Consider the following 51,083-nt stretch of genomic DNA (forward strand, 5'->3'; position numbering starts at 1 on the left):
CTGAGAAAGCTGATTGAGCACCGTAGAAGCATCCTGCTGAGCCAAGCAAGGTACTGACACCTTATTCAGACACTTTCCGCCCTCTACTTGTGCTATCCGGATATTAGTTCCTCCTAAATCTATTGACAATTTCATAGGTATATAATTTTAAGACATTTAGCATGCACAAAATTAGGAAACCGGTTCTTTTTTAAAACCCATATTTGCGCATATAATTCTTCATTTTGCGCAAACATTGCTATCAATCAGGTATTCTACCAAGGCCTTACCACCGGGCTCACCGACAAAATCAATAAAAACAATGCCGCAATTCCGCTTACCCTGCTTCTTCAGATAATCCGCTACAGGCCCATTCACCTTATCCGCAAACACCTTAGGAGTTCCCAAAGGCAACCCCGTGGCACTCACAAACGTGATGCCCCACTGACGTGAAGAAACCGGTTCGGCAGATATCCGTTCCAGGTTGCGGATAGAGACATCTGTTTTCTTGCCGGCATCCTTGCCCGATTCATATTGATATTCATCTTCAAGCAGCACACAGCCTTCTTTTCCATCTCTATTGCGAAGGGTCAACAAGCAAGTGCTGTTGTCTTTCCAGCCCACGCATGCAGCTCCCGGATAATCATCCATGACGTAATCCCTATGCAGGAACAGGATCTTTCCGCGGCAATCCCACACTGTCAGTTCCGGACGAAAATCCATCACGAAATAACGCTGATGCGCAGGGATACTCAAAGAAACAGACAACAGAGAAGCATAATCCTGCGACTCGCCCCCTTCTTTTTTCAATGAAACAATCAGAACTTCGGAAGGATGTGCCTGCAAGAAACCGATGAAAGCGGGAAGCACATCGTCTTCCCAATATATATCCTGAAAAGCATGGCTATGGAATACACCCAATTTACCATTTTTCTTCTCTAAACGAATATCAAAAGCACGGATGCCCTGCTGCAACTGGGCTGGAATATTCGTTGACTGCGTTTTCAACATAGGGCCTCCTTTGACGGTTCCACTGTCGTGCGTACCCGGAATAGAAACTTTGCATACGGGAAGTGTGTCATGAAGAGACTTCATCCAAGCCACGTTTCTGCCACCTGCCTGCACAAGCATATCAGCGGTTCGGGAACCGCCATCCCCTGCACAAGCCTGAGAAGCCGATACGAAAACGACCAAAGCTAATGCACAGCATATCCGCAAACAAATTTTTCCCATAGTATATCTCTTTTAAGTTTTGGCATGTGCAAAAATAGAGGGTTCGTTTCCCATTCTTATCCCAATTTGCGCATTTAGTTCTTCATTTTGCGCAAAGATTTACTGCAAAATCCGTGCAAGATACGAACAAAGGCCACATCCGCCACATCAAGCATAGTGAGACTGCCGGGATACGAACAAGACAACAGCAGACAAGCCTATAATACCAAGGATGCCAAGAATAGGGCATAAAGTCGGCTCAGCCTACTTAACAAGCAGTATCGAGCATATTTCAAAGTTTATCTTCAACCTGAATATATAAATATTCAGCCTAAAGATATAAATATTCAAATTGAAGATATACATATCCAGCCTGAAGATAAATCTTGAAATAAAGCCCGGACATCTTCTAAAGCAGACAGAAGCAGCCTTGACCACATACTAAAGCATCCTTGGTCCAAGTACCAAAGCGCTTTCTTAAATAACGTGTGCAACTTCACCCGCATGGTTTCCTCTCCTTCAAGAAGGAAGAGAATCGTAATAGTACAGACTTATATCACATCAAATACGGCCAAGCTATCAACAACCCACTTTCTGCAAACAACATTTTTAAGAAGGGAACAAACCGCCCCCTCTCAGGGGAAAAGCGTAAACTGCCAATGATGATTCGTGCTGCGGCTCTCATCCAGAGCAAAGCCTTCCCAAGCAAAGGCTTTCAAGTCTTCAGGACGCCCTATGCGGTTCTTGACAATGAAACGCGTCATCTCTCCCCGGCACATCTTGGCATAGATGACGATGGTTTTCAGCTGCCCGTCCTTCCACACTTGAAACTCAGGCGTAATAACGCGCACCTCCCGCTCCACCCGCTTCCATTCAAACAAGTCCTTCATTTCAGCACTTGCCAAATTAACAAGAACACCACCACTATTTTTAATTTCTTCTATAAAACAGTCCGTCAACAAGGGTTTCCAATAATCAAACATGGAGACTCCCCCTTTTTCGGGCAAGCGGATATCTCCCTCCAGACGATAGGGTTTGATGCCGTCCAGCGGACGAAGCAGCCCATAAAGAAAAGAAGTGATACGCAGATGCTCTTGCGCATAACGAAAATCCTCCACTGAAAAATCCTTCGGAAGAATGCGTTTGAAAACAGCTCCGGTATAGGCGCAAATAGCCGGCATCGGATGATTCTCTTCCGAACAGAAATCATGAAAACGCAAACAGTTCTCGGTGGCAATTTTGGTATTCACCCGAAGAAGCCTTTCCAATTCGGATACTGGATACTGCGACATTTCCAACGCATTACGCACAGCCTCCGCTTCGAATTTCGGCACCGTGACTTCAGGCACGACAACCGAGCAGCGTGATGCCATGGTCTTCGCACAAGAGATAAGGACAAGCATAACAATTCTTTTTTAGCAGATGCAAAAATAAAGGTTTTCGACGGAGAATTATGTATACCTATAAAGTTTTTCTCTGGAATTCACCTCCATTTCAAGAGTTTTTCATACCTTTACACCTTGTTGGAGAAAAGTGCACGTATTGAACCTTCCTGCTCCCCAACATATTGAGACAGAAAAAGAAAAAACAATATATAAAATGACTCACAAATGGAATTATCAACCCATTACACCCGAACAGGCAGAAGCAAGCCAACAACTGGCCCAAGAATTGGGAATTAGCCCAATATTGGGAAAATTGCTGGCGGAGCGGGGAATAACAACGGCAGCGGATGCCCGGAAATTTTTCCGCCCCCAACTACCGGACCTATACGACCCATTTCTGATGAAGGATATGGATATAGCCGTAGAGCGCCTGAATAAGGCAATGGGAAAGAAAGAGCGCATTCTTGTTTATGGAGATTATGACGTAGACGGTACCACGGCTGTGGCATTGGTCTACAAGTTTATTCAACAGTTCTATTCGAACATCGACTACTATATCCCCGACCGTTACAATGAGGGATATGGAGTTTCAATCCAAGGAGTAGACTATGCCGCAGAGAATGGCGTAAGCTTGATTATTGTATTGGACTGTGGTATCAAAGCCATCGAAGAAATCACATATGCCAAGGAGAAAGGCATTGATTTCATCATCTGCGATCATCATGTCCCCGATGATGTACTGCCTCCTGCCGTAGCCATTCTGAATGCCAAACGGGAAGACAACACCTATCCTTATGAGCATCTGTCCGGATGCGGCGTAGGTTTCAAGTTCATGCAAGCATTTGCCATCAACAATGGCATCGAGTTCCATCACCTGATTCCCCTATTAGACCTTTGCGCTGTCAGCATCGCATCGGACATTGTCCCCATTATGGGTGAAAACCGTATTCTTGCCTACCACGGCCTAAAGCAGTTGAACAGCAATCCCAGTGTAGGATTGAAAGCCATCATTGATGTATGCGGACTGACGGACAAGGATATCACTGTCAGTGACATTGTATTCAAAATAGGTCCCCGTATCAATGCCTCCGGACGTATTCAGAACGGAAAAGAAGCCGTTGACCTGCTTACTGAAAAAGATTTCTCCCTTGCTCTGGAGAAAGCCGGACAAATCAATCAATACAACGAGACCCGCAAGGACTTGGACAAAACCATGACCGAAGAGGCCAATAAGATTGTGGCCGATTTGGACGGACTTGTCGACCGCCGTTCCATTGTATTGTACAATGAAGACTGGCATAAAGGCGTCATCGGAATCGTTGCCTCCCGGTTGACGGAAATCTATTACCGCCCGGCAGTAGTGCTGACACGTACGGATGATATGGCAACCGGTTCCGCCCGTTCCGTCTCCGGATTCGACGTCTACAAAGCTATTGAATACTGCCGCGACCTTCTGGAAAACTTCGGAGGTCATACCTACGCTGCCGGTCTTTCCATGAAGGTGGAAAATGTACCAGCCTTTATCGAACGTTTCGAAAAGTTCGTATCACAAAACATCCTGCCGGAACAGACATGTGCCGTCATCGATATCCATGCCGAGATTGATTTCAGAGACATCACTCCGAAATTCTTCAGCGACCTTAAGAAATTCAATCCTTTCGGTCCGGACAATGCCAAACCCATTTTCTGCACGCACAATGTCTATGATTATGGTACCAGTAAAGTCGTAGGGCGAGACCAGGAACATATCAAGCTGGAATTGGTGGACAACAAATCAAACAATGTGATGAACGGCATCGCTTTCGGACAAAGTTCCCACGTACGCTTCATCAAGACCAAACGTTCCTTCGACATTTGCTATTCCATTGAGGAAAATACCCATAAACGAGGCGAGGTACAATTGCAGATTGAAGACATAAAACCGAATTAAAAGCCTCTCCCCTCCCCCTCTCTCCGGTTCTCCGTTATAGGGGGGGATAATCCCGTAAGAAGGAAATAAGGATAATACTGCATTATATAAGGAAATGATAAATATCGGTTGATACTATAAGATAATTAATCACTAATACTTAATTAGGAGAAAACATCAGTTCAACGATAAGAAGTAGTAAAAAAGTTCAGTAAAGTAATGAGCAGCAATAGCAACTTCAAAACTCCCCTCCTTGCGGGATTGCTCTCTCCCGATAACGGGGGAACCGGAGGGGGTGGATTGGAGATAAAGCTTTTAAAGCAGTACTGGGGTCATGACGCCTTCCGGGGGATACAGGAAGACATCATCAACAGCATTACCGAGGGACGGGACACTTTGGGACTAATGCCCACGGGAGGAGGAAAATCCATCACTTTTCAGGTTCCGGCGCTTGCCAAAGAAGGACTTTGCCTGGTCATCACCCCGTTGATTGCCCTCATGAAAGACCAGGTACAAAACCTGAAAAAGCGAGGAATCAAGGCACTTGCCATCTACTCGGGCATGAGCAGGCAGGAAATCATCGTCACATTGGAGAACTGCATATTCGGCAATTTCAAGTTTCTCTATATTTCTCCCGAAAGGCTCGATACAGAAATCTTCCGCACCAAACTGCAAAAGATGAGAATCAGTATGATTACGGTAGATGAAAGCCACTGCATATCACAATGGGGCTACGATTTCCGTCCAGCCTATCTGAAGATAGCCGAAATACGCAAACTGCTGCCCGGCGTACCAATCCTGGCATTGACAGCCACCGCCACTCCGGAAGTAGTGAAAGATATCCAGGCCCGTCTGCATTTCCGTAAGGAAAATGTGTTCCGTATGAGTTTCGAACGCAAAAACCTCGCCTATATCGTCCGCAAAACAGAAAATAAGACGGGAGAGCTGTTGCACATCCTGCGCCGTATGCCCGGAAGCGCCATCATCTATGTGCGCAACCGTCGCCGCACCAAGGAAATTACCGAACTGCTACACAACGAAGACATCACCGCAGATTTCTACCATGCCGGACTGGATGACGCCACCAAAGACATCCGTCAACAACGCTGGCAGACAGGAGAAAGCCGTGTCATGGTCGCCACCAATGCATTCGGTATGGGTATAGACAAACCGGATGTACGGATTGTCATCCACATGGATTTGCCCGATTCCATCGAAGCCTACTTTCAAGAAGCAGGACGTGCCGGAAGGGACGGACAAAAAGCCTACGCGGTCGTCCTTTACGCCAAGTCGGACAAGGCAACACTGCACAAACGCATTCCCGACACCTTTCCTGAAAAAGAGTATATAAAAGAAGTATATGAGCATCTTCAATACTATTACCAGATGGCAATGGGAGATGGACAAGGCTGTGTACGCGAATTCAATATAGAAGACTTTTGCCGAAAGTTCAAGTATTTCCCCGTTCCCGTGGACAGTGCCTTAAAGATTCTGACACAAGCGGGATACCTGGAATATACAGATGAACAAGACAACGCATCCCGGCTACTGTTCACTATCCGGCGAGACGAGCTTTATAAACTGAGGGAACTCGGCGAAGACATGGACAAACTCATCCAAACCATTCTCCGCTCCTATACCGGAGTCTTCACAGACCATGCTTTCATCAATGAAGAATCACTGGCCATACGCACCGGGCTCACACGCCGGCAAGTGTATGAACAGCTCATCCACCTTGCCAAGCTACGTATCGTCAGTTACATCCCCCGCAAAAAGACACCATATATAATATACACGCGAGAGAGAGTTGAAATGCGTCACCTGCAAATTCCTCCCGCCGTGTACGAGGAACGCAAAAAGCGATACGAGAAACGCATAAGTGCCATGCTGGATTACGTGAGCAGCGACACCGTGTGTCGCAGCCGGATGCTGCTGCACTACTTCGGAGAGAAAAACGGACACGACTGCGGACAATGCGATACCTGCATCAGTTTGAGGAACAAGAAAACTTCCGACCACCTTTCGGAAAAGGAACTTTCTGAAAAGATTCTTCAAGCCCTATCTGACAAACAACAAACTCCGGCCACTTTGGCAGAACAAATACCGGCTGATAAAAACATGTTCATCGATGTGTTACATGGATTGTTGGACGAAGGCAAGGTAATTGCTGTCAACGGAATGCTTCAAATCAAAAAATAATTCACTACTTTTGCCGTTGGAAAAGAATGCCCTGCCACTGAAAGGAACATCACTTATCAGCCATGCCCACCTTTTCCTTTTTAATTTTTAATTCTTTAATTTGTAATCACTTATGGGATTCTTTAAATCTTTTTTCTCCGGCAAGTCAGACAATCCGGAAAATGAGAAACAAAAAAACGAACAGAAGAATTTTGAGATATTCAAGTATGACGGTATGCGTGCACAACGCATGGGCCGTACAGACTACGCTATCAAATGCTTTACTGAAGCTCTTGCCATTCAGGAAGACTTTGAAACCATGGGATATCTCGTCCAAGTCTGCATCCAGACCAACAAACTGGACGAGGCACACAAACTGCTGGAACGCATGACCGAAATAGAACCGGAACATACCTCCTCCTACCTCAGTCTTGCCAACGTATGCTACATGCAGGAAGATTATCCTGCCATGGCAGATGCAGCAAAGAAGGCTATCGAGATAGAAGAGGGCAACGCCATAGCACACTACCTGCTAGGCAAAGCGGACAATGGGCAAGGAGACGGCATCATGTGCATCGCCCATCTTACGAAAGCCATCGTACTGAAAGATGATTTTACTGAAGCCCGTCTGCTCCGTGCCGAGGCTCTGGCACAAATGCAACAATATAAGGAAGCGATGGAAGACATAGACGCCATTCTGGCACAAGACCCGGAAGACGAAGGTGCCATCTTGCTCCGCGGAAAGATAGAAGAAGCTACGGGAAACAAAGAAAAAGCTGAAAGCAGTTATCAGAAAGTAACGGAGCTGAATCCCTTTAACGAACAAGCCTTCCTCTACTTAGGCCAGCTTTACATCACCCAAAATAAGCTGACAGAAGCCATCGGGCTCTTTACGGAAGCCACAGAACTGAACCCCAATTTCGCAGAGGCCTATCATGAGCGCGGACGCGCCAAGTTACTGAACGGCGACAAGGAAGGTTCTGCAGAAGACATGAAGAAAGGACTGGAACTCAATCCTAAGGAAATACAGAACTTTAACGGACAATATGGTAACCAGCCGGAGGGAAGAACCGGTAATATCCTGGGATTATAACAAATTCAATTATTGCCGCCAATGAAACGAAATTTGTTTCTGTCAGTACTTTTTGTACTGATGTTCGCACCTGCCCATGCACAGCAAGTGAACATACTGTCCTATAACGTACATAATTGCATCGGCATGGACAAGGAGTACAATTACCAACGCATTGCCAATGTTATCAGTCAAACTTCTCCTGACATAGTTGCCCTGCAGGAGCTTGACAGTATAACGGTGCGCAACAAAGGAATCCATACTCTTGGAGAGCTAGAAAAACTGACCGGAATGCACGGCACCTATGCAGCAGCCATTCCTTTTCAGGGTGGAAGCTACGGCATCGGAATTCTCTCCAGAGAGATACCCGTAAAATACGAGATTATTCCAATGCCCGGACGGGAAGAAAAACGCACCTTCATTATTGCAGAATATAAAGATTATGTATTTTGTGCCACACACCAGTCTCTCACTCCAGAGGACCAGCTCCTTGCCGTGCCATTGATAGAAAAAGCCTTGCAAAACCTCGATAAGCCCATTTTGATGGCAGGCGACATGAACTCTGCACCAGCAAGCGCTCCTCAGCTGGAATTGGCAAAACATTTTGCCACCCTCAATGACACAACCTCTTGTACTTTCCCGGCAGACCGTCCCAACCAATGTATAGACTACATCTATGGCTATTCCAAGAATGGGTATCGGTTTGATGTGCAATACCGAAAAGTCATAGAAGATACCATTGCATCCGACCATCGTCCGGTTCAAGTCATTGTACAAATCAAAGGGAAATAAGTTAAATTGCTACTATCCCTAAAAAAAACATTGTTTTTTGTTTGTATATAAAAGAAAAGCATTACTTTTGTCGCGTAATCCAAAAAACAGAGAATACAAGTATGAAGTCATTTACTTATGCATATTACTTCTTTTTTTACTTTTACTTTAGCCAGAAAGTAGAGCGGGAGTTTGTATGTATCAAGTGACAGTGATGCTTAAGGACTGAATAGAGAAACAAGTAAATATACAGAATCCCGCTCCATCGTATGGAAGCGGGATTTTTTTTATAGCATAACCAAGAAAATAAAAATAATGAAAAAGGTAGCCATTCAAGGAACATTAGGCTCGTATCACGACATCGCCGCACACAAGTACTTCGAAGGAGAAGAAATAGAGTTAATCTGTTGCGCCAGCTTTGAAGACGTATTCGGCGCCATCAAGAAAGACAGTCAGACCATAGGAATGCTGGCAATAGAAAACACCATTGCAGGTAGTCTGCTGCACAACAATGAGCTATTACGCCAAAGTGGCGCACAGATTATCGGCGAGTACAAGCTGCGCATTTCCCATAGTTTTGTTTGCCTGCCCGATGAAGACTGGGATGATATTACTGAGGTCAACTCCCACCCCATCGCCCTGATGCAATGCCGTGAATTCCTCGGACAGCACCCCGGTATAAAAGTGGTGGAAGGCGAAGATACTGCCCGCAGTGCCGAAATCATCCGAAAAGAAAACCTGAAAGGTCATGCCGCCATCTGCTCCAAAGCAGCCGCAGAGCGTTACGGCATGAAGATTCTGCAGGAAGGCATCGAAACAAACAAGCACAACTTCACCCGCTTCCTGGTAGTGGCCGACCCTTGGCAAGTGGATGAGCTGAACCGGCACCGTAGCAAGGACGTCAACAAGGCAAGCATGGTATTCACCCTTCCCCATACCGAAGGAAGCCTTTCCCAGGTATTGTCCATTTTGTCCTTCTACCGCATCAACCTGACCAAGATACAATCACTGCCCATCATCGGACGGGAATGGGAATACCAGTTTTACGTAGATGTCGTGTTCGACAATGTACTGAGATATAAACAATCCATTGCGGCCATCACACCGCTGACCAAAGAACTGAAAATATTAGGAGAATATGAAGATGGAAAGTCAAACATCTAAGATAAAGCCGGCTGAACGTCTGGCAAGCGTAAGCGAATACTACTTCTCGAAAAAACTGAAAGAAGTGGCACAAATGAATGCGGAAGGCAAGGACGTCATCAGCCTGGGCATCGGAAGCCCCGACATGCCACCTTCCGAAAAAACAATCCGAACACTTTGCGAAGCCGCCTGCAATCCAGACGGACATGGCTATATGCCCTACGTAGGCATCCCCGAACTGCGCCGCGGTTTTGCGGACTGGTACAAAAAATGGTACGGTGTAGCATTGAATCCCAACACAGAGATACAACCGCTCATCGGCTCCAAAGAAGGCATCCTGCACGTGACACTGGCTTTTGTCAATCCCGGCGAACAAGTATTGGTTCCTAATCCCGGCTATCCTACTTATACTTCATTAAGCAAGATTCTCGGCGCCGAGGTCGTGAACTATGACCTGAAAGAAGAAAACGGCTGGATGCCCGACTTCGACGAGCTGGAACGGATGGACACGAGTCGTGTAAAACTGATGTGGACCAACTATCCCAATATGCCCACAGGGACAAATGCAACACCGGAACTGTACCGGAAGCTGGTGGACTTCGCACGCCGCAAGGATATCGTCATCGTGAACGACAACCCTTACAGTTTCATCCTGAACGAACATCCCATCAGCATCCTCAGCATTCCGGGTGCCAAGGAGTGCTGCATAGAATTCAATTCCATGAGCAAAAGCCACAATATGCCGGGCTGGCGTATCGGCATGCTTGCCTCGAATGCCGACTTCGTACAATGGATACTGAAAGTAAAAAGCAACATCGACAGCGGTATGTTCCGTGCCATGCAACTGGCAGCCGCCACCGCTCTGGAAGCAGAGCAGGACTGGTATGACGGCAACAACGCGAACTACCGTAACCGCCGCCGGATGGCAGGAGAAATCATGCATGCCTTGGGTTGTACCTACGACGAAAAGCAGGTAGGAATGTTTCTCTGGGGCAAGATTCCCGACAGTTGTACAGACGTAGAAGAACTGACCGAACGCGTGCTGCATAAAGCCAGGGTATTCATCACTCCCGGGTTTATCTTCGGAAGCAACGGGAAACGGCATATCCGCATCTCACTCTGCTGTAAGGACAATAAACTGGCAGAAGCATTGGAACGCATCAAGAGTATGAAATAAATGCTTACAAGCAGGAGATAGACAACCTAAATCCGGAATCCCCGTTTACAAAAACTCCACCGGAGATTTAGTAAAACGAGAGGAATGATTTAGTAAAATTCTCTCCGACGTTTTGGTAAATCTTGGGAACCGCGTTCAGAAAGGTCTCCCGAGAGGGAAAGAATTATAAGAGAAAAAGAGTATAAATAAAGAATATTATTAAACAAATAAAGAATATGGAACTCGAACTAGAACCTATCACATTGCCCGGTGTTGAGAACAAACGCCCTATGGTAATAGCCGGCCCCTGCAGTGCCGAAACCGAAGAACAAGTAATGAGCACAGCCAAACAATTGGCAGACAAAGGCCTCAAGTTATTCCGTGCCGGTATCTGGAAACCGCGTACCAAACCGGGCGGCTTCGAAGGAGTAGGCGTAGACGGCCTTGCATGGCTGAAGGAGGTAAAGAAAGAAACCGGCATGTATGTTTCTACAGAAGTTGCTACCGCCAAGCATGTATACGAATGCCTGAAGGCTGGAATTGACCTTCTTTGGATAGGCGCACGTACCACCGCCAATCCTTTCGCCGTACAGGAAATTGCCGACGCACTGAAAGGCGTAGATATCCCGGTACTGGTGAAGAATCCGGTAAATCCTGACCTGGAGCTATGGATTGGAGCTTTGGAACGTATCAACAATGCAGGCTTGAAGCGTCTGGGTGCCATCCACCGCGGGTTTAGCAGCTATGACAAAAAGCTCTACCGTAACTTGCCCCAATGGCATATTCCCATTGAGCTGCGCCGACGCATCCCCAACCTGCCCATTATCTGCGACCCCAGCCACATAGGTGGAAAGCGCGAACTCGTTGCCCCGCTCTGCCAGCAAGCTATGGATTTGGGCTTCAACGGACTGATTATCGAGAGCCACTGCAACCCGGACTGTGCCTGGAGCGATGCAGCCCAGCAAGTCACCCCGGATGTGCTCGATTATATCCTCAACCTGCTCGTCATCCGCAAGGAAACGCAAAGCACCGAAAATCTCAGTGAATTACGCAAGCAGATTGACGAATGCGACAACAATCTTATTCAGGAGCTGGCCAAGCGAATGCGTGTGGCACGAGAAATCGGCACTTACAAGAAAGAGCACGACATAACCATCCTGCAAACCGGACGCTACAACGAGATTCTCGAGAAACGCGGCTCGCAAGGCGCATTGTGCGGCATGGATGCCGAATTCATCAAAAAGGTATTTGAGGCGATACACGAAGAGAGCGTGAGGCAACAAATGGAAATTATAAACAAGTAATTATTCAATGCACCAATATCAGCACATTAAACATCATGAGAATATTAATACTTGGAGCCGGGAAAATGGGCTCTTTCTTTACAGACATATTGAGTTTCCAGCACGAGACGGCCGTGTTCGACGTCAACCCGCACCAACTGCGCTTTGTCTATAACACCTACCGCTTCACCACGCTGGAAGAAATCAAAGAATTCGAGCCGGAGCTAGTCATAAATGCCGCTACGGTGAAATACACACTGGACGCTTTCCGTCAAGTGTTGCCGGTACTGCCCAAAGACTGTATCATCAGCGACATCGCCTCGGTAAAGACCGGGCTGAAGAAGTTCTACGATGAAAGCGGTTTTCGCTACGTGTCGACACATCCTATGTTCGGCCCCACTTTCGCCAGCCTCAGCAACCTGAATACAGAGAATGCAATCATCATCAGCGAAGGCGACCACTTGGGCAAAATCTTCTTCAAAGACCTCTACCAGACCATGAAGCTGAATATCTTTGAATATACATTCGACGAACATGATGAAACCGTAGCCTATTCCTTATCCATTCCTTTTGTTTCCACCTTTGTGTTTTCGGCAGTCATGAAGCACCAGGAAGCTCCGGGCACTACATTCAAAAAGCACATGGCCATCGCCAAAGGTCTGCTGAGCGAAGATGATTACCTGCTCCAAGAAATTCTTTTCAATCCGCGCACCCCCTCACAAGTGGAGAACATCCGTCTGGAACTGAAGAACCTGCTGGAAATCATCAGCAATAAGGATGCGGAAGGAATGAAGAAATACCTGACCAAAATCCGGGAAAAAATCAGATAACCAAGCGCAAGTGTGTGCTCCGATGCCAAAGCACACACTTGTATCTCAACTAAAAACCACATCTTTGCCTCCTGAAAGCTGCATCAAAACAGCAGCAATATTTTATCCACTTTAATTTTTTTAATTCATGGCATCTATCAAGAACAAATCAAAGCTTGCCGCCACGCAAAGCAAGCAGGCAAAGAACAATGCTTCGCCCAAAGCAACCTTACAACTATTCATGCAAGAAAACATCGACCGCATGCACCGACTAGGCAAAGTGCGCACCGGCGAGACCTACACGTGTACGCTCAACAGCTTCATGCGCTTCCGTCAGGGAAAGGATGTACTTTGGAAAGATTTCGACGCAGACTTGACGGCTTCCTATGAGGCCTATCTCAAATCGACCGGAGTGAGCATGAACACCATCTCCTTCTACAACCGAATACTGCGGGCCGTGTACAACCGGGCGGTAGAGAAAGGCTTTACGAAACAAGTATTCCCTTTCAAGAATGTCTATACGGGAGTGGAGAAAACCATACGGCGAGGACTGCCCATAAAAACCATTCGCAACATCCGAAACCTGGACTTGTCACACTGCCCCTCATTGGACTATGCACGCGACATGTTTTTATTCAGCTTCTACACCCGAGGCATGTCATTTGTGGATATGGCTTACCTGAAAAAAAATGACCTGAAAAACGGAATCCTCACCTATCGACGTAAGAAAACCGGACAACGTCTTTGCATACGATGGGAACGAGATATGCAAGATATACTCGAAAAATACCACATATCCCAAGAATCACCTTATCTGCTCCCCATCATTCATAAGATAGGAAAAGAAGAAAGAAAACAGTACAATAATGCGCTACACCTCGTCAACAAAAAATTAAAATTTATCGGCAGCATATTGCAACTTTCCATACCGCTCACCATGTACGTTGCGCGCCATTCTTGGGCCACTGTGGCCAAAAGCAAAAACATTCCGCTTTCTGTCATTAGCGAAGGAATGGGACACGACTCTGAAAATACAACGCTGATATATCTGGCTTCACTTAATACAGAAATTATAGACAAAGCCAATAAGCTCATTTTAGACCTACTTTAAACATACAGAGGCAAATACATCTCTTCCCAAGAGATGTATAGTATAATAATCAATGACAACATGCTGCAAGGGCATAAGTACAAAGCCGCATTCCAATATACGTTTCGATATACAATTTCACAAATTCATGAATTCCAGATAAAAAAACAAAGAAACATTTGGATATTATCACTGTTTATCATACTTTTGCAACCCAAATCCGTCTCTTGGGAAGAGATGAAGTTTTGATTTTAACATCAGCTTGGTTCCATCTCTTGGGAAGAGATGAATCCTGAAACTACAGTCCGCAAGCGCAGACTGTAAAGAATATAGAAACTAAAAAGCACTATTACACATTGTAATTGTACAACAAAAAACAATGAATAGTAATTCTGGCAGTATCTATGTTTTTGCTGAATACTCTTCATTGCAACCACCAGCGACATATAGGCTGGGCATACGGAATTTTGTTTGATTCCTTTTAGGAATTTATTGGTAATTTGATAATTTTTCTCTATAAGTAGAAGAGATTAAGATATTAATGACACTAACAAATCTTAAATAATGGGAAAGATGACTTTAAAACTTTATGTGGTTTTGTTTTTAGGTCTTTTCAGCATGGGAGCCAAATGTCAGGAAGTGGCTCTGAAAAGTAATCTGCTATACGACGCCTTCGCTACACTGAACGCAGGCGTGGAAACGGGATTGGCAGACAGATGGACGCTCGACGTATCTGCCAACTACAACGGATGGACACTCTCGCACGACCGGAAGTGGAAACATTGGCTTCTGCAACCTGAAGCACGCTATTGGTTTTGCGACCGATGGGCAGGACACTTCGTTGGAGCACACCTGCTCGGAGGTCAATACAACGTTGGCGGGCTGAAAAACGACTTCTCTTTTCTGGGAAGCGACTTCTCCAAACTCTCTGACCGGCGTTACCAGGGATGGTTCCTGGGCGTGGGTGCGGCATACGGGTATTCCTGGATTCTGGACAAGCATTGGAACCTGGAAGCCGAAATAGGCTTCGGATATGTCTACACACGATTCGACGCCTACCCTTGCGCCAACTGCGGAACAAAGCTCGAGAAAGACAAACCGCACCACTACGTCGGTCCTACCAAGGCCGCGGTAAACCTTGTATACACATTCTAAATTCATCCGGTGGTTATGGACACTATGAACAAATTAGCTAAGAAAATGATTTTTGGCTTGTTATGCCTATGTTGCGCACTGGGAGCCGACGGCCAAACACTGACGGACGGACAGATAGCAGTACAAAACCTAGCCGTCTCAAAGCAAGAAGACAAACTATTCGTGGCGATGGACCTCGACATCTCCGCACTTAAGCAAGGAAGCAACCGTGAAGTACTGTTCACCCCTTCGCTCACCCTTAAAGACGACAGCCTCAGCCTGCCTGCCATACGCATTGCGGGGCGTAACCGTTATTACCACCACCTGCGAAACGCCTCCGACACCGAACGGCTCTATCGCAACGGCGAACGCAATCTGATAGAATACCGCGTGACGGTGCCTTATGAAAAATGGATGGGAAGAGCCCGGCTCAGCGCCACCGAAACCACTTGCGGATGTTGCGACGCCCCCTTGACCAGCACCACTACCCCTCTGAGCAAACTACGGCTGGAAAAACGCGTACCTACACCTTTCGTACCCGCGTACGCCTATATACGCCCTAAGGCCGAGCAGAAAATCAACCGGATTGAAGGTTCAGCCTACATCGACTTCCCCGTGAACCGTACCGAAATACATCCCGACTACCGACGCAACCCTGAGGAGCTGAAGAAGATTCTTTCTACCATCGATGCCGTGAAGAATGATGCAGACAGCAAGATTATCAGCATCAGCATCAAGGGATATGCCTCGCCCGAAGGATCGTACAGCAACAACATACGCCTGGCCAAGGGACGTACTGAAACCTTGAAAGAATATGTACGCAAGCAGTATGTTTTCCCCCAATCACTCTTCACCACCGGCTTCGAGCCCGAAGACTGGGAAGGACTGGAGCGCTTCGTAACCTCCTCGCAACTAAAAAACAGAGAAGGCATTCTGGCCTTAATACACAGCGACCTGGACCCTGATGCGAAAGACCGGAAAATCAAGGCAACCTATCCCGCCGACTATGCTTACCTACTGAGCGAAGTCTATCCCGGACTGCGCCATTCCGACTATGCCGTACAGTACGAGGTACGTGCCTATACAGACCTTGCGGAGATTAGGAGCCTGCTCAAGAGCCAGCCCCAGAAGCTGAGCCTGAACGAAATGTACCTCGTCGCGCAGGAGATGGAACCGGGCAGCGACGAGTATAACGCTACCTTCGCAACTGCCGTACGTATGTTCCCCGACGACCCCGTGGCAAACCTCAACGCTGCCAATACTGCCCTACGCCTCGGTGACCTGAAAGGAGCCGAAACTTATCTGGGCAAGGCGGGCGATGCTCCCGAAGCCATCTACGCACGCGGCATACACGCCGCCCTGCTGAAGGACTATGACGCAGCCCAACCACTACTGAAGCAAGCGTTACAGAAAGGAGTGGCGCAAGCGGAAGACGCGTTGCAACAGATAGAACGCATAAGACAAGAGATGGCCGAAGACGCGGAATAAAGGAGAGGAAACAACAAGAATATAACACCGAAATAAATAAACTCTTAATAAATTATACGCTATGAAAAGAAAAAACTGGAGTATTTTTTTCATTGGTATGCTGGCAATGTGTACCATTGCAGGATGCAGCGACAACGAACTGAACGGCGGCAATGAACCGGGCGTATACCCGGGACATCCCGAAGATGCCGTATACATGAATGTGAACATACAATTGCCCGTAGGAGGAAAAAACACAAGAAGTGAAACCGACTCAGACAAGGATGATGACTATGGAACCAGTACAGACGGTACGGAAGTAGGAAAGGATTACGAGAACAAGGTGAATGGCGTCTTGATTGTATTGGCGGATGCAAGCAACAACTTCATCGCTGCCGGCGAACACAACTCATTGCCGGTAGTGCGTGAAGGAATCGTCAACACAACCCAGAAAATCAATAAATCCGCATTGGCCGCTTACTATGGCAACGGGACACTTGGAGCAGGAAAAGACCAAGTCAATCTTTATGTATTCTGCAATCCGACAATGGAGTTGAAACAAATCTTCGAAAAGTCCGGTACCGACAACAAATGGATTGACGAGATTGCCACTCTTGAAGAAGAACCTAACGGAACTGCTACAGGAGCAGCTGTCTGGGGAGGAAACGACCACAAGGCAGGCTTCCTGATGGCCACGGCAAGCAGCAAAGACATAAAAAAGTATATTCCGAAGAATTTTACCGATTGGGACAACTTTACAACTGAAAACAATGCCTTTGATTTCTCGGGCAAAAACACCTTGAGCAACGGCACCGAAATCGGAAATATCGGAAATATCCGTGTGGAACGTGTCGTGGCACGCTTCGATTTCAAAGACGGCAGTCCCAGCAAGGACCAGACATACGTCATAGCAGAAAAAGACGACAAGCCTACGCTAAAAGTCAAACTGAACAAGATGGCGTTGATTAACATGAGCAAGCATTTCTACTACCTGCGCCGTGTATCCGGTAACGGTCTGGCCGATAACGGTCTGGCCGATAACGGTCTGCCCAATAAGGTGGAAATCTGCGGAACTGAATATGACAGCGGACAAAGCTGGAACTACGTAGTAGATACCGATGCCGAACAAAAGAAGGGAGACATCAATGCAAGCTATCCTTTTGCCGACTACTTCAATTTCTGCCTCGGACACCAGGATAACAACACTTGGAGTATTGACGAGACAGCCCGCGACCAGTGGTACACCAGTCTGATTAGCGACGTTATCAAAAAAGACGAAGACAACGATGACAAATGGAACAACAACCACAGCCGAGACGGTTACCGCATCTGGCGTTATGCCACCGAGAACACCATCCCCGGCATGAACAAGCAGGAGAACGGCATCAGTACCGGCATCGTGTTTAAAGGAAAAATTCAAGTAACAACAGATGCTCCCCAAGCATTGCAAGATGCTATCAACAAGGCAACAGGCGGTTCTAATGCCGATGCCATCCTTTACGCTTACTCCAACCAACTTTATGTAAGCTGGACAGAAGTACGCGAAGCCGCACTTGACGCAACGGCAAACGAGGAATTCAAGAAAGCGGTATTCGGAACACCGAAAAATACTCCGTCGAAAACCGTCTATAGCGATGATACCAAGAGCCCCGACTACCTGTGGAACATATGGCATAATGTAAAGGGCCACAACGATGCAGCCGCCCTGTCGGCTTTCAAGGAAGTAGCCACCAACAAAGACCATCAGTTCACCCTCTACCAGTCGAGCAGGGACGAGAATGACGGTGCAGGCTACTACTGCTACTACTTCTACTGGAACCGTCACAACGACAACGGCAACAACGGTGTAATGGGCCCGATGGAGTTTGCCGTGGTTCGCAACAACGTGTACAAACTGTCTGTTGTCGACATCAACCGCCTTGGTCATCCGCGCCTTAGCGAAAACGACCCCGACCCCGTCGACCCCGGAACTCCGGACGAGAAGGGCGACATCTACCTGAAGCTCTCTGTCGAGGTGCTTCCTTGGGTGGTTCGCATAAACGACATTGAATTCTAAAAAACAACAAGTATGCAAAGCAATAAGCGAAATAGATTTTCAAGGTTCGCAGGCAGGGTGCTCGTCGCCCTGCTGGCAGCCGTTGCCTTATCCTCGTGCGAGCGCATCTTTGAAGACCTCGACCCGTGTCTCCACGGCGTATCGCTGCGCTTCGTCTACGACTACAATATGGAGTACGCCAATGCGTTCCCCAACCAAGTGGACTGCCTCACCCTCTATATCTACGACGAGAACGACGACTACGTAGATACCAGGATTGTAACCGGAACAGAACTGCAAGACGAGAACTACCGGATGAAGCTTGACCTGCCCGACGGCAAATACCATTTTGTGGCATATGGAGGAATCGCATGCGAAAAGAGTTCTTTCACCGTAAACACAAGTACCAAGCGCACCGAGCTCAGGACCCGACTGAACGCCGACTGCCTCAGCCTGCCCGAACGGAAATTGCTGCACGATATGTTCTGGGGAGAACTCACCATGGAAACGGCCGAGTCTTACAACGAAGGCACGGTAAAGATGATGAAGAACACCAACGGCATACGCATCGTGCTGCAGCAAGTGGCGGGAGGCATTGTCAAAGCCGAGGATTTCGACTTCGAGATTACGGACGACAACACCCTCTTCAACTACGACAACGACCTGCTGCCGGTGGCCGACGTCACCTACACCCCGTGGGTGAAAGGACAGGCACGGACAGGGTCATCCGTCATAGTGCCCGGAGTAGCGCCCGAACCCATCGAAGTGGCATATGCCGAACTGAGCGTGCCGCGCCTGATGGCCAGGAATTCTCCCAGGCTGGTAGTGAAACGGCATGCCGACAAAGCGACCGTGATAGACATCCCCCTCAACAAATACCTGCTGCTGATGCAGAGCGACCGCTACGACATGGACGACCAAGAGTATCTGGACCGCGAAAGCCGCTGGACACTCTTCTTCTTCCTGAAGAACAACGACGGCAACGACAGCTGGTTGAATACATGTATTGTGGTAAACGATTGGGTGGTACGCATCAATGACGTGGAACTGTAACAACTGCAACATGCGTGGCACATAAAAACCGGACTACCCGGCAAACGACTTTCAACAAACCAAGAACAGCTTTTCAAATGGAATTGAAGCATCGACATATCATCGGAATCTGCCTCCTCTGCGGCCTACTGGGAGCTACTTCGTGCAACGACGAATCCATCGTGCAGCAGCCACCCGCCGAGGAAGACAATACCGTGTATCTGGCCTTCCACACAGCCGTAGTGGGAGCCTCTACACGTGCCGACGGCACCCCCGATGACGAAAATATCAATCAATTGCGAATCGTCATCGCTTCGAAGGCGAGCGACGATACGGACGGCGCAAGCACATGGGAGGTGGAAGAAAACCGGCTCATCACCGAGACAAACATACAACTCTCGGACGAGTACACTTTCCGGGTGAAAGCCGGCTGCCAGAAACGTATCTACCTGCTGGCCAACTGCAACGGACTGGAGGACACGAACGGCAATTTGCTAGACTTCACAAGCACCCGTGCATTCTTGCCCGACGCAAATGGGAAAGCACCCGTAGACGGCTATGTCTTCGGACTGGGAGACAAAGACGGCGGCTACCAATATGCCACAGCCCTCGAAGCGGGAAACGGCATACCGATGACGTCGGTCTACGAAATAACTATTCCCCAAAAAGACGAGGCGAACGAAAAGGACTTCGCAAACGGCTTTTACCAAGGCATGCCCGAAGTGCTGTACGTGGTGCGCGCCGCCACCAAGTTCTCCTTCGCATTCGGCAAAACCGCGAAACGGACCATCAACGTGACCGGATTCAGCCTGAAGAAAGCCATCAAAGACCGGATGTATCTGATGCCGCATGTCAACAAAGATGCAGACGGAAAATACTGGGTGGCAAATACCGGGGACGAGGATAATCCTTCCAAAGCGATATTGCCCGGAGAAGGTACCGCCCACGACTGGATAACATGGATGGTGGCGGAATCGGAAAAGGCGGAAAGCGAAGCGACCCAATATCAATGGCTGACCGACTACGAAGTGCCGCAGCCCGAAGAAGGAGAAAAGGACGGAAATTTCGACTATTCATTCAGCAAGGCCATAGAGGTATCTGCCCTCAAAGCAGGAGAAGAAGCAAAATTCACCACACCCGTCTACCTGCCCGAAAGCGACGGCACATTGGCACAAGGCAAGGACTCAAAGCTGAAACTGCAGGAGTACGAAGTGACCATCCACACGGAAGAGGGCTTTGATGAAGAGACGACTGCTCCGGACAGCCCTAAAGTGGCAAGAAGCTACACCGCCACATTGCCGAATCTGGCCTCGCTCTTCCGCAACACGCATGTCAAGGTAAAGGTGAATTTCAAGAATCTTTCCGAGGCGGAATTGAATTTGGAAGTGGATGTAGAACCTTATTGGGAAGTAGTGCTCGACCCCGTATTCGGACTGGACGAGAAAGACGACTCGAAGAAACGCTAAACACCGAAGGAGCCTCCCCCCCGAAAAAACACACCGGAAGGCTTCATTCTTAAATATACATACAAAAAAACAGCAACGGATATGAAACGCAACTTTTTGACCTACATACTTTTGTGCATATTGCTCCTCGGCAGTGCCGCCTGCCAGGACGACCCGCTCTACAACGGCGGCGAGACAGGCGAAGGCGAAAGCCTCGTCAGCGCAACCGTGAAGTTCAAGCCCCTTACTCCTGCATTGAATGGAAATACGCGTACGGCAGGGAATGTGATAAAGAGTATCGGGAACTTGTGCGTGTTGCTGTATAATGAAAAGGGAGAGTTGCTGAAGACATATCCGCTTACCGAAGGAACAGGCGAAGGGCAATATCAATTGGAAGATAAAGACAGACCGGATAATAATCCCGACTCGAATCTTCCTCCCGCCGAAGCACAGACGCCCCATGCCGACTTCAAACTGAAAATCCCCTACGGACGCTATCGGATTTATGCGGTGGCCAACATGAAGGACTTGCTTACGAATGAAACATATTCCAAAGCCATAGAAACTGCCGACGGCCTGAAAAGCATTTCCCTCCAATGGGATAAGGATGAAGTAGCCAACAACAACCAGATGTTCGGCTATTTCACCGTTACAGGAAGCGAGCAGAACAATGAAGTGGCAGTTATAAACCGGCCATCCGTCAATTTGCACGCCTGGATACGCCGTGCCGCTTCCAAAGTAACCATTGCATACGACGGTTCCGACCTTCACGAGAATGTATATATCTACCTCAAGTCGGTTACCATCAAGGACATACCGACGCAATGCTATTTAGGCAAGGAGAGCACCATCAACCGGAATCCTAATGATGACATTGAAGATTATGGAGACCTTATAGCAGATGGCGAAAGCATTACGTATGCCGAAGGAACAAGCTACGATGAACATTGGCCGGCACGTATCACGAAAGGTAAACCGTATTATTACTACATCGACAACGACAAAAAAGGAGTCTCTGTAGCGAAAGCGGAATATGACAGCGAGAAAGCGAAGTATGCCAAACTGGCTCATGGAGAAACCAACGAAGCACTCTTCTTCTATGAAAACATGCAGGGAGAAGGAAAAGACAAACGACAGGACGCAGACGGTGATAAAGAACTGGATGCACCGGGACTTCCTGGCGATGAGACCTATGTAAACAAAGACGATAAGCCCTACGGTACATACATCGAAGTAAAAGCATACTATATCTCCAATGCCGACGGCCGGGTGGGCAGCGGTGATATCATTTACCGCTTCATGCTGGGCAAGGACGTCTATAAAGACTACAACGCAGAGCGTAACCACCACTACAAACTGACACTGAAGTTCAACAAATATGCCAACGACGTGGACTGGCACATCGAATACGAAGAAAAGAAACCGGGTATCGAAGTACCCAATCCCTATTACATCTCTTATCTGTATAACAGAACCATGGATTTGCCTATAAAAATTAATACAGGAGGTGGAAAACTGGTATCTCTGGAAGCGAACATCCTCACCAACAACTGGGGACCTCGCGATGCATATACCGGCAAAAATGACCAGCTGGACTATGCATATTGGTATGATTATGACGTAACATCAAGAGAAGATTATACAGGCAAAAATAAAGAAAATACCAACCAGCCATGGAACGGTTTTCTATCCCTTCGCAAAACGAAGTACAAGATTTTAACAAATGTCAAATCTGAAAGTAATGACAAAGCCACATTCTATATAACGGACAACAAGCAGTATTATGATGAACATAGGATTGGTACTCGCACCTATCTTGAAAACAGTCAAGAAATTGAGAATGATGACAAAGATGGAAAATTTAAAATTGAGCCTAACGAAGCAGAACAAACTATAAATGTAGCCATCCCGTTTTATACGCGTGCCAAACAGATGATTATCACAACCGGATACACCGGAAATAATCCTTATGTGGCTTACCAACGTCGGGCTACAGTAGAAATCAAAGCAATATTGGAAATGCCGGGAGAAAGAGAGAATGCAACTTTAGTAGATACTGTAGAAATATTGCAAGTAAGACGGATTGTCAATCCTAAAGGCATTTACAGAAAGCATGATAACAATACCTCTTTTCACGTAAAATTGCTCAGACTACCCCGGGAAAATGACACACAGTTTGTAGAATTCACATCCGAAGGACCATGGAAGGCAGAAATTGTAGAAGGGGGTACCCCTGGTTTTATCAACCTGAATGGAAGCACACTGGTGGAGGGCAATACGGGAACGCCCATTGACTTCATGGTGAACTTTGAAGGTAATTGCAATGAAAACCAAAATCGATATGCCGTGATTAGAGTACACTACCACAACTACACTTGTCAACACTTGATATTTGTTCGGCAAGGAGATGCTCCGGACGCATTGCTGGAAGGTGGAACCAAATGGCATGCCCACAACTTGGTAACAGCTTCAAGTGAAGCCGAATCACCATTAGATGAAGGTTCGTTGTTCAAATTGGGAAACATGGCACAACCGATTGCGGCAAAGAGCCAAGTGAATGAGAAGGTGCCATGGATTGATGTAACACCTGAATCATTTACGCAAGATAATCCACAGTTAGAAATTGTAGGAGGTGATGCAACTGAATGGAATGGTATCCGTACAGTTGACGCAACAAAATTTACATCAACCCAATCTATATGGAAAAATGGAGGGAATCTTGGAGAGTTTCAATTAAAAAAAGCGCGAATTGCCGAATATAAAGACTTTTATGCTTTATTTGATTCTGATGAAATAGAACAAGGATATGGAGTATTGTATGGTGATGAAGCTACAGAAACCGCTACTGATATCCAACAAGCATATAGATACAGAGCTGGAATTGATACTAATGGATACGGAATGCGAGGTTGCTTCGTTTATAATAAAAAAACATGCAAAAATCTCTTTTTCCCAATAGGTGCTTCAGGTTATGGACATCGTAAGCGAGGGGATAATATCAATAGTCCATACAATTTGCAGAGGAATGGAATACTTCGCTATTCATCCGATCGATTTGAGAGATATCCCGAGAACGGGAGTCAAACAGGTGAACAATTAAAACTTAAACCACTGTTTTATGACTTGTATATGCGACCCGGTGCTATTTATTGGTTTGATAGACAAACAAATATATCAGGAGTCGGTGAGGTCATAGCCTGGGATATCAACTATTTCACTTTTGATTTTGATTACATGTCAAAGCAAAGGGTCACTCATATAAACAAGTGGCACAATGATGCTTGTTTCATCCGTTGCGTAGAAGATTAATCATCCCCTACCACCCGATGAAAACAAGCCATAAAATATTTCCGCTGCTATGCCTCCTGCTTGCCGCCACCAGCGGCATCAGGAGCGCACGGCAGTCCTCCCAATCGCAGCTGCGGGCAGCTTCTGCAACAAGTATCGCCCCCGATACCCTCGCCCCGGACCTGCCCCTGCCTGCCATCCCCGCAAGCCTGCGCACTCCCCACGAACGCGCCTCCTACCTCTTGGCACACTTCTGGGACGGCATGTCCTTCGCCGACACCCTGCGCAGCCGCAATCCCGGCTTCATGGAACAGAACCTCGTCAACTACCTCTCCCTCTTCCCCCATGCGCCCGCCGAAGCCCGCACCCGAGCTGTGCACCTGCTGATGCAGCGCGCCGAAGCCGACAAACCCGCCTACCTGCTGCTGGCCGAACTGGCCGAGAAGTACCTCTATGCCACCGGTTCGCCCATGCAGAGCGAAGAGCACTTCATCCCCTTTCTGGAAGAAACAGCCCGCACCCCCCTGCTGGACGAAACCGAGAAGTCGCGCCCCCGCTTCCTGCTCGCCGCCGCCCTGAAGAACCGCCCCGGCACCACGGCCGCTGACTTCACCTACCACACTCCGGAGGGAAACCTACAGACGCTGCACGCCACCCCCTCCGCCCCGCGCCTGCTCCTGATGTTCTATAACCCCGACTGCACCCACTGCCGCCAGGCCATCGCCCTGCTGCACGACGACGGGCTATTCAAACAGATGCTGCACGACGGCCGGCTCACCGTGCTCGCCATCAATACCGAAAACGACCATGAATCCCCGACCCGCCACGAAGCACGCCCCCGTAGCGGAAACGAACTGCCCGACGGCTGGACTGCCGGAACCGCCACCCCCACCCTCATGGACAACGAACTGTACGTGCTCCCCTCCATGCCCACCCTCTACCTGCTGGACCAAGAAAAACACGTCCTCCTGAAAGAGGCGCTGCCGGAACAAGTCCTTGCACGCCTTGCGGAAGATAACCGGAATCACCCCCGCCACAAAGAGTGATTTCACCCCTGCACAGCCTTCACCTGCCACGACTTTCGCCCTGTTCATCGGCCTTTCCGGTGAAACCTCCCTTTTCCTGCGAAAAAAGGGAACAGCATCCCCGGACGCTTTCACGCAAGCGAACGACCAAGGTCGTTCGTTCGGCCGGCCTCCGTTGTTCGATTGAACGACCCGTGCTGTTCAAGTGAACGACCCGGGTCGTTCACTTGCAAGCGGCCGACCGTTCCGAAGATTGCAGCAATGTGCGCCTCGCTCATCCGCCTACTTGTGCCCGAAGCGACATGGCGACGGGCAGCCCCCCGACTGGCAGAAGAAGAAGAGATTGAGAATTTATAAAGCAGAACGATAGTGCCAAACTGATGTTAATTCATGAAAATCAGAAAAAAAATAGTTAAAAATTGGAATACATTGTCGTTTGTCTTATTTTTGTATGCCGAAATTCTTAATAACTTTATGCTATGACAAAGAGCAAACGGAACATTTTTTTTATCAGCATACTGGTAATTTTCATCATTGCAGGTTGCGGCAACCCCACTGACAAAAAAGCAGGCGTAAAAACGGATGTAAAGCCGGAAAAGTCGAAAGACGTGGTGTACGTAAATGTGCAGGTGCAACTGCCTACAGCGAATATCAATGCGGACAACGAAAACAATAAGGCCGACAGCAACGGCAGTACAGGCAACACCGCGACAAAAGAACACGAGAACCGGGTGAACAGCATCCTGCTTGTGCTGGCCGACAAAGACGACAAATTCATTGCCTGCGGTGAACAAGTATCGTTGACAGCCCTCAACAAAGCCAAAGGCACCATCGGCACCGTCCAGAAAATAGACAAAGCCGCACTGGCTGCCTACTACAAGCCCGACGGTATGCTGGATGAAGGAAAAGACAGGATTCATATCTATGCCTTCTGCAACCCGACAAACGAATTAAGAGACCTCTTCAAGGAGCACTTCATGCTGAAAGAATGGATACACAAAACCGAAAACATCACTGAAGACGCCAATGGCAACATAATAAGAGGAGAAACCGTGTGGGGAGGAAAAGACCATCAGCATGGATTCCTGATGTCTACCGCAGACAGAGCAAGCATCGAAAAGAACATACCCCGAAAAATGGAGCATTGGGAAAAACATACCCAAAAGAACACCCCCTTCAACTTCTCCGGCACGAACCGCCAAGGCCCTGAACAGAAAGAGATAAACAACAAAGGCAATATCTGGGTGGAACGCGCCGTGGCACGTATCGACTTCAAAGACGGAAGCAGAAACGGAGACCAGACCTACGTGCTGGGAAATGACGAAGCCAATGCCACCCTGAAGGTGAAACTGACCAAAATGGCGCTGGTGAACATGAGCCGCGACTTCTACTACCTGCGACGCGTGTCGGACGACGGTACCAATGCCGATGCACTGATTTGCGGAACGGAATATAGACACGGCCCCCAGACCAACTATGTGGTAGACACGGACGCTGCCATAAAAAAAGGAATTACCCGGAACATCGATAAAGGTTATCCGTTCAAGGACTACTTCAACTTCTGCCTCGGCAACTACGAAGGAGGCAACTGGCACATCGATGCCACCGCGCGCAGCCAATGGTACACCTCGCTGATTTCAAAAGTCATCAAGAACAACGGAAAAGACTACCACACGTGGCGCTATGTGACCGAAAACACCATTCCCGGCATAGAAATGCAGCAGAACGGCATCACCACCGGCATCGTGCTCAAAGGGCAAATCATGGCAACCGACAAAGCCTCCCGGAAATTGCAGGATGCCATTGCAAACGCCAAGGGGAATCCGGCCAAAGACCCCATTCTTTATTTCTACGCCAATACGCTCTACGTGACATGGGAAGAGGTACGCGAAAAGGCATTTCTGACAGAAGAGACCGGCACATTCTATAAAGCCGTATTCGGAAACACCCCAAAGAACCGTCTCGCCATAAAAAGCAACGGACAAGCAGCCGTCTACAGTGCGGACAAGACCAGTCCGGACTATTTGTGGCAAAAATGGCATGAGCAGAACATTGACAACAAGACGTTGCAGGCAGATTTCAGGAAAGCCGCCAAAAAGGCGCAATTCACCCTTTATCAATCGAGCACGGACGACTACGATGCGGCAGGTTATTACTGTTACTACTTCTGCTGGAGCCGCCACAACGACAATCGGAACAATAACGTGACGGGACCTATGGAGTTTGCCATAGTGCGCAACAATATTTACAAACTCTCCGTAACGGGAATCAACCGCCTGGGGCATCCGCGCATTTCAGAAAACGACCCTACTCCCATAACTCCGGACACCCCGGACGAGAAAGACAGCCACTACCTCACACTGTCCGTCGAAGTAACCCCTTGGAGAGGTGCATTGACCACCCGGCCTGACTGATATAAAAAATGGCAAAAAAAAAGAGGGTTTTGACATACCCTCTTTTTTTGTCACATTACATAGGCAGATTCTCTACCTGCTCTTTTGAACATACCGGCAATTTGCCCTCTTGCCCCATGGCCACAAAAACCGTAGCACAAAGCACTGTCCACTGATTGCCGTATGTCATCGTACTGCTATGACTGTAGCCCAAGCAATGCCCATACTCGTGAAACATAGCCTGGCGGGGATAACTATGCGGATGAGACCCCGGCGCCGTGGCATCAAAGTAGACACCCTTATAACAATAATCGGCCAGACCATAAGTATTGCCTCCACCCAGGCCGCCTACTCCGACCACACGTCCCAGCACAAGACCACCATGACTGCGGATTCTTTGTCGTAAGGCATCCAGATTTATCGGTTTTCCTCCATTGTCCTTCAGCTTTCCCTCGTATGCATTCATCTCCACATTGAACTCTTCGGAAGCAAACATGAAAGCCATGTTGAGCGCCAACGCCACTCCGTGACGGCAAAGCAAGGGGTCCATGTGCCGCCAATAAGCATGCCCCTTATCGGCCGAATAAGCGGAAAAGCGGATAAACCACCGGCTGTCTATCTGCTCTATCTTTTTCATGAAGGGGTCTTCCGTACGGACAAGCAACGTCACGTCGTCATTGGAGAGTTCCGGCTGTGCCGGAACCGTTATCCGACGACCGTTCTCCGAAACAAACGTACGTTCCGAACTGACCACCGGCAAGGGGAACGATGCCTCCATAAACGGATAAATACGGTCGAAACGAGCCAACTCGAAGAATTCCGTACTCACTTTGTTGAAACGGCACAGTATCTTGACATCACTGATGCCCACCGGCGAGAAGAACTTTACAAGCAGCTGATGATTATCGGATACTGACACCTGCAACGGGGCATTCACCCGAAAGGAACGTCGATTGCTATCGTAGAACACCTCGCGCGGCTCGTCGGCCAGAAACATGGTATCCGCCCGGAACCGGGAGAAATCTTCCTCGCGTACATAGAGCAAGCCTTCGCCACTTTCGGGATGGCGGTAATCGATGCGGATATGCGACACGCGTCCGGCTTCTACCTTGCAATCACCGAAGCGATAAACCTGCACAAAAGAGGTTCCGTCGCTACGCTCCGACTCAATCGTTATACGTCCGGAAAGCGCCTCCCGGCCGGGCAACGAGTAAAATGAACGGCGCTGCGTGACATCGTACGCGTCCACTCCTCCGGCACCTGCGTACTCGCCGTCAGCCTGAATGCCGGTATATACTCCTTGGGCATCATCGAAAGAGACCGCTATGTGGCGGATAAAACGCCACATATATTCGGACGACACGTCCAGGTCAACATCCACCCTGCCCACACAAGGTTCCAGACAGACGGTCTGCATCACCGGAGCCTGCTCCCTGCCGATATGCAACGCTATCTTCTTATAAAACCACGCCTCATCAAGCGGTGCCTTCTCCTCGCTATTCACCAACCAGGCGTCCGACAGCAGGGCCGGCTCGTCAACCGCAAACTCCGATTCCGGATGAGTCGTAGCAAGAAACACCACGGTATAGTCACCATGCCCCAGCCCTTCGATGGTCAGTTTGGAAAAGTCGGCTTCCAGCTTCTGATACAACGGCTTGATTACTTCGCCCCGTTCATCGGCTATGGCATACCACATACGGGCTATCGGTTCCGGCTGTTCGCTGCGGGTGCGCACCCCGGCAGTGACATCTGCCTGCAAGCCGAGCCGGAAGGTCACCTGCCCTGCGCCAACCGGCTCAGCGCTGTCGAAGCCAAGCCCTTCCGAGGAGCAGTTGGCCATCAACGGCAGCAGTCCCAAAAGCATTATAATTCTTATAATCTTCATGTCCTGCCCTCCTTTATTTCTTTACACAACGCAAGGACGCGAACGCCTCCATCTGCAATCGCTGTTCGGCAATGACGGTCGAATCTTTTCCCTCGAACCGCATCCAATAGGCCCAGGCATATCCTCCGGGACATCCGTCGCGCTGGCTGGTCCACAATATGGCTCGTTTTCCGAAAGCGGGATTGTTGGTAGTCGATTTGTCGCCCTTCCCGCCTGCCAAAGGTATGATGAGGTAACGGCCGGTATCTTCCGAAGTAAACTTCACGTAATGCTGCGTGCCGGTGACACCGGTAGGAGTCACCAACGTACCTTCTCCCACATGGAGCGTGGCGGTAATCCGCTCTCCGTTTCCTGCCGTATAAGTACCGGGAATTTCCTGACCTTTAGGGAACAAAGAGTTCAGTTCGTTGCGGGTAGGCACTCTATATCCTTCGGGACAAGGCATGTGCGAATCGTTCTGCCAAGGCATGTCGGCAGTCTGGTTGCCCAAGTTGTTGGAAGGGTTATATCCCTGCCAAGGCACATACATATACTTGCGGCCGCACTGGAACAGACCGCCGACCGTATTAATCCAGCTGGTGCGGTACATGTCTTCCACCGTGACACCGTCCAACGGATAAATCTGGTCTTCGAGGTCGCGGCTGCGCGCGTTGAAGGCCATCCACACGTTTCCAGCCATCTCTACCGTTTCAATCTGCTTGTCGCTCGGAGCCACGCGCACTTCCACGAAATCGTAGGAACCGGTCATGAGCGCATTCTTCAGGTGCACCATGAACGAATAGCCCAACCGTCCGCTGCCTTGCGCCGGAACAGATACGCTGAAGGAAGAGACAATCCCTTCGGCCTCTTCGCTTACCGTCATGTCGGTCAGCATCACGCCATCCACAACTCCTTCGGCAGACGCAATGTCTATCCGGGTGTCGGCAAGAAACGCCAGTTGCATGCCATCGACTCCCGTCATAGGCACCTCTACAATGTTGTTCTCATAGTCTACCGATACTCCCTCGGGTATGACCGACCGGGAGGCATCCAACAGAATTCGATGGTCTGCGTCGGGCTTGCCGGTCACCGTTTCGCCCTCTTCCCAAGGCTTGATTTCGAAAATTCCTTCCACTGTAGCCCCTACGTTAAGTACCGACAATTCATACACTTTGTTGCGTTCTATACGCGGCAACTCCATTTTCAGTCTGATGGGAATCCCATCATACGCACCACGCAAAACGATATGGACCGGATGTAGGCTTTCAAAAATATGGAACACATTCGGCTGTTCCCCTCCAAATGCCGGTTCAAACGTCTTCACATATTTCACCGTCTTGTCCGACACGGCAACGCCTTCCTGAAACGGAAAAGTTTCGGCCGGGGCATCTTCCACTATAATCTCCTCAATCCGTATCTTATCATCGGACGTAGTATTCAAGTCGATACGGGCCACACCACGTTTCATGGCCACACTGACCTCCGGATTACTGCGTGTCTCGGCACCATTTTCCAATTGAACCACCGCCGACATGAAGTCCGGAGCGGAATTATCATGAAGTCCTTCGCCAATGGCCATATTACACAACTCTTCTTCGGTAAGGCTCTCTTCCTGAACAGGCAACTGCACTTCCGAAAGAAAATATAGCCGCGACCCGCTGAGCGCGGAGATGCTGGATGTACCGTCTTGTTTCGGATTCAGCAACTGCGTCCTGTATAGAATGCCGTCACTAAACTGAAAAACAGACACTTCACGTAGTTCTCCAAAGGAATCTTCTCCCGAGGCAGTGATACTTTTCACTACCAATGAATAAGTTTGCTGCCCGCTATCCTCTCCGGACGGTGCGTCATCCGAGCAAGCGCCCCCAAATAATATTCCGCACAAAAGGAGGACACTGATTTTCTTACAAAAAATGTTCATAATACCAATTGAATTTATATAAAAACAAAAATGTCTCCAATACAATTTTCAAAAGCGGGTGCAAAAATATAACTTTTTTCAGGATGAAAAATATCTTCCTCATCTTTTTATTACAATCCGCCAACTCCCTTTTTCACCTCCTCTCGTCACTGCACACACCTGCCGGATAATTGAAAGAAAAACTCAACAATACAATCCACGGGAGTCTTATGATGATGTAGCCCTCCCCCGGTCTGCTCTTTCCTGCATGATATTTTTTGATTATCCAAGAAATATCATGTACTTTTGCACAAGTTAGAAAAGAGACAATGATAGACCAACCCACCATAGACCGCATACTTGATGCCGCACAAATATACGATGTGGTATCAGACTTCGTCACCCTGCGTAAACGCGGCGTGAACTATGTAGGCCTGTGCCCTTTCCACGATGATAAAACCCCTTCCTTCTATGTGTCCCCTGCCAAAGGACTCTGCAAATGCTTTGCCTGCGGAAAAGGAGGAAATGCGGTGCACTTCATCATGGAGCACGAACAGATGTCCTATCCCGAAGCGCTGAAGTACCTTGCCAAGAAGTATGGTATCGAGATTAAAGAACGCGAACTATCCAGTGAGGAAAAGATAGCACAGAGCGAACGGGAAAGCCTCTTCATCGTAAACAACTTTGCCCGCGACTACTTCCAGAATATCCTGAAGAACCATGTTGACGGCAGAAGCATCGGCATGGCCTATTTCCGTAGCCGCGGCTTCCGCGATGACATCATCGAGAAGTTTCAATTGGGTTACTGTACCGAGAGCCACGACGCCCTCGCTCTGGAAGCCCTGAATAAAGGATACAAAAAAGATTATCTCGTCAAGACCGGCCTCTGCTACGAAACGGACGACCACCGACTGCGCGACCGCTTCTGGGGGCGGGTCATCTTTCCGGTACATACTCTCTCCGGCAAGGTGGTGGCCTTCGGAGGACGCGTACTTGCCAGTGCCACCAAAGGTGTCAAGGTGAAGTACGTCAACTCGCCTGAATCGGAAATTTATCATAAAAGCAACGAGCTGTATGGCATATACTTTGCCAAACAAGCCATTGTAAAACAAGACCGTTGTTTTCTGGTAGAAGGTTATACGGACGTCATTTCCATGCACCAATCGGGCATAGAGAATGTGGTTGCCTCTTCGGGCACAGCATTGACACCCGGACAAATCCGGATGATTCATCGCTTCACCAACAATATGACAGTGCTCTACGACGGTGACGCTGCCGGTATAAAGGCCTCTATCCGAGGTATTGACATGTTGCTGGAAGAAGGCATGAACGTAAAAGTTTGCCTCCTGCCCGACGGTGACGATCCGGACTCCTTTGCCCGCAAACACAATGCGACGGAATTCCAGAACTTCATACAAGAGAATGAAACGGACTTTATCCGCTTTAAAACCAATCTGTTGCTTGAAGATGCAGGAAAAGACCCCATCAAGCGTGCCGAGCTTATCGGCAACCTCGTGCAGAGCATTTCCATCATTCCCGAAGCCATTGTGCGCGACGTCTATGTCAAGGAATGCGCCCAGTTGCTGCATGTAGAAGACAAACTGCTGGTTTCCGAAGTCGCCAAGCGTCGCGAAAAGCAAGCCGGGCAACAAGCAGAACGGGCAGAACGCGAGCGCCGATTGGCCAATGCCGCAAGAGCCAACGCAGAAGCAGGCATTGCCAACGGTAACCATACAGCAGCTACAACCACCCCTGATGCACAGCAAGCCGTCGGCTATCCGCCTGAATTGCTGCCTGACGGTTCCCTTTCCGAAACTCCTCCGCCTTTCCCTCCGGAAGAATATGTATCTTTCATCCCGCAGGAAGGAAAAGAAGGACAGGAGTTCTATAAGTATGAACGGCTGATTTTGAAGATGGTAGTACTCTATGGCGAACGGGTGATGTGCAATATCACCGATGAAGAGGGGCAGGAAACTCCTATCACTGTAACCGAATACATTGTCAATGATTTAAAAGAAGACGAGCTTGCCTTCCACAATCCGCTTCACCGGCAAATCCTGACGGAAGCTGCCGAACGCATCCATAATGAGGGTTTTACCGCTGAACGGTATTTTGTGGCGCATCCCGACCCCGTCATCAGCAAGCTGAGCGTGGAACTTATCAGCAACCGCTATCAGTTAAGGAAATCACAGATAGAACAAATGGTGACGGACGAAGAACGCCTCTATGAACTAATCCCACGGTTAATGATTAACTTCAAATATGCCATCGTCTGCGAAGAATTGAAGCATACTCTATCTGCATTGCAAAACCCTGCCATAGCCAACGATGAAACTCAGTGCAACAGCATCATGGAGCGCTACAACGAATTGAACAAAGTAAAAAGCCTCATGGCAAAACGGCTGGGAGACAGAGTCATCCTGAATCTTTAAATTCAATCCGGGGAGTTCTCCGTCACGAATTATGCCTGATTAAATTCATAAATTCCTCGCGGGTCTTCGCTTGGTTGAATGCTCCGGTAAAATCGGATGTAGTGGTAATGGAGTTCTGTTTCTCTACTCCGCGCATCTGCATGCACATGTGTTTGGCCTCCACAACAACCATAACCCCCAGCGGGTTCAGGGTCTCCTGGATACACTCCTTTATCTGGAGTGTCATGCGTTCCTGCACTTGCAGGCGGTGAGAGAAAATATCCACTACACGGGCTATCTTGCTCAGTCCGGTAATGTAGCCGTTAGGAATATATGCCACATGTGCCTTTCCGTAGAATGGAAGCATGTGGTGCTCGCAAAGTGAGAAGAAGTCAATGTCTTTCACAATCACCATCTGGCTGTACTCTTCTTGAAATTTGGCCGAACGAAGCACCTCGTGCGGGTCCATATGATAACCTTTCGTCAACGATAACATGGCCTTCGCCACCCGTTCAGGTGTCTTCTGCAAACCTTCACGTCCGGCATCTTCACCCAGCAGAGTAAGGATGCGGTGATAATGTTCCTTCAGTTCATCCAATGAAGGAGATACGATTTCTTCTTTTCCTAACATGACAATTCTTTATAAGGGGATGTTTATCTGCTCTTTCACGATAGAAACTTCCTTGAATATACCGGTAGCCCGCAACCGACGCATCATGGCATCCGCTTCTTCAATGCTGCGGAAGTCTCCTGCACGGCACAGCCAACGGGGAGGATTGAAAGAGGTATAAACTGTAAGTTCGGGGAAATGTTCCTTAATGCGGGTAGCCACCGCATAAGCTTCGTTCTTGGCCTGACGGGTATTATTCCCTGCATAAACCTGTATGCGGTAACCCGAACTTTTAATCGCTTTCCGTTCGTCTGATCCGACAGGTACATACGCCGAACCTATCAGTGCCGCAATGCGCGCATCCTGATGGATAGTCACCTTACCTTGTCCCGGCACATTACGTTCCAGACTTTTCACAATATTGTTCTGCGCTACAGAAATGGTTGCAAAAGCGAAACATGCAACTAAAAGTAAACCAAGCTTTTTCATAATTGATAATTGATAGTGGATAATTGATAATAAGAAACAAAGGGAATTGATAACCGACAACAAGCACATACATACCCGTTATCAATTATCAATTCTCCATTATCCATTAGTTAAAAGCATCAATGATACCCTTGAAGTCGGAAACCTTCAAGGCAGCGCCACCAATCAGACCGCCGTCAACATCCGGGTTGGCAAACAGTTCCTTTGCATTGGAGGGCTTGCAGCTGCCACCATAAAGGATAGAGCAGTTGTCAGCGATTTCCTTACCATACTTTTCAGCAATCAATGAGCGGATGAAAGCATGGATTTCCTGTGCCTGTTCCGCAGTAGCAGTCTTACCGGTACCGATAGCCCAAACCGGCTCGTATGCCAAGATAATCTTAGAAAAATCTTCGGCAGACAAAGAGAATACAGAAGCCAACTGAGCGGCTACCACTTCATTCTGCTTGTTTGCTTCACGTTCTTCCAGTACCTCACCGATACAGAAAATCGGAGTCAGACCGTTAGCCAAAGCCAATTTCACTTTCTCTTCCAGAATAGCAACTGTCTCACCGTAATAAGCACGACGCTCAGAGTGACCCAGAATGACATATTTTGCACCAGTAGAAGCAACCATAGCAGCTGATACTTCGCCGGTATATGCGCCCGACTCTTTGTCTGCACAGTTTTCTGCACCTACACCAATCTTGGCTGCATCTACCAAAGGAGTAACAGACGCCAGGTGGATAAACGGAGTACAGATGATTACATCACAATTAGGCTTCTCGTTAGCCAATGTTTCATTCAGTTCTTTCGCAAGGGCAATACCCTCCTGGAGGGTCTTGTTCATTTTCCAGTTACCTGCAACAATGTTTTTTCTCATTTTGTTTTATTATTAAAAGGGTTAATTATTTACTATTTGATACTATTCTCTATTCTCGTCTGAGCCGTTGTCTCTCCCGGCGCCTTACGACTAGAATATCGACACAAAGCACCATCATCAGAGGGATGATGAACCATAACAACACATAGCCTATGGTTCGTAAGTCACTTTCCTGCTTCTGCCTGCCCAGTTCCAAGTTGTCCAGGCTGTCAATCAGCACATATTCATCAGGCAGCCGATTGTCACTCCATTTGTTTAAAATCGTTCCGTCCTTTATCAACAGCAAACCGGGATTTGAACGGATAATGGTCTTCAACGTAATATCATCCGTCTGGCAGAAAGGATATTCCGCTCCAGTCTTGTCACGCCACAACTCAATCTCGTCTTCCGGAGATGAAGTCAAGGCATAAAAACCGTAACCGTGCTCCACACTGTAATCATATATTTCGTTGATAAGGTCGATATTGCTGTCATCTGCCTCTTCTATCCGATGGGCAACCAACAGAAACGTATATCCCTTATCCGACAAGACACTGTCCGTTATATCTTCCCATGCTTCCAGACTCATCATGGAAAAATCATGAATGAGGGGTTCATAGCCTTTTTCTTTCAATATCATACGCGACTCCACAAACGTCCATGTGCTGTCCGGGTAATTTTGCAACGTAAATTCCTGACGCTTGCCTCCTTTTTCCAATATGAACCGACTCTCAAACACGCTTGGTTTGGCACCTTCGGGAATTTCCATACCTGCCTTGATATTCGCTCCGATTCTATAAGGACGGAAATCAAGTATCGGCAAATTCTCCAGACAATAAAAGGACAACGCAAACACAAACAGAAACGTATACATGGAAATCATCCACTCTATCTTCGGTGTAATGAAGCGTACCAGCAAATCCTGCCATTTGAATACAGACACTGCCGCCACCAACAACATCACGTTTTTACTGAAAGTCTGCCAATTGGTCAATACCCACGCATCACCAAAACATCCGCAGTCGGACACCGGATTTGCTAAAGCCAGATAAAGCGTCAAAGGGGTCATCACCACCATCAGCAGCAGTGCCAATACAGACGCCACCTTCCGGCGTATACCCAAAAACAAGAAAACACCTACACAGAACTCTATGGCAGACAACACGATTCCCAACAACAACGGCAAATAAGAAGGAAACCAGGAAATTATGCCGAAAGCCGTCAGATAATCCTGAATCTTATAAAAAAAGCCCAACGGGTCAACGGCCTTTACAAATCCGGAGAAAATGAACAAAGCCCCCAGCAGAAAACGACAGAGGTTCACCCAAACCTTTCCGACAATATGTTTCTTGTCAATCTCCAAATTCAATCTTAATTAAGCCGAACACGGAATAGTTAATCATATCCATATAGTTGGCATCAATACCTTCCGAAACCAAAGTCTCTCCGGACAAGCTTTCAATCTGCTTTGTCCGGTAAATCTTCATCAAAATCAAATCCGTATACGAACTGATGCGCATACTGCGCCAAGCTTCATCATAGTCATGATTCTTGGCAAGCATCAACTCCAAAGAGGTTTTGGCATATTTATCATACAGCACCAATGCCTCTTCATTGGTCATATCGGCAGCCTCGGCATAGCCAAGTTCCAACTGTATCAGCCCTACAATTCCATAGTTGACAATAGCTATGAATTCAGAACGGATGCCTTCGTCTACCAAGGTCACTCCTTTCGTTTCAATGCTTCTGATGCGGTTGGCTTTGATGAATATCTGGTCTGTCACGGAAGACGGACGAAGAATGCGCCACGCCGGACCGTAATCATGAAGTTTCTTGGAGAACAAGTCACGGCAAACCGCAATGATATGTTCAAACTGTTGCTTGGTATCTTTCATTTCCTTGCTTGTTTATGCTGAAATACAGCCTATTTTCACAATGCGCTGCAAAGATAGGAATAATTAAAGAAAAAGAAAAAGAGGGCACTCTAAAATCTATTAAAGCCCCTCTTTCTATAGAGATTGTTTTACGTTTTTATGAGCAGCGCAATACTTGTCCCGGTCTCAGGATTGTCTTACGCGTAATCCTGTTCAGTTTGCAAAGTTTGTCTATAGAGGTTCCTTGACGTGCTGCAATTCGTCCCAATGTATCTCCCTTCTTTACCTTATAGAACAGACCTTCACCCGACGCCATGCTACGTGCAGTACCGGAAGAGCCTTTTGCCTTATGGAATGTATAGGAGTCAGCTACGATATCCTGCTTTTCAAAATCAAACATAAGTGCAGGATTGATGGGGATTCCCAAGAAACGGGTTTCAAAGTGAAGATGTGAACCGGTGGAACGTCCGGTATTCCCTCCCAAAGCAATTGGTTCACCGGCTTTTACCAACTGGTTCGTATCAACCAACTGCTTAGACAAGTGTCCGTAAACGGTCTCCAAACCATTGTCGTGACGAATAACGACGTATTTGCCATATCCGCGACGACCTTGATTCTTGACTACACGTACTTTTCCATCAAAAGCCGCGCGAATTGTATCTCCTACATACACCTTGATGTCCAAGCCGTAATGGGCCCTTCTTCTCCGGGGACGGTAACCGAATACATCTGTAATACGGGTATTTGAAGTAGGCATGCAGAAACCGGTCAAATCAAATGTATAGCTCTCAGGCACAATCGCATTGCCATAGGCTTGTACGAATTCGTTATTCCAGTTGGGATATAAATCCAAACCCGGATACAAGGACTGTTCCGCACGTATCTGTTTCTGCAAAGCAAGCGAATCTACACTTTTAAGTTTTCTGTCGATGGGGGCTTGGCGGGCAATCAGGTCTTGCGAGAAAGAATTCAAGCTGACCATTGCCGTCGCAGCCAATAAAGCAGTTCTTATCCAATTAAAATTCATTCGTTTCGTCATTCATTTTGATATCCGTCGCAAGCATCTCGGCAAATCAAACACCACTTGTTCTACACGAATATCCGGATTGATTTTCAAAAAAATTCTCCCAAAGGTAATATTTCTCTCTGAAAAGCGACATCAATCATTAACTATTTTTTTGAAGAAGAGAAAGCTGCAAAACCCACAAAGAAGTCTTAATACGCTATGAATATGACACTTACAAACAAACATGTTTTACAACATAAAACACAACAAAAGTGTATGTTCAACTGTTTTTCTTAGCTAATGGCAGCCCAATTAACGTTCGTTTTTCTCAACGCTTTCAATTGTCGCCACAAGACCTCATTCTCAGGCAACATGCCATGTGGGTCTGCATCCACCACCGTTTGGGCCACTTCACGAACATATTGCAGCAATTGTCCGTCACGGGCTATATCGGCAATCTTCAAATCGAAAGCAATGCCGCTCTGCTGTGTCCCTTCCAAATCTCCAGGACCACGCAGCTTCAAGTCTGCTTCCGCTATTTCAAAACCGTCATTGGTTCGCACCATTATCTCCAAACGTTTCCTTGTATCTTCCGCCAACTTATAACCGGTAACCAATATACAATAGGATTGGTCGGCTCCACGTCCTACGCGTCCCCGAAGCTGATGAAGCTGAGACAGCCCGAAACGCTCGGCGTTCTCAATCACCATCACCGAAGCATTGGGCACATTTACACCTACCTCAATCACAGTGGTAGCCACCATTATCTGTGCCTCACCGGATACGAACAACTGCATCTGGGCATCTTTCTCGGCAGGTTTCATCTTTCCATGCACCTTGCAAACCCTGCACTCGGGAAATTCCTCACAAATATGCAGATATCCTTCCTCAAGATTCTTTAAGTCAATCTTTTCGCTTTCCTTAATCAACGGATAGACAATATAAACCTGCCTACCTTCGGTAATCTGCTTGTGCATAGACTGGTACAAGCTTATCCGACGGCTATCAAACTGATGAAGAGTGACAATCGGCTTACGCCCGGGAGGTAATTCATCGATGACAGACACATCCAAATCGCCATAAAGCGTCATTGCCAATGTACGGGGAATCGGGGTTGCCGTCATCACCAATACATGGGGGGGCTGTACATTCTTTGTCCACAACCGTGCCCGTTGGGCCACGCCGAAACGATGCTGCTCATCAATCACAGCCAAACCGAGCGAAGCAAAATTCACCGTATCTTCAATGACGGCATGAGTACCTATTAATATATGTATGTCTCCCGTCAACAAACCGGCAAGGATAGCTTCACGCCGCTTGCCCTTGACAGAACCGGTCAACAGTTCCACACGAACTTCCATTCCATACAGCAGTTCACGAATGGTTTCATAGTGCTGGTTTGCCAGAATCTCGGTAGGCGCCATCATACATGTCTGGTAACCATTATCGAGCGCCATCAACATGCTCATCAGCGCGACAAGCGTCTTCCCGCTTCCCACGTCCCCTTGCAGCAAGCGGTTCATCTGCTTTCCCGACCCTACATCCTTACGGATTTCCTTCAATACCCGCTTCTGCGCATTGGTCAGTTCAAAAGGAAGATTACGAGAGTAGAAGGTATTGAACACTTCCCCCACCCTTTCAAAAATATAACCGCGATATTTCCGCTGACGGTCTTTCGCATACCTCAGGATGTTCAACTGTACGTAAAAAAGCTCCTCAAACTTCAGCCGATACTGTGCCTTGCGCAATACATCCGGATTAGCGGGAAAGTGTATATTGGCCAAAGCATCCGTCAACGGTATCAGATGATGCCCGGCAAGTATGGCGGGAGAAAGGGTCTCGGGTAATGGCTCACGCAACTGTTGCAGCGCCGTATTCATCATCTTCTCAATGGCATGTGAATTGAGAGAACTCCGCTTCATCTTTTCAGTCGTATTATAATAAGGTTGCAACCCCATGGACGACAATTTCAAGTCCGAAGCAGAGTCTATGTCCGGATGAGCCATGTTTATCCTGCCATTGAAGAAGGTGGGTTTTCCGAATACAATATATTCCTGATGCACTTTATACTTCCCCACCAGATATTTGATACCCTGAAACCAAACCAAGTCCACCACCCCCGTACCATCCGAGAAATGAGCAATCAACCTGCGCTGGCGCCCTTCTCCAGCCGTCTCAAAACTTAGTATCTCACCTTTCAGCTGAATATAGGGCATCGTCCCATCAATCTCCTGAATATAATAAATCCGACTGCGGTCTACATATTTATATGGAAAGTAATATAGTAAATCGTGCAAGGAGTAAATGCCCAATTCCTTATTGAGCACCGAAGCACGCTGCGGCCCGACGCCCGGCAAATATTTTATGTCACGCGTGGCTAAATCGAACATGAATCTATAAGAGCTGTGGCTATTTTTAAATCAAAAGGAGTGGTTATTTTAATGTTCTCCCGGTTTCCCTGCGTCAAAAAGACAGATGCACCCAATGCCTCCACCACAGAAGCATCATCGGTAAAATGGGGCATATAAGGCTGCTCGTATGCCGCTTTCAGCAATTCCGCATCAAAAACCTGAGGAGTCTGCACCAATCTATAGTCATCCCTGCCGACAGTCACACTGCCTTCCCCTCCTATACGTCGAACGGTCTCTACCACACCGATTACCGGAATTACGGCCTTTTTCTCAGCTGCCAAGTCATAGCAGCGCGTAATCACCTCCCGGGCCACAAACGGACGTACCCCATCGTGCACACCAACCAAAGCAGGTGTCTTTACCAAAGCCAAACCATTCTTTACGGAGTGAAACCGCGTCTCCCCTCCATCTGCAATAACATGCGGCAATGAAAAACAGTACTCCTTGCACAGCTGCCTCCAGTAGTCCTGCTGGCTGTGAGGAAGTACTAATATAATCTGTATCTCAGCATTACAGGCATAAAAAGCTTCCAACGTGCGCATCAAAACCGGCTTTCCTCCTATCGGAAGAAACTGTTTGGGAAGGTCGGTTCCCATGCGCAAGCCCTTACCACCTGCTACAATCAGAGCATACTCCATTAATTGAGATTTGAAAATTAAAGAACACACATGGCTTCTTTCAGTTCCTGCACTTTTCCTTTGCCTTGTAGCAGTTCCACTACAGCCAATGCAAAGTCCATAGCAGCACCCGGTCCTTTTCCTGTAATAATATTGCCGTCTCTTTCTATCAGAGCACCCGTACATTCGGCACCTTCCAGATATTGTTCAAATCCGGGATAACAAGTAGCCTTCTTGCCTTTCAGCAATCCCAGCTTACCCAATACCATTGGAGCTGCACAAATAGCAGCAATCGGTTTCTGCTCTTGGGCAAAACGCAGTATCAGGTTACGCAGTTCTCCACATTTTTCCAAAGTGGACGCACCCGGCATACCTCCCGGCAACAATATAAGATCTGCATCGTAGAAGTCGCAGTTTACCACATTCTTATCACACAAGACCGGCACATTGTGCGCTCCCGTCACTATTTCATCAGGAGTTACCGTCACCATTTCTACGTTCAATCCGGCACGTCTCATCACATCTACAGAAGTAAAAGCTTCTATTTCTTCAAATCCGTCGGCAAAAAAGACATAAACTGTACCCATAATTGTTCCTCCTCTTATTTTAGATTAAAATAATACGTTATTGTTCCCGTCTGATTGTTCAGGCCGCTTACCGCATTGAAACGGGCTTTCCTGGCAGCATCTTCCGCCGCTTTCCGCAATGCCGGATTGACGGTATTGGTCTGACGGTTGATACTGGTCGCTATCACATGTCCGGCAGGGTTCACTGTGATGGTCACCACAACCCGGCCCTCATCCTGCACATTATATACCGGTCGGGGCAATCCGCCCTCACCGAGAGAACGCCCGCCCAAATTAAACGAACCGTAACCTCCCGTACCCGAAGTAGCTCCGGACGGAGCATTCCCCGTAGGACTTCCTTGAATACCTTCTCCTTCCGTGTCACCTTTACTACCCATTTGGGCACCTTTGCCAAAAGCGCCGGCCACTCGTCTGCGGGCAGCCTCTTCGGCTTCCTTACGCTCCCGCTCGGCTTTTGCCGCCGCCAGTTTACGGGCTTCTTCCGCTTTTTCGGCTTCCGTTTTTTCCGGCTTCTTCACCTCCTCTTTTTTCTTGGGTTGGGCTTTGGGTTTTATCGCAACTGACTCTTCAGTTTCCTGCGTAATGATATCCTGCTCCACCGTTTCCTGCACCTGGGGGGCAATTTCCTCCGGCATAACGTCCACCTTTACCAAAGAAGGATCGGCAGCACCGAGTGCATCGGGCACTTCTCCCAACATAACAGGCACACCACCTTCTTCCGAAGGTTCCGGCCGGGTGAATCCTACCAGTATCAGAAGGGTGATAATGGCAATATGCACCACGAATGCACCTGCCATACCTATATATTTTCCTTTCTTCTTCTGATTCACCATTGCATTTACAATTTAACCATGTATAATGTACGATTTAGTTTTCCGGCGGCCGTGTTGCCAGCACCATCTTGAACTTATTCTCATTCGCAATATTCAGCACCTTCACGATTTCCCGATAGGGCACCGTTTCGTCAGCATACAAAGCTATATACATTTCAGGTTCCTTCTCCGCACACGATTGCAGGAAAGGAGTCAATTCTTCAAGCGTCAGAGACTGTTCCTTGTCATTGCCAAAAGCAGCATAATAATTCAGGTTCTTATCTATGATGACTCTTGTCAAAGGCTTCGCAGAGGTCTGTTGCTTTCCCTGCGGCAACAGCACCTTGATAGCATTGGGTGACACCATGGTAGACGTTATCATAAAGAAAATCAGCAGCAGGAAAATCAAGTCCGTCATGGACGCCATACTGAAATTGGGCGATATTTTAGCTCTACGTTTTAACACGCTTCTCCTCTTCTTTTAATTATTCATTTTTTAATAAATCATTTCGCCGGTTCATTCAACAAATCCATGAATGCCATTGTCTTGGCTTCCATCTTGTTGACCACGCCATCTATCAGTGTCACCAGATAATTATAGGCAAACATAGCTATGATGCCGACTATCAAACCGCCCACCGTAGTAATCATTGCCTCATAAATACCGCCGGAAAGCAAGCTGATATCAATGTTATTCCCGGCATTCGCCATTTGCCAAAACGCACGTACCATGCCTGTCACCGTGCCAAGAAAGCCAAGCATAGGAGCCCCACTGGAAATAGTGGCCATAATCGTCATTCCCTTCTCCAGTTTGGCAACCTCAATATTACCCACATTCTCGATGGCAGCCTGCACATCGTTCACCGGGCGTCCCAAACGGCTGATACCTTTTTCAATCATACGAGCCGAGGGAGTATCCACACTGCGACAATAAGCAATGGCAGCTTTCAATTCCCCACCCAAAATATAATCCTTTATTTTATCCATGAACTGAGGGTCTTCTTTCCCCGCCTTCCGGATAACATAATTACGTTCAAACAAGATGTAAAAACAAAGTACGGACATCAATCCCAAGACAACCATAATCCAGCCACCTTTAATGGCCATGCTCCATAAATTCATTTCGTCGGAAGCGTTTACTTGTGTCAGTACCGGATTGGCACCTGAAATAGAGTCAGTCAGTGCCGAAGCCACTTGGGCCAATAACAACATTACATTCATCAGCGAAGACAGTTTTTATATTCCTTGACCGTACGCTCCAATCCCAGATACAATGCGTCACTAATCAGCGCATGCCCGATGGACACCTCGTCCAGCCACGGAATGTTTTGATAAAAATAATTCAGATTCACCAGACTCAGGTCATGTCCGGCATTCAGCCCCAGACCTAAGCTTCGGGCCACCTTGGCAGCCTCGACAAAAGGAGCCACAGCCGCTTCCCGTCCTTTGGGATAAGCCGTAGCATAAGGTTCCGTATATAGCTCCACGCGGTCGGCACCGGCCTTGGCGGCATATTCAATCATTTCGGTATCGGTGGAAACAAATACGGAAGTACGGATACCGGCATTGTTGAACTCATCCAGCACTTCGTTCAAGAAGTCAAAATGGGTCTTGGTATCCCAACCTGCGTTTGAAGTCAGCTGTGTAGGACTGTCTGGAACCAAAGTAACCTGATGCGGTTTCACCTTCAAGACCAGATCTATAAAATCGGGTGCAGGATAACCTTCGATATTGAACTCCGTACGCAACAACGGCCGCAAATCATACACATCCTTACGGCGAATATGCCTTTCATCAGGACGGGGATGCACCGTAATACCATCAGCACCAAAGCTTTCACAATCCTGCGCAACCTTTATAACATTCGGGACATCACCTCCACGGGCATTGCGCAGCGTTGCAACCTTATTTATATTTACGCTTAATCTCGTCATAATTCGGTTTATAGTTTGGGACAAAAGTACAAATAATAGCAATATGTTGGCAGCATTCTGAGAAAAAAATAGCATCTTTGCGCAGCATAACAATAGATTGACTATGAAATTTGCCATAATTGGAAATACTTACCAAGCAAAAAAATCTTCCCATGCAGAGAATCTTTTCCGCATATTGGAACGGCATAATGCACAACTTTGTGTCTGCCGGGAATTCTATCATTTTCTGACTGCCGACTTACATCTTGACATACCGTCTGCCGAATTATTTGACGAAGATGACTTTCATGCCGACATGGTTATCAGCATCGGTGGTGACGGTACTTTTCTGAAGGCAGCCAGCCGTGTAGGAAAAAAGAATATTCCAATTTTAGGCATTAATACCGGCCGTCTGGGATTTTTAGCGGATATCTCTCCCGAAGAAATGGAGAACACTTTTGAAGAAATTTACAATAACCATTATAAAGTGGAAGAGCGTAGTGTGCTACAACTGAAATGTGATGACGAACTATTGATGAAGTTTCCTTATGCACTCAATGAAATTGCCGTACTAAAAAGGGACAGTTCTTCCATGATCAGTATCCACGCCGCCATCAATGGCGCTCCACTGACAACCTATCAAGCCGATGGACTGGTCATTTCCACCCCTACTGGCTCTACTGCCTATTCGCTCAGCGTAGGAGGTCCGGTCATCGTTCCTCACAGTAAGACGATTGCCATTACTCCTGTGGCTCCGCATAGTCTCAACGTCCGTCCCATCGTCATTTGTGACGACTGGGAAATTACACTTGATGTGGAAAGCCGTAGCCATAACTTCTTGGTTGCCATCGACGGCCGTAGCGAGTCCTGCAAAGAAACTACCCGGTTGCATATCTCACGGGCAGATTATTCCATCAAAGTAGTAAAACGCTACAACCACATCTTCTTTGACACATTACGAAATAAATTGATGTGGGGGGCGGATATCAGATAATATCCGTATATTTGCAAAGCATTCTAACTTTACCTTCAATATAAATGAAAACATTTTTCACCTTCCAAAGAACAGGAATATGCCTCCTGCTCGCAATGTTATTATCAGTATGCCATATTCAGGCACAAAACAACCTGGCAGCTTTGCTCCCCTTACCCAACCACATTCAACAAGGTGAAGGTTTATTCCGACTTTCGGAAAATGAAAAAATGGTTATCAGTTCCGGTACATTATCGTTCATTGCCAATGAACTACAAAACATTTGGCACCAACGATTCGATATGGAGCTCCCGATTGGTACAGAAGGAAGAATCAAGCTTCTACTTAACTCTGAAATTCCTGACTATGAACAATACAGGCTCTCCATAACTCCCAACGAAATAACCATTGAAGGTAAAACCGCCGCCGGCATACTCTATGGTATATACACCCTTGACCAAGTACTCTTAGGAGATGTCATAAACACCGGAAACAAAAAAATCCAGTCCCTCTTCATCAAAGACAGCCCGGCGTATGCACACCGTGCGTTAATGCTCGACCCTGCCCGTCATTTTCTACCCGTGGATGATGTGAAACACTACATCCGGCAGATGGCACGTTATAAATTCAATGTATTGCAGCTCCACCTCAGTGACGATCAAGGCTGGCGAATTGAAATCAAAAGTCATCCTAAACTAACCGAAGTGGGCGCTTTCCGTACTCCTCAAGGGGGTAATAACGGACCCGACAACGGTTTCTATACCCAAGAGCAAATTAAAGACCTGGTAGAATATGCCGCAAACCTGAACGTGGAAATCATTCCCGAAATAGATATACCCGGACATACGGCTGCCATTCTTACAGCTTATCCGGAACTGCGTTGTGACATCCATAAAGACTCCATCTTCAAATTGGGCAAAACGGACAATGTCATGCTTTCCGCAGCCAATCCGCAAGTATATAAGCTCCTTGATGATGTCATCCGCGAAATGTCACTTCTCTTCCCCTCCAAGAAGATTCATTTGGGAGGGGATGAATCCGCCATCAAGAAGAACTGGGCAAAAAGCCCCGAAAACCTTCAACTGATGAAGGAACACGGCTATACCAATCCTGACCAATTAATGAACATCTTCTTCGGAAAGGTGTTGACTTCTACCAAACGGTACGGACTCCACACCATCCTCTGGTGCGAGCTGGATAATATCTATTACCCTGCCAGCAAATATCTCTTTGACTATCCACAAGATGTCACCCTCGTGACTTGGCGAAACGCCCTCACTCCTAAATGTATCGAACTGACACGGAAATCCAACAACACTCTTATTCTTGCTCCCGGTGAGTACGCTTATCTAGACTACCCGCAATACAAGAACGATTTTCCGGAATTCCACAATTGGGGAATGCCCATCACTACCCTTCAGAAAACATTCAGCTTCGATCCCACTTACAAACTAGAGGCTGACAAGCGCAAACAAATCATAGGAATCATGGGAACCCTATGGGGAGAAGCCATCAAAGATATAAACCGTGCCACCTATATGACTTTCCCCCGAGGATTGGCTTTAGCCGAAGCCGGCTGGAACAAAAATCCCGGTACAGACTGGAAAGACTTTAAACGCCGGATGTTACCTAACCTATACAATCTGATTCAACGGGGGGTGTCTATCCGTGTGCCTTTTGAGGTGTTCGGGAAAAATGAGAATTAAACTGCTACCAAGCCTAAAAAATAGATAGCGAACTATCTGGTTAGGGAAAAGAATATAATCATTTTGCATTAATAGAATGCACTCAAATAATTAAATAATTCATAACTTTACCACCGGATTTTCTATTCTCCTTATCAAAGAGAATGATTTTATCTTTTGTTTTAGTATGGTTGCAGATGATATTTTATTATTGAAACTTATACAATCTAAAGATGAGCACGCTTTCAAATATCTATTTGATATGTATTTCGTGCCCCTCTGTCGATATGCGCATTTATATCTGAACAACACACAAGAGGGAGAAGAACTCGTTCTTGATATTTATATGTACTTATGGGAGCATGGTAATCAAATAAATCTGACTTTATCACTAAAAGCCTACCTTTTCCAAGCAGTACGTAACCGATGTCTGAACTGTTTACGAGACAAAAAAAAGATGCTTCCGCTTGACGAGGCAAACGATATAATCAATGATGAAACAGCTTCAATGCTTGAAATGGAGGAATTGAATCTTCTTGTACAGGAAGCTATTTACGCATTGCCCGACAAATGCCAAAAAGTATTCCGATTAAGCCGGGAAGGAAGCAAAACCAATCAAGAAATAGCCAATGAAATGAACGTCTCGGTAAAAACAGTGGAGGCACAGATTACCAAAGCATTAAAACGTATCAAAAATTTTCTTGATGATAAATATGCCTATCTCTTTTAAATCCCCTTGCTTTAGCCACATGCTATTACGAACCAATACTAAAGCAGGGGGATTTTTTATATTCACCTCACTTTTTAAAACCCGGAATGCTCCTGCTTATTTTCATAAAATTTAGTTCCCCTGTTCTTTTCTCCGGAATAATTCCACTCTATTTCGTCCATATATTCCTCTCCATTTTTTACGGCCACTGCCTTCAATATATTCTTTCCATTATCAAGGGAAACATGGTCAAAGACATAATGCACTTCTGTATAGCCTTTTCGAATACCCTGCAACTCTTTACCATTCAGATAGACCTTGGGAGTTCCAATATTCGAATAAACTGTTACTGAAGTTTCTTTACGCTCCCTGTCTATATTACGACGTTGAGTAAGATGCACTACGGGCTCCTTGCTCCAATTCGCTTTATACCAATAATAGGAATCTTTTCTTGTTTTTCTGTCAAATGTCATCAAGCCTTTCATATTCCGGGCCACAATTCCTCCACGATTAGCCATAGGAGTAGCAAAGTCAAAAGAGTTCCATAAATAAGAAGCTACGATATACGGATGTTTAGCAATCACACTCCAATGATATTCATGCACTTTGGTCTGAAATGTCTCCGGATAATATTGTTCCCACCATTTCAAAGATTCTCCCAACAGTTCCGTCTGATGATTAATATTGGCATCCGCACCATACTCCGAAAGAATAAATTTTTGGCTAGGATACTCTTTTTCCAAATCTTCTATCCACGTGTCTATATCCTTGATTTTTTTCTCATACCAGCCAAAATAACGATTCATTGCCTGAATATCAGCATTTAGATTCACCGGATGATTCATGTGTCCATAACCATTTACTGAAACAGTATAACGGTCAGGGTCTTCTGTTTTAGCAAGGTCATGAAGATCGGCAGTAAGCTGTGCCGTATATTCATGGGGAGAATATACCTCATTGTGCAATCCCCACACATAGATGGAAGGATGATTGTAATTCTGACGGATTAGCTCCCTAAGCTGGTTCTTTGCATTTTCGGCTTCTTCTCCTGTCACCCGATTCACAAAAGGAATCTCAGCCCAAAGAATCAATCCTAAAGAATCACAACGCGAATAGAGGTATTCCGATTGCTGGTAGTGGGCAAAACGGACGGTAGTGGCACCTACCTCCATGATTTGCTCCAAGTCGAAATCATGATGCTCGTTCTTCAAAGCACTGCCCAATCCCCACCAATCCTGATGGCGACAGACACCATACATCGGATATTTTTCTCCATTCAAGAAAAATCCCTTACCAGCAACCATTTCATATTTCCGTATCCCCAAGGGTTGCACAACCTCATCTATCACCTTCCCCTCCTGCACTAATCGAGAAACCACTTTATACAAATAAGGGTTCTGACGGCCTTGCCACAAATGCGGTTTATTCAGACGGAATGCAGACGCATAGGTTTGCGTGCCTTGTGACGTCAGACTCAACGATTGCCTACCCGAGGTTATCAGCTTTCCTTCCTGAGTATAAATCAGATTTTCAAGTATCAAAGGAACAGGATGCAAAGAAGCATTGTCCACTTTTACCGTCACCGTTACATCCGCTGAGCGTTTGGAAACATTCTTCTGTTTAATATATACACCGGAAGAGGCATTATCAGTCACCGTAATATTACTTTTTTCAGTAACCACCAGCCAAACCGGACGGTAGATACCTCCATACACACCAAACAGCACATGATTTACCGGAATCACATCCGGACGCGACTTATTATCCGCCTTGACTACAATTTCATTGTTTTCACCAGATTTTAATGCTGTTCCTATCTCAATGACAAAAGCGGAATACCCTCCCTTATGAGTTCCCACCAACTGATTGTTAACATATACCTCCGCACAGGTACCTACTCCCTCGAAGCGAAGAAACACCCTTTTGCCTTTCAGACTATCAGGACAGAAGTATTCTTTACGATAATAACCAACCCCTTCATAAAAATCATTATACCGTGTTTGCATGTCTTGAGCATTCCAAGTATGAGGAATCTCTACTTTTTCCCACTTGTCGCTCCAACTGGCAACGGCTCTAACAATCTCTTTTGAAAATGAACCTTTCTTAAACTCCCATCCTGTATTAAAAGAAGTAACATCACGTGCTACTACACTACTGACAACAAGCAAACAGGCCAATAGTAAACTGACATTTTTTTTCCTCATTTTTTATTTGAAATTAATTACATATTTATGACACAAAAATAAGAGCCAACCCTTAGAGCCTGTTTAAATTTTCCTCAATAATAATCTTATAGCGGCTAATTTGACCATTTCCTCTGCCGAGTCGAATGTTAGTTCATAGTTTCGGCAGAGCCTTCTATTGTAATCCATCCATGAGAATGTTCTTTCCACAATCCATCTCTTTTGAATGGGTCTGAATCCCTGTTCCTTGTACGCACTGATAACAACCTGAATGACATATCCGAATTTCTTTCTTATGTTATCGACAAGTTCTCCTCGGTAACCTCCATCGGCAAGAATGTTTCTTACACTGGAGCACATCTCCTTAAGAACCCTCATCAGCAAATAAGCGG

The 51,083-nt window shown here is 47.1% G+C and carries 42 protein-coding genes (1 of these 42 running past the window's edge); 22 read left to right on the top strand and 20 right to left on the bottom strand.

The genetic code is table 11. The features are described from left to right. The 3 genes from E5355_RS02720 to yaaA form a co-directional block, all read right to left on the bottom strand. Positions 1-135, bottom strand: partial view of an ROK family protein gene (locus tag E5355_RS02720; RefSeq protein ID WP_136009084.1) — the 5' portion only. It extends 690 nt beyond the left edge of the window; only the first 135 of its 825 coding nucleotides appear in the window; the start codon lies at positions 133-135; its stop codon lies off the left edge, out of view. A gap of 84 nt (positions 136-219) precedes the next feature. After that, entirely contained in the window at positions 220-1,212 is a 993-nt protein-coding gene (locus tag E5355_RS02725; RefSeq protein WP_136009085.1) for a phosphatidylinositol-specific phospholipase C, read from the bottom strand. 614 nt (positions 1,213-1,826) lie between these two features. Beyond that, positions 1,827-2,594: a peroxide stress protein YaaA gene (gene yaaA / locus E5355_RS02730; protein ID WP_136009086.1), complete on the bottom strand. Its 768-nt coding sequence runs from the start codon at positions 2,592-2,594 to the stop codon at positions 1,827-1,829. 196 nt (positions 2,595-2,790) lie between these two features. On the opposite strand from yaaA, the gene recJ reads away from it, so the two are divergent. The 18 genes from recJ (at position 2,791) to E5355_RS02820 (ending at position 27,827) form a co-directional block, all read left to right on the top strand. Then, positions 2,791-4,506: a single-stranded-DNA-specific exonuclease RecJ gene (recJ, locus tag E5355_RS02735; protein ID WP_136009087.1), complete on the top strand. Its 1,716-nt coding sequence runs from the start codon at positions 2,791-2,793 to the stop codon at positions 4,504-4,506. A 198-nt stretch (positions 4,507-4,704) separates the two neighbouring features. Next, complete coding sequence (locus E5355_RS02740; RefSeq protein WP_246866874.1) at positions 4,705-6,684, top strand: RecQ family ATP-dependent DNA helicase; 1,980 nt, start codon at positions 4,705-4,707, stop codon at positions 6,682-6,684. A 112-nt stretch (positions 6,685-6,796) separates the two neighbouring features. Beyond that, positions 6,797-7,756, top strand: coding sequence for a tetratricopeptide repeat protein (locus E5355_RS02745; RefSeq protein ID WP_016273088.1), 960 nt, complete (start codon positions 6,797-6,799; stop codon positions 7,754-7,756). A 21-nt stretch (positions 7,757-7,777) separates the two neighbouring features. Continuing rightward, positions 7,778-8,527, top strand: a complete 750-nt coding sequence (locus E5355_RS02750) for an endonuclease/exonuclease/phosphatase family protein (protein ID WP_136009088.1) — start codon at positions 7,778-7,780, stop codon at positions 8,525-8,527. 294 nt (positions 8,528-8,821) lie between these two features. Then, entirely contained in the window at positions 8,822-9,670 is an 849-nt protein-coding gene (locus E5355_RS02755; protein WP_016273090.1) for a prephenate dehydratase, read from the top strand. Beyond that, a complete protein-coding gene (locus E5355_RS02760) occupies positions 9,645-10,826 on the top strand; it encodes a pyridoxal phosphate-dependent aminotransferase (RefSeq protein ID WP_016273091.1) in 1,182 nt (393 codons plus the stop codon). The genes E5355_RS02755 and E5355_RS02760 overlap by 26 nt, the downstream gene beginning before the upstream one ends. A 215-nt stretch (positions 10,827-11,041) precedes the next feature. Beyond that, entirely contained in the window at positions 11,042-12,109 is a 1,068-nt protein-coding gene (locus E5355_RS02765; protein WP_016273092.1) for a bifunctional 3-deoxy-7-phosphoheptulonate synthase/chorismate mutase type II, read from the top strand. Between the two features lie 35 nt (positions 12,110-12,144). Beyond that, positions 12,145-12,918 (top strand): prephenate dehydrogenase/arogenate dehydrogenase family protein, encoded by a 774-nt coding sequence (locus E5355_RS02770; protein WP_016273093.1) that lies wholly within the window; start codon positions 12,145-12,147, stop codon positions 12,916-12,918. 127 nt (positions 12,919-13,045) lie between these two features. Next, positions 13,046-14,008, top strand: a complete 963-nt coding sequence (locus E5355_RS02775) for a site-specific integrase (RefSeq protein WP_016273094.1) — start codon at positions 13,046-13,048, stop codon at positions 14,006-14,008. Between the two features lie 552 nt (positions 14,009-14,560). Next, positions 14,561-15,142, top strand: coding sequence for a DUF3575 domain-containing protein (locus tag E5355_RS02780; RefSeq protein WP_016273096.1), 582 nt, complete (start codon positions 14,561-14,563; stop codon positions 15,140-15,142). A gap of 15 nt (positions 15,143-15,157) precedes the next feature. Next, positions 15,158-16,609 carry a DUF3868 domain-containing protein gene (locus E5355_RS02785; protein WP_016273097.1) on the top strand — a complete coding sequence of 484 codons (1,452 nt, stop codon included), beginning with the start codon at positions 15,158-15,160 and terminating at the stop codon, positions 16,607-16,609. A 61-nt stretch (positions 16,610-16,670) separates the two neighbouring features. Further along, a complete protein-coding gene (locus tag E5355_RS02790) occupies positions 16,671-18,644 on the top strand; it encodes an Mfa1 family fimbria major subunit (RefSeq protein ID WP_136009089.1) in 1,974 nt (657 codons plus the stop codon). A gap of 12 nt (positions 18,645-18,656) precedes the next feature. Next, positions 18,657-19,676: a FimB/Mfa2 family fimbrial subunit gene (locus tag E5355_RS02795; RefSeq protein ID WP_136009090.1), complete on the top strand. Its 1,020-nt coding sequence runs from the start codon at positions 18,657-18,659 to the stop codon at positions 19,674-19,676. Positions 19,677-19,753: 77 nt separating this feature from the next. Next, on the top strand, positions 19,754-21,121 hold the full coding sequence (locus tag E5355_RS02800; RefSeq protein WP_136009091.1) for a hypothetical protein: 1,368 nt from the start codon (positions 19,754-19,756) through the stop codon (positions 21,119-21,121). Between the two features lie 81 nt (positions 21,122-21,202). Beyond that, positions 21,203-24,409: a fimbrial protein gene (locus E5355_RS02805; RefSeq protein ID WP_136009092.1), complete on the top strand. Its 3,207-nt coding sequence runs from the start codon at positions 21,203-21,205 to the stop codon at positions 24,407-24,409. Positions 24,410-24,426: 17 nt separating this feature from the next. After that, entirely contained in the window at positions 24,427-25,434 is a 1,008-nt protein-coding gene (locus E5355_RS02810; protein ID WP_136009093.1) for a DUF5106 domain-containing protein, read from the top strand. Further along, positions 25,394-25,600, top strand: a complete 207-nt coding sequence (locus E5355_RS02815; protein WP_136009094.1) for a hypothetical protein — start codon at positions 25,394-25,396, stop codon at positions 25,598-25,600. The genes E5355_RS02810 and E5355_RS02815 overlap by 41 nt, the downstream gene beginning before the upstream one ends. A 292-nt stretch (positions 25,601-25,892) precedes the next feature. Then, entirely contained in the window at positions 25,893-27,827 is a 1,935-nt protein-coding gene (locus E5355_RS02820) for an Mfa1 family fimbria major subunit (protein WP_136009095.1), read from the top strand. A gap of 55 nt (positions 27,828-27,882) precedes the next feature. Here the strand turns inward: E5355_RS02820 and E5355_RS02825 are convergent, their stop codons facing one another. Together E5355_RS02825 and E5355_RS02830 are read right to left on the bottom strand one after the other, a co-directional pair. Continuing rightward, positions 27,883-29,691, bottom strand: coding sequence for a hypothetical protein (locus E5355_RS02825; RefSeq protein WP_136009096.1), 1,809 nt, complete (start codon positions 29,689-29,691; stop codon positions 27,883-27,885). A gap of 13 nt (positions 29,692-29,704) precedes the next feature. After that, the gene (locus tag E5355_RS02830; protein WP_136009097.1) at positions 29,705-31,591 is read right to left on the bottom strand and encodes an FISUMP domain-containing protein; all 1,887 of its coding nucleotides are present in this window, start codon (positions 31,589-31,591) and stop codon (positions 29,705-29,707) included. A 308-nt stretch (positions 31,592-31,899) separates the two neighbouring features. Between E5355_RS02830 and dnaG the strand changes: the two genes are divergently transcribed. Next, positions 31,900-34,002 carry a DNA primase gene (dnaG, locus tag E5355_RS02835; RefSeq protein WP_136009098.1) on the top strand — a complete coding sequence of 701 codons (2,103 nt, stop codon included), beginning with the start codon at positions 31,900-31,902 and terminating at the stop codon, positions 34,000-34,002. Positions 34,003-34,024: 22 nt separating this feature from the next. On the opposite strand, the gene folE is transcribed toward dnaG, so the two are convergent. From folE to E5355_RS02900, 13 genes are all read right to left on the bottom strand, one after another. Then, entirely contained in the window at positions 34,025-34,612 is a 588-nt protein-coding gene (folE, locus tag E5355_RS02840) for a GTP cyclohydrolase I FolE (protein ID WP_005829983.1), read from the bottom strand. A 9-nt stretch (positions 34,613-34,621) separates the two neighbouring features. Continuing rightward, positions 34,622-35,080 (bottom strand): SPOR domain-containing protein, encoded by a 459-nt coding sequence (locus E5355_RS02845; protein ID WP_035457767.1) that lies wholly within the window; start codon positions 35,078-35,080, stop codon positions 34,622-34,624. Between the two features lie 106 nt (positions 35,081-35,186). Further along, the gene (gene tpiA, locus E5355_RS02850; RefSeq protein ID WP_005829974.1) at positions 35,187-35,942 is read right to left on the bottom strand and encodes a triose-phosphate isomerase; all 756 of its coding nucleotides are present in this window, start codon (positions 35,940-35,942) and stop codon (positions 35,187-35,189) included. A 49-nt stretch (positions 35,943-35,991) separates the two neighbouring features. Beyond that, positions 35,992-37,284: a BT_3928 family protein gene (locus E5355_RS02855; RefSeq protein WP_016273108.1), complete on the bottom strand. Its 1,293-nt coding sequence runs from the start codon at positions 37,282-37,284 to the stop codon at positions 35,992-35,994. Continuing rightward, complete coding sequence (locus E5355_RS02860; RefSeq protein ID WP_016273109.1) at positions 37,274-37,816, bottom strand: DUF1599 domain-containing protein; 543 nt, start codon at positions 37,814-37,816, stop codon at positions 37,274-37,276. Before E5355_RS02860 ends, E5355_RS02855 begins: the two co-directional genes overlap by 11 nt. A 136-nt stretch (positions 37,817-37,952) precedes the next feature. Continuing rightward, the gene (locus E5355_RS02865; protein WP_136009118.1) at positions 37,953-38,822 is read right to left on the bottom strand and encodes a M23 family metallopeptidase; all 870 of its coding nucleotides are present in this window, start codon (positions 38,820-38,822) and stop codon (positions 37,953-37,955) included. A 272-nt stretch (positions 38,823-39,094) separates the two neighbouring features. Then, positions 39,095-41,191, bottom strand: a complete 2,097-nt coding sequence (recG, locus tag E5355_RS02870) for an ATP-dependent DNA helicase RecG (RefSeq protein WP_136009099.1) — start codon at positions 41,189-41,191, stop codon at positions 39,095-39,097. Continuing rightward, a complete protein-coding gene (locus E5355_RS02875; RefSeq protein ID WP_136009100.1) occupies positions 41,179-41,850 on the bottom strand; it encodes a 2-C-methyl-D-erythritol 4-phosphate cytidylyltransferase in 672 nt (223 codons plus the stop codon). The genes recG and E5355_RS02875 overlap by 13 nt, the downstream gene beginning before the upstream one ends. Positions 41,851-41,867: 17 nt before the next feature. After that, on the bottom strand, positions 41,868-42,416 hold the full coding sequence (locus E5355_RS02880; RefSeq protein ID WP_136009101.1) for a DJ-1 family glyoxalase III: 549 nt from the start codon (positions 42,414-42,416) through the stop codon (positions 41,868-41,870). Positions 42,417-42,430: 14 nt separating this feature from the next. After that, the gene (locus tag E5355_RS02885; RefSeq protein ID WP_136009102.1) at positions 42,431-43,249 is read right to left on the bottom strand and encodes an energy transducer TonB family protein; all 819 of its coding nucleotides are present in this window, start codon (positions 43,247-43,249) and stop codon (positions 42,431-42,433) included. Positions 43,250-43,283: 34 nt separating this feature from the next. Continuing rightward, positions 43,284-43,694, bottom strand: a complete 411-nt coding sequence (locus E5355_RS02890; RefSeq protein WP_246866876.1) for an ExbD/TolR family protein — start codon at positions 43,692-43,694, stop codon at positions 43,284-43,286. Between the two features lie 38 nt (positions 43,695-43,732). Further along, a complete protein-coding gene (locus tag E5355_RS02895) occupies positions 43,733-44,449 on the bottom strand; it encodes a MotA/TolQ/ExbB proton channel family protein (RefSeq protein WP_136009103.1) in 717 nt (238 codons plus the stop codon). Continuing rightward, positions 44,449-45,162 (bottom strand): pyridoxine 5'-phosphate synthase, encoded by a 714-nt coding sequence (locus E5355_RS02900; RefSeq protein ID WP_136009104.1) that lies wholly within the window; start codon positions 45,160-45,162, stop codon positions 44,449-44,451. The genes E5355_RS02895 and E5355_RS02900 overlap by 1 nt, the downstream gene beginning before the upstream one ends. A gap of 103 nt (positions 45,163-45,265) precedes the next feature. Between E5355_RS02900 and E5355_RS02905 the strand changes: the two genes are divergently transcribed. From E5355_RS02905 to E5355_RS02915, 3 genes are all read left to right on the top strand, one after another. After that, positions 45,266-46,135 (top strand): NAD kinase, encoded by an 870-nt coding sequence (locus E5355_RS02905; RefSeq protein ID WP_136009105.1) that lies wholly within the window; start codon positions 45,266-45,268, stop codon positions 46,133-46,135. Between the two features lie 44 nt (positions 46,136-46,179). Beyond that, positions 46,180-47,820 (top strand): beta-N-acetylhexosaminidase, encoded by a 1,641-nt coding sequence (locus E5355_RS02910; protein ID WP_136009106.1) that lies wholly within the window; start codon positions 46,180-46,182, stop codon positions 47,818-47,820. A gap of 166 nt (positions 47,821-47,986) precedes the next feature. Beyond that, positions 47,987-48,529 (top strand): RNA polymerase sigma-70 factor, encoded by a 543-nt coding sequence (locus tag E5355_RS02915; protein WP_136009107.1) that lies wholly within the window; start codon positions 47,987-47,989, stop codon positions 48,527-48,529. A gap of 74 nt (positions 48,530-48,603) precedes the next feature. Here E5355_RS02915 and E5355_RS02920 read toward each other — a convergent pair whose 3' ends face one another. Both E5355_RS02920 and E5355_RS02925 read right to left on the bottom strand, forming a co-directional pair. Continuing rightward, positions 48,604-50,712, bottom strand: a complete 2,109-nt coding sequence (locus E5355_RS02920; RefSeq protein WP_136009108.1) for a glycoside hydrolase family 2 protein — start codon at positions 50,710-50,712, stop codon at positions 48,604-48,606. Between the two features lie 63 nt (positions 50,713-50,775). Then, a partial coding sequence (locus E5355_RS02925) for a transposase (RefSeq protein WP_136009109.1) occupies positions 50,776-51,083 on the bottom strand: 308 nt, incomplete at its 5' end.

This window comes from Bacteroides muris (ex Afrizal et al. 2022), from assembly GCF_004793475.1.
In the GTDB taxonomy this organism is placed as follows: Bacteria; Bacteroidota; Bacteroidia; order Bacteroidales; family Bacteroidaceae; genus Bacteroides; species Bacteroides muris.

Coding starts and splice junctions, on each gene's coding strand:
- E5355_RS02820 (WP_136009095.1), top strand. CDS start 25,893: ATGACAAAGAGCAAACGGAACATTTTTTTTATCAGCATACTGGTAATT.
- E5355_RS02755 (WP_016273090.1), top strand. CDS start 8,822: ATGAAAAAGGTAGCCATTCAAGGAACATTAGGCTCGTATCACGACATC.
- E5355_RS02910 (WP_136009106.1), top strand. CDS start 46,180: ATGAAAACATTTTTCACCTTCCAAAGAACAGGAATATGCCTCCTGCTC.
- E5355_RS02780 (WP_016273096.1), top strand. CDS start 14,561: ATGACTTTAAAACTTTATGTGGTTTTGTTTTTAGGTCTTTTCAGCATG.
- E5355_RS02810 (WP_136009093.1), top strand. CDS start 24,427: ATGAAAACAAGCCATAAAATATTTCCGCTGCTATGCCTCCTGCTTGCC.
- E5355_RS02795 (WP_136009090.1), top strand. CDS start 18,657: ATGCAAAGCAATAAGCGAAATAGATTTTCAAGGTTCGCAGGCAGGGTG.
- recG (WP_136009099.1), bottom strand. CDS start 41,191: ATGTTCGATTTAGCCACGCGTGACATAAAATATTTGCCGGGCGTCGGG.
- E5355_RS02915 (WP_136009107.1), top strand. CDS start 47,987: ATGGTTGCAGATGATATTTTATTATTGAAACTTATACAATCTAAAGAT.
- E5355_RS02785 (WP_016273097.1), top strand. CDS start 15,158: ATGGACACTATGAACAAATTAGCTAAGAAAATGATTTTTGGCTTGTTA.
- E5355_RS02860 (WP_016273109.1), bottom strand. CDS start 37,816: ATGAAAGATACCAAGCAACAGTTTGAACATATCATTGCGGTTTGCCGT.
- E5355_RS02920 (WP_136009108.1), bottom strand. CDS start 50,712: ATGAGGAAAAAAAATGTCAGTTTACTATTGGCCTGTTTGCTTGTTGTC.
- E5355_RS02745 (WP_016273088.1), top strand. CDS start 6,797: ATGGGATTCTTTAAATCTTTTTTCTCCGGCAAGTCAGACAATCCGGAA.
- E5355_RS02750 (WP_136009088.1), top strand. CDS start 7,778: ATGAAACGAAATTTGTTTCTGTCAGTACTTTTTGTACTGATGTTCGCA.
- E5355_RS02790 (WP_136009089.1), top strand. CDS start 16,671: ATGAAAAGAAAAAACTGGAGTATTTTTTTCATTGGTATGCTGGCAATG.
- E5355_RS02800 (WP_136009091.1), top strand. CDS start 19,754: ATGGAATTGAAGCATCGACATATCATCGGAATCTGCCTCCTCTGCGGC.
- E5355_RS02885 (WP_136009102.1), bottom strand. CDS start 43,249: ATGGTGAATCAGAAGAAGAAAGGAAAATATATAGGTATGGCAGGTGCA.
- E5355_RS02825 (WP_136009096.1), bottom strand. CDS start 29,691: ATGAAGATTATAAGAATTATAATGCTTTTGGGACTGCTGCCGTTGATG.
- E5355_RS02895 (WP_136009103.1), bottom strand. CDS start 44,449: ATGAATGTAATGTTGTTATTGGCCCAAGTGGCTTCGGCACTGACTGAC.
- yaaA (WP_136009086.1), bottom strand. CDS start 2,594: ATGCTTGTCCTTATCTCTTGTGCGAAGACCATGGCATCACGCTGCTCG.
- dnaG (WP_136009098.1), top strand. CDS start 31,900: ATGATAGACCAACCCACCATAGACCGCATACTTGATGCCGCACAAATA.
- E5355_RS02880 (WP_136009101.1), bottom strand. CDS start 42,416: ATGGGTACAGTTTATGTCTTTTTTGCCGACGGATTTGAAGAAATAGAA.
- E5355_RS02740 (WP_246866874.1), top strand. CDS start 4,705: ATGAGCAGCAATAGCAACTTCAAAACTCCCCTCCTTGCGGGATTGCTC.
- recJ (WP_136009087.1), top strand. CDS start 2,791: ATGACTCACAAATGGAATTATCAACCCATTACACCCGAACAGGCAGAA.
- E5355_RS02830 (WP_136009097.1), bottom strand. CDS start 31,591: ATGAACATTTTTTGTAAGAAAATCAGTGTCCTCCTTTTGTGCGGAATA.
- E5355_RS02905 (WP_136009105.1), top strand. CDS start 45,266: ATGAAATTTGCCATAATTGGAAATACTTACCAAGCAAAAAAATCTTCC.
- E5355_RS02760 (WP_016273091.1), top strand. CDS start 9,645: ATGAAGATGGAAAGTCAAACATCTAAGATAAAGCCGGCTGAACGTCTG.
- E5355_RS02845 (WP_035457767.1), bottom strand. CDS start 35,080: ATGAAAAAGCTTGGTTTACTTTTAGTTGCATGTTTCGCTTTTGCAACC.
- E5355_RS02805 (WP_136009092.1), top strand. CDS start 21,203: ATGAAACGCAACTTTTTGACCTACATACTTTTGTGCATATTGCTCCTC.
- E5355_RS02865 (WP_136009118.1), bottom strand. CDS start 38,822: ATGAATTTTAATTGGATAAGAACTGCTTTATTGGCTGCGACGGCAATG.
- E5355_RS02775 (WP_016273094.1), top strand. CDS start 13,046: ATGGCATCTATCAAGAACAAATCAAAGCTTGCCGCCACGCAAAGCAAG.
- folE (WP_005829983.1), bottom strand. CDS start 34,612: ATGTTAGGAAAAGAAGAAATCGTATCTCCTTCATTGGATGAACTGAAG.
- tpiA (WP_005829974.1), bottom strand. CDS start 35,942: ATGAGAAAAAACATTGTTGCAGGTAACTGGAAAATGAACAAGACCCTC.
- E5355_RS02900 (WP_136009104.1), bottom strand. CDS start 45,162: ATGACGAGATTAAGCGTAAATATAAATAAGGTTGCAACGCTGCGCAAT.
- E5355_RS02725 (WP_136009085.1), bottom strand. CDS start 1,212: ATGGGAAAAATTTGTTTGCGGATATGCTGTGCATTAGCTTTGGTCGTT.
- E5355_RS02765 (WP_016273092.1), top strand. CDS start 11,042: ATGGAACTCGAACTAGAACCTATCACATTGCCCGGTGTTGAGAACAAA.
- E5355_RS02875 (WP_136009100.1), bottom strand. CDS start 41,850: ATGGAGTATGCTCTGATTGTAGCAGGTGGTAAGGGCTTGCGCATGGGA.
- E5355_RS02770 (WP_016273093.1), top strand. CDS start 12,145: ATGAGAATATTAATACTTGGAGCCGGGAAAATGGGCTCTTTCTTTACA.